General features: G+C 62.3%; 55 protein-coding genes and 1 pseudogene (1 of these 56 running past the window's edge). 24 read left to right on the top strand and 32 right to left on the bottom strand.

The features are described 5' to 3' along the window. Together F759_RS0122850 and F759_RS0122845 are read left to right on the top strand one after the other, a co-directional pair. Positions 1–704: the 3' end of a putative bifunctional diguanylate cyclase/phosphodiesterase gene (locus F759_RS0122850; protein ID WP_027801914.1), read on the top strand. 1,375 nt of this gene lie to the left of the window's left edge; the window shows 704 of its 2,079 coding nt (coding positions 1,376–2,079); its start codon lies off the left edge, out of view; its stop codon occupies positions 702–704. A gap of 139 nt (positions 705–843) precedes the next feature. Continuing rightward, positions 844–1,644 carry a hypothetical protein gene (locus F759_RS0122845; protein ID WP_027801913.1) on the top strand — a complete coding sequence of 267 codons (801 nt, stop codon included), beginning with the start codon at positions 844–846 and terminating at the stop codon, positions 1,642–1,644. 8 nt (positions 1,645–1,652) lie between these two features. Here F759_RS0122845 and F759_RS0122840 read toward each other — a convergent pair whose 3' ends face one another. The 4 genes from F759_RS0122840 to dapA all read right to left on the bottom strand — a co-directional run bounded on the left by F759_RS0122840 (position 1,653) and on the right by dapA (position 4,653). Further along, a complete protein-coding gene (locus tag F759_RS0122840; RefSeq protein WP_027801912.1) occupies positions 1,653–2,069 on the bottom strand; it encodes a bactofilin family protein in 417 nt (138 codons plus the stop codon). A gap of 55 nt (positions 2,070–2,124) precedes the next feature. Continuing rightward, positions 2,125–2,535: a hypothetical protein gene (locus F759_RS0122835; protein WP_027801911.1), complete on the bottom strand. Its 411-nt coding sequence runs from the start codon at positions 2,533–2,535 to the stop codon at positions 2,125–2,127. Next, on the bottom strand, positions 2,528–3,496 hold the full coding sequence (locus F759_RS0122830) for a M23 family metallopeptidase (protein WP_027801910.1): 969 nt from the start codon (positions 3,494–3,496) through the stop codon (positions 2,528–2,530). Before F759_RS0122830 ends, F759_RS0122835 begins: the two co-directional genes overlap by 8 nt. Before the next feature lie 257 nt (positions 3,497–3,753). Then, positions 3,754–4,653: a 4-hydroxy-tetrahydrodipicolinate synthase gene (gene dapA / locus F759_RS0122825; RefSeq protein ID WP_027801909.1), complete on the bottom strand. Its 900-nt coding sequence runs from the start codon at positions 4,651–4,653 to the stop codon at positions 3,754–3,756. 420 nt (positions 4,654–5,073) lie between these two features. Here dapA and F759_RS0122815 point away from each other — a divergent pair, with 420 nt between their 5' ends. Further along, positions 5,074–6,366, top strand: a complete 1,293-nt coding sequence (locus F759_RS0122815) for an aspartate carbamoyltransferase (protein WP_027801907.1) — start codon at positions 5,074–5,076, stop codon at positions 6,364–6,366. A 36-nt stretch (positions 6,367–6,402) separates the two neighbouring features. Here F759_RS0122815 and F759_RS0122810 read toward each other — a convergent pair whose 3' ends face one another. Next, complete coding sequence (locus F759_RS0122810; RefSeq protein ID WP_027801906.1) at positions 6,403–7,179, bottom strand: NAD(P)H-dependent oxidoreductase; 777 nt, start codon at positions 7,177–7,179, stop codon at positions 6,403–6,405. A gap of 72 nt (positions 7,180–7,251) precedes the next feature. Between F759_RS0122810 and F759_RS0122805 the strand changes: the two genes are divergently transcribed. Further along, the gene (locus F759_RS0122805; RefSeq protein ID WP_027801905.1) at positions 7,252–8,160 is read left to right on the top strand and encodes a LysR family transcriptional regulator; all 909 of its coding nucleotides are present in this window, start codon (positions 7,252–7,254) and stop codon (positions 8,158–8,160) included. Positions 8,161–8,174: 14 nt separating this feature from the next. On the opposite strand, the gene F759_RS0122800 is transcribed toward F759_RS0122805, so the two are convergent. Next, positions 8,175–9,050, bottom strand: a complete 876-nt coding sequence (locus F759_RS0122800) for an aldo/keto reductase family oxidoreductase (protein ID WP_027801904.1) — start codon at positions 9,048–9,050, stop codon at positions 8,175–8,177. A gap of 105 nt (positions 9,051–9,155) precedes the next feature. Here F759_RS0122800 and F759_RS0122795 point away from each other — a divergent pair, with 105 nt between their 5' ends. Both F759_RS0122795 and F759_RS0122790 read left to right on the top strand, forming a co-directional pair. Continuing rightward, positions 9,156–10,052 carry a LysR family transcriptional regulator gene (locus F759_RS0122795; RefSeq protein WP_027801903.1) on the top strand — a complete coding sequence of 299 codons (897 nt, stop codon included), beginning with the start codon at positions 9,156–9,158 and terminating at the stop codon, positions 10,050–10,052. Positions 10,053–10,156: 104 nt separating this feature from the next. Further along, complete coding sequence (locus F759_RS0122790) at positions 10,157–11,386, top strand: sensor histidine kinase (RefSeq protein WP_027801902.1); 1,230 nt, start codon at positions 10,157–10,159, stop codon at positions 11,384–11,386. A gap of 24 nt (positions 11,387–11,410) precedes the next feature. Here F759_RS0122790 and F759_RS0122785 read toward each other — a convergent pair whose 3' ends face one another. After that, entirely contained in the window at positions 11,411–11,839 is a 429-nt protein-coding gene (locus F759_RS0122785; RefSeq protein ID WP_244438889.1) for a hypothetical protein, read from the bottom strand. An 11-nt stretch (positions 11,840–11,850) separates the two neighbouring features. Further along, positions 11,851–13,005, bottom strand: a complete 1,155-nt coding sequence (locus tag F759_RS0122780; RefSeq protein WP_027801900.1) for a hypothetical protein — start codon at positions 13,003–13,005, stop codon at positions 11,851–11,853. Between the two features lie 504 nt (positions 13,006–13,509). Between F759_RS0122780 and F759_RS0122775 the strand changes: the two genes are divergently transcribed. Further along, a complete protein-coding gene (locus F759_RS0122775; protein ID WP_027801899.1) occupies positions 13,510–13,887 on the top strand; it encodes a DUF2917 domain-containing protein in 378 nt (125 codons plus the stop codon). A gap of 112 nt (positions 13,888–13,999) precedes the next feature. Here F759_RS0122775 and F759_RS0122770 read toward each other — a convergent pair whose 3' ends face one another. The 8 genes from F759_RS0122770 to F759_RS0122730 all read right to left on the bottom strand — a co-directional run bounded on the left by F759_RS0122770 (position 14,000) and on the right by F759_RS0122730 (position 22,092). Then, complete coding sequence (locus F759_RS0122770; RefSeq protein ID WP_027801898.1) at positions 14,000–14,596, bottom strand: hypothetical protein; 597 nt, start codon at positions 14,594–14,596, stop codon at positions 14,000–14,002. A gap of 302 nt (positions 14,597–14,898) precedes the next feature. Continuing rightward, positions 14,899–16,101, bottom strand: a complete 1,203-nt coding sequence (pcaF, locus tag F759_RS0122760) for a 3-oxoadipyl-CoA thiolase (RefSeq protein ID WP_027801896.1) — start codon at positions 16,099–16,101, stop codon at positions 14,899–14,901. Between the two features lie 361 nt (positions 16,102–16,462). Beyond that, on the bottom strand, positions 16,463–17,443 hold the full coding sequence (gene denD / locus F759_RS0122755; RefSeq protein WP_027801895.1) for a D-erythronate dehydrogenase: 981 nt from the start codon (positions 17,441–17,443) through the stop codon (positions 16,463–16,465). Positions 17,444–17,463: 20 nt separating this feature from the next. Continuing rightward, positions 17,464–18,252 carry a 2-oxo-tetronate isomerase gene (gene otnI, locus F759_RS0122750; RefSeq protein ID WP_027801894.1) on the bottom strand — a complete coding sequence of 263 codons (789 nt, stop codon included), beginning with the start codon at positions 18,250–18,252 and terminating at the stop codon, positions 17,464–17,466. Positions 18,253–18,444: 192 nt separating this feature from the next. Then, positions 18,445–19,107, bottom strand: a complete 663-nt coding sequence (gene otnC, locus F759_RS0122745; protein ID WP_027801893.1) for a 3-oxo-tetronate 4-phosphate decarboxylase — start codon at positions 19,105–19,107, stop codon at positions 18,445–18,447. Continuing rightward, positions 19,104–20,414, bottom strand: a complete 1,311-nt coding sequence (gene otnK / locus F759_RS0122740) for a 3-oxo-tetronate kinase (RefSeq protein ID WP_027801892.1) — start codon at positions 20,412–20,414, stop codon at positions 19,104–19,106. The genes otnC and otnK overlap by 4 nt, the downstream gene beginning before the upstream one ends. Positions 20,415–20,429: 15 nt before the next feature. Next, positions 20,430–21,320, bottom strand: coding sequence for an L-threonate dehydrogenase (gene ltnD / locus F759_RS0122735; protein ID WP_027801891.1), 891 nt, complete (start codon positions 21,318–21,320; stop codon positions 20,430–20,432). A gap of 67 nt (positions 21,321–21,387) precedes the next feature. Next, positions 21,388–22,092, bottom strand: a complete 705-nt coding sequence (locus F759_RS0122730; protein ID WP_027801890.1) for a FadR/GntR family transcriptional regulator — start codon at positions 22,090–22,092, stop codon at positions 21,388–21,390. A gap of 215 nt (positions 22,093–22,307) precedes the next feature. On the opposite strand from F759_RS0122730, the gene F759_RS0122725 reads away from it, so the two are divergent. Further along, positions 22,308–23,132 (top strand): IclR family transcriptional regulator, encoded by an 825-nt coding sequence (locus tag F759_RS0122725; protein WP_027801889.1) that lies wholly within the window; start codon positions 22,308–22,310, stop codon positions 23,130–23,132. Positions 23,133–23,196: 64 nt separating this feature from the next. Here F759_RS0122725 and F759_RS0122720 read toward each other — a convergent pair whose 3' ends face one another. From F759_RS0122720 to F759_RS0122705, 4 genes are all read right to left on the bottom strand, one after another. Continuing rightward, positions 23,197–24,387 carry a M20 aminoacylase family protein gene (locus F759_RS0122720; protein ID WP_027801888.1) on the bottom strand — a complete coding sequence of 397 codons (1,191 nt, stop codon included), beginning with the start codon at positions 24,385–24,387 and terminating at the stop codon, positions 23,197–23,199. Between the two features lie 96 nt (positions 24,388–24,483). Then, positions 24,484–25,035: a phosphonate metabolism protein/1,5-bisphosphokinase (PRPP-forming) PhnN gene (gene phnN, locus F759_RS0122715; RefSeq protein WP_027801887.1), complete on the bottom strand. Its 552-nt coding sequence runs from the start codon at positions 25,033–25,035 to the stop codon at positions 24,484–24,486. A gap of 125 nt (positions 25,036–25,160) precedes the next feature. Next, the gene (locus F759_RS0122710) at positions 25,161–26,984 is read right to left on the bottom strand and encodes a sensor domain-containing diguanylate cyclase (RefSeq protein ID WP_027801886.1); all 1,824 of its coding nucleotides are present in this window, start codon (positions 26,982–26,984) and stop codon (positions 25,161–25,163) included. After that, complete coding sequence (locus F759_RS0122705; RefSeq protein WP_027801885.1) at positions 26,984–28,132, bottom strand: extracellular solute-binding protein; 1,149 nt, start codon at positions 28,130–28,132, stop codon at positions 26,984–26,986. Before F759_RS0122705 ends, F759_RS0122710 begins: the two co-directional genes overlap by 1 nt. A gap of 594 nt (positions 28,133–28,726) precedes the next feature. On the opposite strand from F759_RS0122705, the gene F759_RS0122700 reads away from it, so the two are divergent. Then, complete coding sequence (locus F759_RS0122700) at positions 28,727–29,509, top strand: ABC transporter substrate-binding protein (protein ID WP_027801884.1); 783 nt, start codon at positions 28,727–28,729, stop codon at positions 29,507–29,509. A 257-nt stretch (positions 29,510–29,766) separates the two neighbouring features. After that, positions 29,767–30,882: a succinylglutamate desuccinylase/aspartoacylase family protein gene (locus F759_RS0122695; RefSeq protein ID WP_027801883.1), complete on the top strand. Its 1,116-nt coding sequence runs from the start codon at positions 29,767–29,769 to the stop codon at positions 30,880–30,882. A gap of 83 nt (positions 30,883–30,965) precedes the next feature. On the opposite strand, the pseudogene F759_RS38295 reads toward F759_RS0122695, so the two are convergent. Next, positions 30,966–31,592 (bottom strand): annotated as a pseudogene (locus F759_RS38295) (MetQ/NlpA family ABC transporter substrate-binding protein); the annotation flags it as partial. Positions 31,593–31,923: 331 nt separating this feature from the next. Between F759_RS38295 and F759_RS0122685 the strand changes: the two are divergent. After that, positions 31,924–33,087, top strand: a complete 1,164-nt coding sequence (locus F759_RS0122685) for a porin (protein WP_027801882.1) — start codon at positions 31,924–31,926, stop codon at positions 33,085–33,087. A gap of 104 nt (positions 33,088–33,191) precedes the next feature. On the opposite strand, the gene F759_RS0122680 is transcribed toward F759_RS0122685, so the two are convergent. The 3 genes from F759_RS0122680 to F759_RS38290 form a co-directional block, all read right to left on the bottom strand. Further along, positions 33,192–33,980 carry a COG4705 family protein gene (locus F759_RS0122680; protein WP_027801881.1) on the bottom strand — a complete coding sequence of 263 codons (789 nt, stop codon included), beginning with the start codon at positions 33,978–33,980 and terminating at the stop codon, positions 33,192–33,194. A 134-nt stretch (positions 33,981–34,114) separates the two neighbouring features. Further along, complete coding sequence (locus tag F759_RS0122675; RefSeq protein ID WP_027801880.1) at positions 34,115–34,729, bottom strand: pyridoxamine 5'-phosphate oxidase family protein; 615 nt, start codon at positions 34,727–34,729, stop codon at positions 34,115–34,117. A gap of 53 nt (positions 34,730–34,782) precedes the next feature. After that, on the bottom strand, positions 34,783–35,520 hold the full coding sequence (locus F759_RS38290) for an ArsR/SmtB family transcription factor (RefSeq protein ID WP_036025012.1): 738 nt from the start codon (positions 35,518–35,520) through the stop codon (positions 34,783–34,785). A 127-nt stretch (positions 35,521–35,647) separates the two neighbouring features. Here F759_RS38290 and F759_RS0122665 point away from each other — a divergent pair, with 127 nt between their 5' ends. Beyond that, positions 35,648–37,045 carry an MFS transporter gene (locus F759_RS0122665; RefSeq protein ID WP_027801879.1) on the top strand — a complete coding sequence of 466 codons (1,398 nt, stop codon included), beginning with the start codon at positions 35,648–35,650 and terminating at the stop codon, positions 37,043–37,045. A 72-nt stretch (positions 37,046–37,117) separates the two neighbouring features. Here the strand turns inward: F759_RS0122665 and F759_RS0122660 are convergent, their stop codons facing one another. Continuing rightward, positions 37,118–38,038, bottom strand: coding sequence for a LysR substrate-binding domain-containing protein (locus F759_RS0122660; RefSeq protein ID WP_027801878.1), 921 nt, complete (start codon positions 38,036–38,038; stop codon positions 37,118–37,120). Between the two features lie 109 nt (positions 38,039–38,147). On the opposite strand from F759_RS0122660, the gene F759_RS0122655 reads away from it, so the two are divergent. The 7 genes from F759_RS0122655 (at position 38,148) to F759_RS0122625 (ending at position 45,597) form a co-directional block, all read left to right on the top strand. After that, a complete protein-coding gene (locus F759_RS0122655; RefSeq protein ID WP_027801877.1) occupies positions 38,148–39,242 on the top strand; it encodes a tartrate dehydrogenase in 1,095 nt (364 codons plus the stop codon). A 145-nt stretch (positions 39,243–39,387) separates the two neighbouring features. After that, positions 39,388–40,698 carry an MFS transporter gene (locus F759_RS0122650; RefSeq protein WP_027801876.1) on the top strand — a complete coding sequence of 437 codons (1,311 nt, stop codon included), beginning with the start codon at positions 39,388–39,390 and terminating at the stop codon, positions 40,696–40,698. 97 nt (positions 40,699–40,795) lie between these two features. Next, positions 40,796–41,329, top strand: a complete 534-nt coding sequence (locus tag F759_RS0122645; protein WP_027801875.1) for a DUF4142 domain-containing protein — start codon at positions 40,796–40,798, stop codon at positions 41,327–41,329. Then, positions 41,322–41,672, top strand: coding sequence for a cupredoxin domain-containing protein (locus F759_RS38285; RefSeq protein ID WP_027801874.1), 351 nt, complete (start codon positions 41,322–41,324; stop codon positions 41,670–41,672). Before F759_RS0122645 ends, F759_RS38285 begins: the two co-directional genes overlap by 8 nt. A gap of 13 nt (positions 41,673–41,685) precedes the next feature. After that, a complete protein-coding gene (locus F759_RS38280) occupies positions 41,686–42,429 on the top strand; it encodes an RNA polymerase sigma factor (RefSeq protein WP_051377411.1) in 744 nt (247 codons plus the stop codon). Positions 42,430–42,702: 273 nt separating this feature from the next. Continuing rightward, on the top strand, positions 42,703–43,737 hold the full coding sequence (locus F759_RS0122630) for an ABC transporter substrate-binding protein (protein WP_036025016.1): 1,035 nt from the start codon (positions 42,703–42,705) through the stop codon (positions 43,735–43,737). 144 nt (positions 43,738–43,881) lie between these two features. Further along, on the top strand, positions 43,882–45,597 hold the full coding sequence (locus F759_RS0122625) for a GMC family oxidoreductase (protein WP_027801872.1): 1,716 nt from the start codon (positions 43,882–43,884) through the stop codon (positions 45,595–45,597). Here the strand turns inward: F759_RS0122625 and F759_RS0122620 are convergent. The 6 genes from F759_RS0122620 to F759_RS0122595 all read right to left on the bottom strand — a co-directional run bounded on the left by F759_RS0122620 (position 45,594) and on the right by F759_RS0122595 (position 51,958). After that, positions 45,594–47,021, bottom strand: a complete 1,428-nt coding sequence (locus F759_RS0122620) for an aldehyde dehydrogenase family protein (protein ID WP_027801871.1) — start codon at positions 47,019–47,021, stop codon at positions 45,594–45,596. The genes F759_RS0122625 and F759_RS0122620 overlap by 4 nt on opposite strands. A 30-nt stretch (positions 47,022–47,051) precedes the next feature. Then, positions 47,052–47,846, bottom strand: coding sequence for an ABC transporter permease (locus tag F759_RS0122615; protein WP_027801870.1), 795 nt, complete (start codon positions 47,844–47,846; stop codon positions 47,052–47,054). Beyond that, the gene (locus F759_RS0122610) at positions 47,843–48,754 is read right to left on the bottom strand and encodes an ABC transporter permease (RefSeq protein ID WP_036025008.1); all 912 of its coding nucleotides are present in this window, start codon (positions 48,752–48,754) and stop codon (positions 47,843–47,845) included. The genes F759_RS0122615 and F759_RS0122610 overlap by 4 nt, the downstream gene beginning before the upstream one ends. Continuing rightward, positions 48,751–50,100 carry an NAD(P)/FAD-dependent oxidoreductase gene (locus F759_RS0122605; RefSeq protein WP_027801868.1) on the bottom strand — a complete coding sequence of 450 codons (1,350 nt, stop codon included), beginning with the start codon at positions 50,098–50,100 and terminating at the stop codon, positions 48,751–48,753. The genes F759_RS0122610 and F759_RS0122605 overlap by 4 nt, the downstream gene beginning before the upstream one ends. Before the next feature lie 3 nt (positions 50,101–50,103). Next, positions 50,104–50,814, bottom strand: coding sequence for an HAD-IA family hydrolase (locus F759_RS0122600; protein ID WP_027801867.1), 711 nt, complete (start codon positions 50,812–50,814; stop codon positions 50,104–50,106). A gap of 67 nt (positions 50,815–50,881) precedes the next feature. After that, positions 50,882–51,958, bottom strand: a complete 1,077-nt coding sequence (locus tag F759_RS0122595) for an ABC transporter ATP-binding protein (protein WP_027801866.1) — start codon at positions 51,956–51,958, stop codon at positions 50,882–50,884. Positions 51,959–52,058: 100 nt separating this feature from the next. On the opposite strand from F759_RS0122595, the gene F759_RS0122590 reads away from it, so the two are divergent. Beyond that, positions 52,059–53,030, top strand: a complete 972-nt coding sequence (locus F759_RS0122590; RefSeq protein WP_027801865.1) for a LysR family transcriptional regulator — start codon at positions 52,059–52,061, stop codon at positions 53,028–53,030. A 149-nt stretch (positions 53,031–53,179) separates the two neighbouring features. Here the strand turns inward: F759_RS0122590 and F759_RS0122585 are convergent, their stop codons facing one another. Next, positions 53,180–53,509 carry a hypothetical protein gene (locus F759_RS0122585; protein ID WP_027801864.1) on the bottom strand — a complete coding sequence of 110 codons (330 nt, stop codon included), beginning with the start codon at positions 53,507–53,509 and terminating at the stop codon, positions 53,180–53,182. A gap of 251 nt (positions 53,510–53,760) precedes the next feature. On the opposite strand from F759_RS0122585, the gene F759_RS0122580 reads away from it, so the two are divergent. The 4 genes from F759_RS0122580 to F759_RS42875 all read left to right on the top strand — a co-directional run bounded on the left by F759_RS0122580 (position 53,761) and on the right by F759_RS42875 (position 56,948). Next, positions 53,761–54,177 (top strand): DUF6632 domain-containing protein, encoded by a 417-nt coding sequence (locus F759_RS0122580; protein ID WP_027801863.1) that lies wholly within the window; start codon positions 53,761–53,763, stop codon positions 54,175–54,177. 615 nt (positions 54,178–54,792) lie between these two features. Beyond that, positions 54,793–55,374 carry a hypothetical protein gene (locus F759_RS42290; protein ID WP_152530689.1) on the top strand — a complete coding sequence of 194 codons (582 nt, stop codon included), beginning with the start codon at positions 54,793–54,795 and terminating at the stop codon, positions 55,372–55,374. 282 nt (positions 55,375–55,656) lie between these two features. After that, positions 55,657–56,235, top strand: a complete 579-nt coding sequence (locus F759_RS0122560; protein WP_027801861.1) for a pyridoxamine 5'-phosphate oxidase family protein — start codon at positions 55,657–55,659, stop codon at positions 56,233–56,235. 299 nt (positions 56,236–56,534) lie between these two features. Then, a complete protein-coding gene (locus F759_RS42875) occupies positions 56,535–56,948 on the top strand; it encodes a hypothetical protein (protein WP_154670916.1) in 414 nt (137 codons plus the stop codon). Positions 56,949–56,987 lie beyond the last annotated feature (39 nt).

Below are 56,987 nucleotides of genomic sequence, written 5' to 3'. Positions count from 1 at the left end.
GCGAGTCGCTTGCGGGTGCTGAAGCGCTGATCCGTTTGCATCATCCGCAGTTGGGCACGCTTGCGCCGCTCGAATTCATTCCGATCGCCGAGCGCTCCGGCCAGATCGTGCAGATCGGCTATTGGGTGTTGCGCGAGGCATGCCTGCAAATTCGCCGCTGGGCCGCGCAAGGCCTGCCGCCGGTCAAGGTGGCAATCAATCTGTCGCCGCGCCAGCTATTGCAGGCCGACCTCGTGCCGACCATGCTCGATATCGTGAAGGCAGAAGGCGTCAGGTGCGAACAGATCATGTTCGAAATCACCGAAACGGTGGTTATGCATGACGCGCCGCGGACGATCGAAATGCTTCGCGAATTCCAGGCAAGCGGCTTCGAAATCGCAATCGACGATTTCGGCACGGGCTATTCCAGCCTCGCCTATTTGCAACGCTTTCGCGTGAAGCAACTGAAGATCGACCGCTTTTTCACCAACGGTCTCGACGCGCATGGCGCCGAAGGCAGCGCGATCGTTTCGGCGATCATCGCGCTCGCGCATTCGCTGGAAATGGATGTGGTGGCGGAGGGCGTCGAAACCGAATCGCAACTGAACATGCTCAAGGCGATGCGGTGCGACGAGATGCAAGGCTTCCTGCTCGGCAAGCCGCTCACCGCTGACGACTTCGGCGATTTGCTGAGAGGGGAAGCGGTGAGCGCCGACGCCTGCTGATCTTCATACGCATGCCGCTCGCGTTATGACGGCGCGCGGCGCTTCTTCGCATCCTCGTCGCGCCTCGTCGCGCAAACGTTGTCCTTCAATTGTCCGATTCCACATAAACAATAAAAGTCGCACAGGTGCTGGAGACTTCATGAAATTCGATGTAGCGACGTTTGCTTCGTTGTCGTTGGTTACATTTCTGTGCTGCGCGCTGGTCGCTACCGCGCTTCGTCGAATGTTCGCGCAAGTGAGCGCATTCCGCTTCTGGGCGGCCGCCTTTTATCTGCTTGCGGCGGCCTCCGCATGCTTCGCATTGCACCTGACGTGGCCCACCGATCTGCTTCTCTTCGCGACCGCGACGCTCGCTCTGCAAAGCCGCATTCTGATCTGGGCCGGCACGCGCGAACTGTTCGGTGTGCCGGCGTCGTGGCGCACGGGGCTCGCCGTTACATGCGCGTTCTGCGCGTTGTATGGCGGCGCACTGCTATTGAATCTGCCCATGCTGCCGCGCGCCGTTCTCCTCGCGCTGTTCTTCGCGCCGTATCGCGCGGCCACGCTCTACGAGGTATGCCGCCGACGCCGTCCGCATCTCGGGCTTGCGCGCACCATCGTCGCGATAGGCGCCGGCATCGTCACGCTCGGGGCGATCGTGCCGCTGATGCTGGTGCTGCTCCACCGCGCGAATCTGTCGCTGCTGCTCGGCAATCCGCAGAGCACGTCCGCGATTTACGCAGTGGTGTTCGCAGGCGACGTGCTGCTCGCAAGCGGGTTGATCGTGCTGGCGTTCAAACTGCTGATTCTCGAACGCGATATGCTCGCAACGCTCGATCGCAGCGCGGCCGCACGGCTCCTCGCGTCGCGGCACATGCGTGCCGGCGCGGGCGCCGCGGCGGCTTACGGCGGCTCGCCCGGTCAAGACGGACCGGCGCAACGCCGGTCGCTGCCAGTGTGATATGAGGCTCAGTCGCGCCCGGCGTCGACCATCGACGTAAGCGGCGTGGACGCCTGAACTCCGTCGCGCCGCGTGAGCTTGCCGTCCACCGATGCGCCGCAGTCCATCCGCAATTGCTGATAGTAGATGTTGCCCGTCACATGCGCGTTGCCCTGCAACTCCACGAAGTGGTCGGCAATCACATCGCCGACTATCTTGCCGTTGATCATCACGTCGTAACCGTGCACATTGCCCTCGATCGAGCCCCGGTCGCTCAGCACGAGCAGCGTCTGAGCGTCGGGCTCGCCGCTGACATTGCCCTTCACATGGCCGTCCAGGCGCAAGCCGTCGGTGAACTGAAGATTGCCGGTGATCCGCACGTCGTGCGCGATCAGTGTCGCGAGCTTCGTTTGCTTGATGCCCGCCGCTTTTTTCTTGCTGAACATAAGTACTCCGGAAATGTAGGTGTGACGTGTGGACCAGGCTATGCAGCGCAGGCGCCTAGCGGTGCGGCGCGGCTGTCTGCACGTGCGTCTGCGTGCGCGGCGCTGTCTTGCTCTGCCCGCGCAAAAACTGCAATTCGTCGTTAAGCCGCGCGACCTCGGCAGCGGCGCTGTTGGCCGTTTTCTGCACTGCCGCGCGCGCCGCCGACTCCTGCGCCAAAGCAAGGCGCGCGCGAGCCAGCTCGTTCTGCTCGGCGCTTTTATCGACGGGCGCCGGGAGGCATTGCGCGAGCGGCAAACCTGCGCGGCGCGCCTCGCCGACGACCACAGCGGCCGCGCCGGCGAGCGCACTCAGTGCGCAGACAAGCACCCATGCGGCGATGCGAGAACGCAGAGAGCGCACCGGCACGAGTGTGTAAGCGCGACGCGTCAGACCTACCGCGTCGCGAGAAAGAATCCGATCAGCCATGAGAAGCGGGGGCAAAAAGCGCGAGATAGGCGGCGGGATCGACGGGCGCGCCGTTGACCAGCACTTCGAAGTGCAGATGCGGACCGGTCGAGCGTCCGGTGGATCCGACGTCGGCGATATATTGGCGCGGAAGCACGAGATCGCCGACATGCACGACGACGCGCGACGCGTGGCCGTAACGCGTCGTAAGTCCGTTGCCGTGATCTATTTCGACCGCGTTGCCATAGCCGGTCTTCTCGCCTGCAAGCACCACGCGGCCGCCTGCCGCCGCCAGAATCGGCGTTCCCGTCTTCGCGACCAGGTCGAGGCCCGGGTGAAAACTCAGCCGATGCGTGAAGGGATCGACGCGGTTGCCGAACGGCGAACCAGAACGCGCGCCGTCGGCAGGCATGCGTCCGGGAAACGCGGCATAGGCCATTGCGTGCGCGGCGGTCTGCTGTTCGAGCGCGCCCAGCGTGGCGGCGATGCAATCGAGTTGCGCGCCGGTGCCGGTGGCGTCGACGCGCCCGCCCAGATGCCGCATCACTTTGGTACAGCGCCGTGGCGGCAACAAAGGGCCGCCCTCGCCTTCGCTGTCGGTCGCCGCCGCATCGCCGCTCGAAGCGGGCGACGCGACAGCCGGCGCGCCTGGCGCTAAGCGCGGTGTATTCAGACGCGCTTCGAAATCGCGCAATGCACCGACCTGCGCGCTGAGGCGCGCAACGCGCGGCTCGATCTGCGCCACCGACGCGTTCAGCTTACCTAATTGATCGATTGCATAATCGCGCTCGATGCGGTTCGCGGTCTGCATGCCGGAGGCATCGCTCGCGGACCAGTGCATGCCGATCGCGATACCCGCGAGGAGCGCAAGCACAGCCGTTGCAATGGCGGCGCCGACCGCGAGCGTCAACGCAAAGCGGCGCGTGACGAGGCCGACGGAACCGCTCGCGAGCTGAGCGCCTGTGCGAAACACGGACGACATCAGCGCGTCCCCAGCCGCAAGATGCGCGCATTGCGCCGCGCAGCGCGCACGAGCGGCGTAGGCGAAGCGGACACGAAACGAGCTAACCTGAATGAACGGACGAGCTGGACAAAGTGGACGAAGCGGATGAACTGGGCTGACTGCATGCGGCATCAACCGGACAGATGCCGGCGGCGATAGTCGATAAAGGGCGCCGATTATCGCCTTGCAGCCGGAAGTAGCATCTCAAATACGCCGTTCGCAGCGGCCGGCTTCGTTCAAGCCCGCGCCAACGCGGCGAGACGCTCGACCAGCGTTTCACTCGCGCGCGTCATCGGCAGGCGAAGTTCGTCGCGTATCAGACCTTGCGAGGCGAGCAGCGCTTTGACCGGCGCCGGATTCGGTTCGGCGAACAACGCGTGGATCAGCGGCACGAGCGCGTGAAAGATGCGCCGCCCTTCTTCCAGCGCACCTGTCGCGAGCGCGCGATACAGTGCGACGAACCGTTCCGGCCACACATGCGCGGAAGCCGCAATCGCTCCGCTGCCGCCGAGGCACATCGTGTTGAACATCTGCACATCTTCGCCTGCAAGCACGTGCAAGCGGCCGTCGCGGATCAGCGCGAGCGTGGTGTCGAGCGAGCCCGCGCAGTCCTTCACCGCCTGGATCCGCGGATGGCCGGCAAGCGTCAGGAGCGTATCGAGTTCCAGCCGCACACCGGTTCGATATGGAATGTCGTAGAGCACGACGGGCTGTTCGCTCGCATCGGCAAGCGCCATGAAGTGACCGACGATGCCGGCCTGCGACGGCCTGATGTAATAGGGCGCGGCCATCAACACGCCGGCGATAGGCAGCGCATTCAGTTGCTTGATGCGCTCGCGCATGCTCTGCGTGTTATTGCCGGGCACGCCGACGACCACAGGCAATGCCGGCCTGGTATCACCGCTTGCGTTCGCATCCGCGCGGCCCCCTTGCGCCGCGTCGAGGATCGTTGCGAGCACGGCGTCCTGTTCGGCGGCGTCGAGCGCGGCGGGTTCACCTGTCGTGCCGAGCGCCATGATTCCGGCTATGCCCGCGTCGGCATAGCGGCGCACGAGCGCGCGCAACGCGGTGTGATCCACCGCGCCATCGGCGAAGGGCGTGATGAGCGGAACCCAGATACCCGAAAAAATAGGCATGTCTTTCCTCTTTACGTCGATGAGCGACCGTATCGATTCCGGCAGCGTGCGAAGAGGAAAGACAGGGAGGATCGCCGAAGCGCTGACCCGCTGTTCCGTCGCATCTGACGGAACAGCGTGCTCCGGTCAGATGAGCGGCTGTTTTTTGGCTTTGGCGCTGAGTTGCGGGCTGCGTTGCGCGCCGTTTTGCGCGCGGACGAGCGAACGGAGCGCGCGTGTATCCGCGACGCCTGCGAAAGCGGAACGGTTCACGGTCGACAAGCGGAGTCGGAGTGTTTGGCCAAGGCGCATGAAGCGCAGTGTAACCGCGCCCGCCGCGCTTTGGCAAAGCGCATCCCAAAATTGCTTGACTTCTGTCGCGGCCGAATTAATATACGCAGGGCGTATATCCGACGCACACATTTTCCGACAGGTGCCTCCATGAGCGTCCCGCAACAAGCCTTCCTTCGCGACGCCATGCGCCGCCTGAACATGACGCGCGAGACCTTCGCGGGCCGCATCGGCGTGTCCCGGCGGGCACTTGACACCTGGCTCTTACCGGACGACTCGCAGGAATCGCGAGCCATGCCGGAGATTGTCGAGCGTTTCGTGTCGGAAATCGTCGTGCATGGTGAGCCGGGCGACAAGTATACGCAAAGCGTAGATTCGCAGTCGCTCGCGAGTCAGATGCTGTGGGAAGGCAAGCCGCAGTTGCTCTCGGTCGACCAGTTTTCGCGCGACTCGGTGGAGGCGCTCTTTCGCGTCGCGGACATCATGCAGCCCATCGCACGGCGCCGCAAAATCTCGCGCGTGCTGGAAGGCGCGGTGCTCGGCAACCTGTTCTTCGAGGCCAGCACGCGGACCCGCGTGAGCTTCGGCGCGGCGTTTTGCCGGCTGGGCGGCTCGGTGTGCGACACCACAGGCTTCACTTTTTCGTCGATGGCCAAAGGGGAGTCGATCTACGACACGAGCCGCGTGATGAGCGGCTACGTCGACGCGCTGGTGATCCGTCATCCGGAGCAAGGCTCGGTGGCCGAATTCGCGCGCGCGACCAATGTGCCGGTGATCAACGGCGGCGACGGCCCCGGCGAGCATCCGAGCCAGGCGCTGCTCGACCTCTACACCATTCAGCGCGAGTTCTCGCGCCTCGGCAAGATCGTCGACGGTGCGCATATCGCGCTCGTCGGCGATCTGAAATATGGGCGCACGGTGCACTCGCTCGTAAAATTACTGGCGCTGTATCGCGGCATCAAGTTCACGCTGATCTCGCCGCCCATGCTCGAAATGCCCGCCTATATCATTGAGCAGATTTCGCGCAACGGCCACGTGATCGAACAGACTCACGATTTGCCGAGCGGACTGCGCGGCGCCGACGTCGTGTACGCCACGCGCATCCAGAAGGAGCGCTTTACCGACGAATCGTTCGAAGGCTACACGCCCGACTTCCAGATCAATCAGGCGTTAGTGGACAGCGTGTGTGGCAGCGACACGCTGATCATGCACCCGCTGCCGCGCGACAGCCGGCCGGGCGCGAACGATCTGAGCGTCGATCTCAATCACGATTCGCGGCTTGCCATTTTCCGGCAAACCGATAACGGCATTCCTGTGCGGATGGCGATATTCGCAGTGCTGCTCGGCGTCGAAAAACTGGTTCAGCATTCAATGCGCGATGCCGCCTGGCGCCCGCCCGCCTACCTCGGCCCGGACGATGCGGTGTTTCATGGTATCGACTGAAGTCGCCGTCAATTAGTTTGGGTACCGAATCAATAACTATTTGACGTGCACACCCAGGCCCGTCCGCCCAGGAGCGATGTCCTCCTTTAACGTAAGTTCGGGAATCCGATAATCGCCGCCGTTCTGCGGACGGAACGGTATGGGCGTCGTCTTCCAGAGATTGTCGAGGCGCTCGCCGAGCGCGTCGCGCACTTCGGTGTATTTCGCTTCGTCAATGCGGCTCGTGCGATACACCAGGAACGGCGGCAGTACGTCCAAACCGGGGTAATACAGTATGCCGTGCTGGATCGGGAACAGCACGTCGTCGATGGGGCCGTTGATGCCGCGTGGACTGTAATGCGATTCCCAGCCGCCTGTCGTGACCACCAGCATCGCGCGTTTTCCGGCTAACGTGCCCTCGCCGTAGCGGTCGCCCCAGCGCGCATCCGAGTGCTCGCCCACGCCGTACGCAAAGCCGTAGGCGTACACGCGCTCCACCCATCCTTTCATGATCGCGGGCATGGAGAACCACCACAGCGGGAACTGCAGAATCACCGCGTCGGCCCACTTGAGCTTTGCCTGCTCGGCTGCAATGTCCGCACTTTGAAGTCCGTTTTCGAACGCGTATTTCGACGCGAGCGAAGGATCGAAGCGATCGCCCGTTGCTGGAGCGAGGCTATCGCTTGCATCGAGCGACGCCTTCCAGTTCATCGCATAGAGATCGGAAACCTGAACCGTATGCCCCGTTTCCCGCAGGCGCTTGACGGAGAAATCCTTCAGCGATCCATTCAACGACCGTGGTTCAGGATGAGCATAAACAATGAGAACGTTCATTTGCGGTTGCCTTCATGTCTGGAAGAACACACGATAGCTGCCGCGACGGTATAGTAGAAATGAATTGCTGATATGGCAGGTATTACCGTGAACAATCTCCGCAAGCTGGATCTGAACCTCCTCGTCACGCTCGACGTATTGCTGGCAGAACTCAACGTGACCCGGGCGGCCGAGCGCTTGAATTTTTCGCAGCCGTCGGTGAGCGTGCATCTCGCGAAGCTGCGCGACGTATTGGGCGACCCACTGCTGCTGCCCGGTCCGCGTGGCATGCGCGCCACGGCGCGCGCCGACGCATTGCGCGAGCCCTTGCGGCAGGCGCTCGAAGCATTGGAGCAAGCAGTCGCGCCCGCGCGCCCCTTCGATCCGGCGCAGGCCACGCACACCTGGCGCATTGCCGCGACGGACTACGCGGAGTCGACGATCATCCAGCCTGCCTTGCCGGGCCTGCGCGCAGCGGCGCCCGGCACGCGGCTCGCGGTTGTCGAGGCGGCGCCGCCCCGCATCGCGAGGCAGGCGGAACAGGGCGAAATCGACATCGCGTTTCATACGAGCGAGGGAGCGCCTGCCGGCTTGCGTCGGCGAATGCTATTTGCCGAGCGCTATGTGCTTGCAGGCCGCGCGGATCATCCACGCCTGAAGCGGCGGCCCGCGCTCGCGCAATTCTCGAAGTTCGAGCACGCGATCGTGTCGCCGGACGGCGGCGGCTTTGCCGGACCAACCGACGAAGTGCTCGCCCAAGCCGGCCTGTCGCGCAGAGTCGTGCTTTCCGTTCCGCACTTCCTGTTCATGATTTCCGCACTGGCAAGCACCGACCTCGTCGCGATGGTGCCCGCGCGGCTGGTCCGCGATAACGCTGCGCTACGCGTGGTCGAGCCCCCCGTCCACGTACCCGGTTATGAAATGGCGATGCTGTGGCATGAGCGCTCGCATCGTGACCCGGCGCATCAGTGGTTGCGCGCGCATATCGCGGATTCCGTCTGAATCGCCGTGCATCGCTAACCGTTAGCGCGGCCAATCGCGTCGAGTTTCGCGAGGACCTCGTCGCTTAGCTTCAGCCGCGCGGCCTGCAGGTTCTCGCGCAAATGCCCGACGGACGACGTGCCCGGAATCAGCAGGATATTGGGCGCGCGCTGCAGCAGCCATGCGAGCGCCACTTGCATCGGCGTCGCGTCAATCGCTCGCGCAATATCGGTCAGCGCCGACGACTGGATCGGCGTGAAGCCGCCAAGCGGAAAGAACGGCACGTAAGCGATGCCCTGGCTCGCCAGTTCGTCGATCAGTGCGTCGTCGGCGCGGTGCACGAGGTTGTAGTGATTCTGTACGCAGACGATTTGTGCGATGCGCTGCGCCTCGGCAATCTGCGTCGGCGTGGCGTTGCTCAGGCCGATGTGGCGAATTAGTCCGCGCTGCTGAAGCTCGGCGAGTGCAGTCACTTGTTTTTCGATCGACCCCTCGCTCGGCGCCTGCACGTCGCCCATCAGCCGCATATTGACCACTTCCAGCGCATCGAGCCCGAGGTTGCGCAGGTTGTCGTGCACGCCGCGCTCCAGGTCCGCCGGCTCCTGCGCCGGCAGCCACGCCCCGTCGCTATTGCGCACCGCGCCGAGCTTGGTGACGATCACGAGATCGTCTGGATAGGGCTGCAGCGCCTCGCGAATCAGCTGGTTGGTGATATGCGGGCCATAGAAATCGCTGGTGTCGATGTGATTCACGCCTTCGGCCACCGCTTCGCGCAGCACGGCAAGCGCGGCGTCGCGGTCTTTCGGCGGCCCGAATACGCCCGGTCCGGCGAGTTGCATCGCACCGTAGCCCATGCGCCGCACCGAGCGGCCCGCGAGTGAAAAAGTATTCGTGATGTCGAGGTTCGGCATGGTGCTCTCCTTTCCTGAGTGGTTGAGCCGCAGTATGGCGGGGATTGCACCGTTTAATAAAGCGGGCTAACGTGCACGGGTTGTTCAATTTTGTGCACAGCCGACATGGAATTAAACGACCTTACCGCCTTCATCTCAGTGGCACGCGCGGGTGGCTTTCGCGACGCGGCGCGAACGAGCGGCGTCTCCGCGTCGAGTCTGAGCGTCGCGGTGCGCCGCCTCGAAACCAGGCTCGGTCTGCGTCTGCTGAACCGCACGACCCGCAGCGTCGCGCCGACCGAGGCAGGCCTGCGCCTGCTGGAGAAGCTGACGCCGCTCTTCAGCGAAATGGAAGCGGCGCTCGACGTGCTCAACGTGTTTCGCGACCAGCCGAGCGGCACGCTCAAGCTCAACGTGCCGGCGAGCGCCGCGCGCATCGTGCTGCCCGGTGTAATAGCGCCGTTTCTGAAAGCCTATCCGGACATACGGGTCGAAGTGCTCGTCGAAGACGGCTTTGTCGACGTGCTTTCGATCGGCTGCGACGCGGGCATCCGCTACGACGAGCGGCTCGAACAGGACATGATCGCCGTGCCAATCGGCCCGCGCGTGGAGCGCTTCGCGACGGCTGCCGCGCCGGGGTATTTGCAACAGCACGGACGCCCGCAGCATCCGCGTGACCTCCTCACGCATGCTTGCCTGCGCGTGCAGTTTGCTGGCGGCGCGACGCCGACCTGGCACTTCGAGCGGGACGGGGAAGCGGTGCAACTGAACCCGTCGGGGCCCTTACTCGTGCGGCCCGGCGCGGCGATGGAGCTAGTAATCAGCACAGCCATCGCGGGCGTGGGCGTGATTCACCTGTTCGAAGACATTCTCAGGCCGCACCTCGACAGCGGCGCATTGGAGCCTATTCTCGAACCCTGGTGGCTACGCTTTTCGGGGCCCTTTCTTTATTATCCCGGCCGCCGTCACTTGCCCGCGCCGTTGCGCGCGTTCGTCGATTTTGTGAAGGAGCGCAATGGATGAATCGGCAGCCCCGCGATTTCGACGCCGAGCCGCCGATTTTGCGGTGATAATGGGCTGCCGCCATCAGAGCGCATGCAAGTTCTCAAAACCTGATCCACCGCACCATGACGAACGACACGCGCGTTAGCCCGCTACGCAACTTCGCCGACTTCGTTCGTGCCGAGCGGGTTCGATTGACAGAGCAATGGATGAATGCGGTTTTCGGGGATGTCGATCTCGTGGAAGCCGACAAGCTCACGTATCAGCAGCTCGCCGACCATCTACCCGAAATTCTCGACGGCTTGTGCGCGGCGCTCGACATCGAAGACCTCGAACGCGTCGAACCGGTGATCGAACGGGATGCGCGCAAGCACGGCATGGTGCGCTGGCGTCAGGGCTATCGAATCGAAGAGCTCGTGCGGGAACTCGACCTGTTCCATCAGGTTCTCGCCGATGCCCTCGACGAGTACGCCGTGCGCGACAACGCATTCACCCGCCGTCACGAGAAGCGCGCGCGCCGCATGATCGCGGAAACGCTCAGCATGGTCACGCTCACGTCGATCAAGGAAGTGGTCAGCGAACGCGACCGCAAGATCGACGAGTACACCGGCCGGCTCGAGCGCGCCAACCACGAATTGACACTGAAACAGCGGCTCGTCAGCGAGTTGTACGAGTCGCGCATGCACATCACACGCAGCGTGGTTCACGATCTGCGTAATTTTCTGAATGCGTTTTCGATGGCACTGCAACTGATCGCTCGCGCGCCTGCGAAAGCCGACACCGCGTTGCAGCTGGCGAACCGGCAGGCGGCGGACATGAAGGCGCTCGTCGAGCAAATGGTCGAGTACTCGGTGATCCTGGGCGACGGCGCGCCGCTCACGCTAGAGCAGGTGGACCTGCGTGAGCTCTACGACGAACTCGTCGCGTCGTCGCGGCCTTCCATCGAGGCAAAGGGGCTCACGCTGCGCGCGGCGTTCGATCCGGCGCTGCCTGCGGTAACGTCGAACCGTCTGAAGCTCAAACAGATCGCCGTTAACCTGCTTTCGAACGCGATCAAGTACACCAAGTCGGGCCAGGTCGAGCTGCAGTTCGCAATCGCCGATCCGCAACATTGGTCGATCCGTGTGTCGGATACCGGCGTGGGCATCGCGCCCGCTGATGCCGATCGCGTGTTCGGCGAATTCGAACGGGCCGCCGACGACGATATACCCGGCACCGGCCTCGGCCTCGCGATCGTCAAGGAACTGTGCCGCGTGCTGGGCGCGCACATCGACTTCGTGTCGCGCGAGGGCGTGGGCACCACATTCACGATCCGCTTTCCGCTGGCGCTCCCGGAACAGCCGGAACAACGGTAACGGCAACAAGCGCGGAGCGGCCCGCTACGGTGTCCGTCCGTTGATGCTCATCCGCGGACATGCGTTCATTGCGCCCTCACCGTTGCTCAAACCGCGCATGACGACGTCGGACGCTGTGCCGTCGCGGCGCGCCAGTTCCGCGAGATCGAGCAAGGCGGCGTAGCGTGCCGGGCAGTTCGTCGGCGAAACGATCCCAGGGAGTTCGCGTGGCACGTCTGCATTCGCCATAAACCTCTGCACGGCGATCACAAGTGCACTCACCACGATGATCGTCGCCCATACGCGGGCTTTTCGAACGGCGGTTGCATTGGATGCACGCAGTGGACGCCGATGCGGCACGGCAACGCGTTGTTCGTCCGACATCGTCACGCGGGGCCGCATCGCTCGTGCGGGACTGAAGCGACTGGCGTGACGGGTTGGATCCGTGCGGGTAAAGCGCATTCTGAATGACATGGCTTTACTCATCAGGCCCAGTGCGCCGGCACATACAGATTGCCGACCCAATGAGCCGGCACCCAAACCGCCGGGCGCGGCGCCGGCGCGATATAGACCCGGCGCGGTGCGACGTAGACGACTGGCGGCGGCGCGTAGATAACAGGCGGCGCGACATAAGCAACTGGCTTCGGCGCGATGATGACGGTATGCGGCGGCGGTGCGTAGACCACTGGCTTCGGTGTCACGACGACAGCCGGCGCAGGCGGCGGTGCATAAACCACAGGCTTCGGTGTCACAACAACAGCCGGCGCAGGCGGCGATGCATAAACCACCGGCTGCGGCGTCACGACAACAGCCGGCGCGGGCGGCGGCGGGACATAGACGACAGGGCTGGGCACAGCCACAACCGTCGGCGGCACATACACCACAGGCTTCGGCGCCACGACGACAGTTGTCCCGCCCGTCGCGACAACGCCCGTACTCACCACTGTTCCACTCGACGTCACGGTATTGCCGTGCGTGCCGGTCACGCTGGAGGACGTCGTCACCACACCTGGTGCGACACGCGTCGCCGTTCCGGAATGCGCGACCGTGCCGCCGTCCGATCCCGTTACCGTGCCCGAGCGCGAGCATGAAGCACCGGCGCAATTGGTCGACGCCGAGTGATCGACCGTGTTGCCGTTGGAGCGCGTCACCGATCCCGACGACGAGTATTGCCCCGCGCCGGTCTTCGTCACGTCGCCCGAGGTGGTGGCCGTCTTGCCATCCGGTCCGGTGAGCGCGCCCGTATGCGAACACGTGGCGCCGGCACAACTCGTGTCCCCGGCATGCTGCACCGAATTTCCGTAGCGCCCGGTCGCGGTGCCCGAATTCGAAAACTGGCCTGGCGCATTACGAGTAACGGTGCCGGTGTTGGTCGCCACGCCGCCATAAGGTCCGGCGACGCCGCCCGCATGCGAGCAGCTGCCGCCGCTGCATGAGCCGTAGTGGCCTTCGTTATAGACGCCGCGCGAGGTGTACGCGGTGCCGTGTTGCGACCATGCGAACGCCGACGCGCTGCCGAATGCGAGCATCGCTGCGGCGGCAGTCAGCGCGAGTTTGCGCAGTGCGACGCGAGCGGAACAAGCGGTGACGGCCGCAGATGAAGCGCCGTTGGCCGGGATTGCAAACGAATGAGTTTTCACGGTATGTCCTTCGTGGATTCAGGCCACTTCGTGCGACTGCTGCTGCGCTGCGTGGCGATGAACGGACTATAGAAGGACACACTGCAACAGTCAGCAGCGAAGATATGTCATGCGATTTCATTGTGAAAGAAGCCTTCTGGAAAAGGCTTTGCGAGCGATTTTCCGAGGCCGTGACATGTCTCGACATAATTTGTCGCGGCTGAAAACATCGCGTCGTATCGCTGCCTGAGCGGCTACCGCCGCCGCACGTCTACTAAAAACCGTGGCCGATTTTTATTGACAGCGCGTGCGGCAAAACGGCACACTCGATTTCATGTTGACGCACACCTCCATCGCCGTAGCGATTAAAAACCCAATGCGAGCCATCATCGGCTGGCCTATGGGAGCATGTGCGCGTTAGCAGTCTGAATCTGCAAAACAAGACCCCAAAGGCCCCGCCGGTAACGGAAGGGGCCTTTTGTTTTGGGGGCGTCTCCGTCAGCCGGCTCGATAACGGAGAGCAAGATGGATCAGGCAAGCCCGCAGTGCATGGACGGCGACGCACACCCTTATGCGTATCAACAGGACGAGCGTCTACCGAAAGTGGTGGTGCATTTTCCGGTCGCGCCCGGCGCGACGCTGACATGGCGTGTCGACGCGGACAGCACGCTCGCGGTCAATGGTGCGCGCCTTTGGCTCACGCGCATCAGTTCGCCGTACGATCACTGGCTCACGCCCGGCCAGACATTCAGTCTGCAACGCGGCGAACGCATATGGCTCAGCACTGACGGCGAACGCACGGCACACGTTTCGCTCACCTGCCCGCTGCCCGCGCAAGGCTTCTTCGAGCGCTGGCTGAACCGGCTCGCGTGTCTAAGCCTGGGCCCGCCGACGCCGCGCTGACATTGCCTGGGGCGTGCATTGCGCAATTGCATTGGGCATGCGCGTCGCAAGCCCTGAAAAATTAACGGCGCGATGGCCGGTAAAGCCATCGCGCCGCAACTAGACCTACGCTTTATTGAGCCGTGCCTTGCGCCGCGTCTTGCGGCGTGATTTGCACAGCAGCAGCCGAAACGAATACCGCGTGAATCGTGTCGCCTGCCTTCACGCCTGTGAGATCGACTTGCGGACCGGCCTCGAGTGTTTGGGTCTGATACGCGCCGCGCAACGTGACGAGGCGCCGCTTACGGTCGATCTTCTGCACGGTGGCGAGTACTTCGATCTGGCGCGCCGATTCGAACCCGCCCGAGGCCGGTGTGTAGACCTGCGTATCGACACGTTCACGAATGCCCTTGCCTTTGCCCGTCACCCGCTCGGCCTTCACGAGCAGTGCGTTTTTATAGAGCGCATCCACATGGTCGCCCACCTTCAGTTTTTCGAAACCGGCGACTTGCTGGCCCACGAGCACGATCACTGCGTTGCCGTTCGGCCCTTGCAGCGTGAGCGAGCGGCTGCCTGGATCGATGCCCACGATTGTGGCCTTCATATGCACAGGCTCCACCGCACTCACGACGCCTTGCGCGGTGCTCGCCATCGGGTCTTGCGCCCATGCCGGTTGAGCCGCGGCGAGCATCGCCGCCGTCAATGCTGCTCCAATCGTCGCTGCCTTCATTTACGCTCTCCTCGATAAATCGCCCGTGCAATAGTTGCCCATTCCGCATAACGTCGAATGTGCATATATTCAGGACGCTTGACTAAAGGTGTAGCGCAACGATTGTACATCCCTTACGAGAAGCTTCAATCGCGCGAATGGCCGCCTGGTGATGGACGCCTTGCCGTGCATACTGTGCAATTCAGTGCATGCAGCGCCTCCATTGTCGAAGTGCGACGTATAAAAAAACAGCCTCCTGGCGTTAGCGAAGAGGCTGTTCAGTAAAGCGAAGCGCTGCATGCGCACGCATGCGCGCTAAACCATCACACGCGTTCGATCGCGATTGCGATGCCCTGGCCCACGCCAATGCACATTGTGCACAGTGCAAAACGCCCTTGCGTGCGTTGCAGTTGATACATCGCCGTCGTCACGAGGCGCGCGCCGCTCATGCCAAGCGGATGACCCAGCGCGATCGCGCCGCCGTTCGGGTTCACGCGTGCGTCGTCGTCGGCCACGCCGAGCGTGCGCAGCACCGCAATACCTTGCGAAGCAAACGCCTCGTTCAACTCGATCAGGTCGAACTGGTCGATGGTCATGTTCAGGCGCGCCATCAACTTTTGCGCAGCGGGCGCCGGGCCCATGCCCATCACGCGCGGCGCGACGCCCGCCGTCGCAATGCCGAGCACGCGAGCGCGCGGCGTGAGGCCAAAGCGCTTTGCCGTCTCTTCGTTGGCGAGCAGGAGCGCCGCTGCACCGTCGTTGACACCCGATGCGTTGCCTGCGGTCACGGTGCCGTCCGGGCGCACCACGCCCCTCAGTTTCGCGAGCGCCTCAAGGCTCGTTTCACGCGGATGCTCGTCTTGCGACACCGTGATCGGATCGCCCTTCTTCTGCGCGATCGTCACGCCGACGATTTCCTGTGCGAGCGTGCCGTCCTTCTGCGCGCGCGCAGCCTTCTGCTGGCTGCGCAGCGCGAACGCGTCCTGATCGGCGCGGCTGATGTTGTAATCGGTCGCCACGTTCTCGCCGGTTTCGGGCATCGAGTCGACGCCGTACATCTGCTTCATCAACGAATTGACGAAACGCCAGCCGATGGTGGTGTCGTAAATATCCGCCTGGCGCGAAAACGCGCTCGTCGCCTTGCCCATGACGAACGGCGCGCGGCTCATGCTCTCGACACCGCCCGCCACCATCAACGCCGCCTCGCCCGACTTGATTGCGCGCGCGGCGATGCCGATCGCGTCCATGCCCGAGCCGCATAGACGGTTCACGGTCGAGCCGGGCACGTCTTTCGGCAGCCCCGCCAGCAGCAGCGACATGCGCGCGACGTTGCGGTTGTCTTCGCCGGCCTGATTCGCGCAGCCGTAGATCACGTCGTCGATGATGTTCCAGTCGACGTTCTTGTTGCGCTCCATCAGCGCCTTCAGCGGCACGGCGCCCAGATCGTCAGCGCGAACCGACGACAGTGAACCCGCATAGCGGCCGATGGGTGTGCGAATCGCGTCGCACAGGAATGCTTCGGTCATGTGATGTCTCCAGTGATGTGCTGCGCGCGCCGCGCCGTCAGCATGGATGCATGCGGCGCGGGCGGATGCGTCGGCCATCGGCCGGGCGGCTGCCGGGCAGCCGCCGCGTGAATTCAGCTTAGCGCAGGATGGTGAACGATGTGTTCGAGCCGCCAACCGTTTTGTTCTTTACGCGAACAGACGGTCATATAACGAACAACAAGGCCCAATAATAGGCGTGTGGCCGAAATGCTGTCAAGCGCGCGGCGCCCCTCACCATGGAATACGTGAGAGACGCCGCGCGCTTGCAGAAGTCTGACGATTGATACGCCGATCGGCCGGAAGCGTTCTCACGGCCGGGACATGGGGCGTAGAGGGAGCTTCAGCGCGCTTGAACGCCTTCGTCCGCGATATACGCGCGGATTACGTCGGCGAAATTTTGCTCGCCGCGTAGGCCAAGTTGTTCGGCACGCGACGTATCCCAACGCGCCGGCCAGCTGCCGACCATCTTTTCCACGCGCGCGTCCGGCTGCCACACGATCCGCTTCGCGACTTCGTCTCCGGCGACTTCGCGCAGTGCCGCAACCATTTCGTCGACGCTGACGGAAATACCCGGCAAATTGAGCACGCGCTGGTTGCCGAGCGTCGCGGTATCGAGTTCGAGTCCGGCGATCAGGCACTCGATCGCTTTACGCGGCGACAGCAGCCACAGGCGCGTAGAACCGCTGACGGGGCACACGGCCTCTTCACCGTTCAGCGGCTCGCGGATAATGCCGCTCGCGAACGACGACGCCGCCGCGTTCGGCTTACCGGGGCGCACGCTGATGGTAGGCAGGCGCAGAACGCGCCCGTCGACGAAACCGCGCCGCGAATAATCGTTGAGCAGCAATTCGGCGATCGCCTTTTGCGCTCCGTACGACGACTGCGGATTAAGCGCCGTATCGTTCTGCACGATGTCGGGCAAGTCGCCGCCGTACACCGCGACCGAACTCGTGAATACCACGCGCGGCCGATGCCCGCGTTGTCGGCATACGTCGAGCAACAGGTGCGACGCGTCCAGATTGATGCGCATGCCCAGATCGAAATCGGCTTCTGCCTGGCCGCTCACGACCGCCGCAAGGTGAAAAATCGCCGCGGTGTTCTCGTCGATCACGCGCTCAAGCACGCTCCGTTGCGCGATATCGCCCACTTCGCTGCGCACGCGGCTGTCGCCGAAATCGTTTGCCTGCGCCACGTCGAGCAATATCAGTTCGGTGATGGCTTGCGGCGCGCCCTGCGCGTCTTTCAACGAACCGCGCGCGAGCAGCTCACGCGCGAGGCGTTGGCCGAGAAATCCCGCGCCGCCGGTAATCAGTAATTTCATGATTCGCTTGTCCTCGTGAATTATTGAGCCTCGCCGAGATACGGCTTGAGCCAGCCGAGTCCCGCGGAAGTCGCGGCGCGCGGCCGGTATTCGCAACCGATATAGCCGTCGTAGCCGAGCGAATCGATCACGTCGAACAGATACGGATAGTTGATCTCGCCCGTGTCCGGCTCATGCCGCTCCGGCACGCCCGCAATCTGGATATGACCGATGCCTGCGTGATCGCGCTTGAGCTTTTCCGCGAGATCGCCCTCCACGATCTGGCAGTGATAACAGTCGAACTGCACTTTCAGATTCGGCTCGCCGACTGCCGCGCAAATGGCCTGCGCTTCGTCCTGCCGGTTGAGGAAAAAGCCCGGTATGTCGCGTGTATTGATCGGCTCGATTACCACCATGATGCCCTCGGCCTGCGCGGCTTTCGCCGCATACGCGAGGTTGTGCAGATACACCTCGCGATGTCGTTCGCGCGGGTCGTCCGCGCCGATAAGCCCGGCCATCACATGCAGCTTGCGATTGCCGATCACGCGCGCGTACTCGAGCGCCGTGTCGATGCTTCGGCGGAATTCGTCTTCGCGGCCGGGCAGCGTTGCAATGCCGCGCTCGCCCGCCGCCCAGTTGCCGGGCGGCGCGTTAAAGAGCGCTTGCGTCAGACCGTTTGCATCGAGCCGCGCCTTGATTTCTCCCACACGGAAATCGTAGGGAAACAGAAACTCGACCGCTTTGAAACCGTCTTTTGCCGCAGCAGCGAAACGGTCCAGAAAAGCGTGCTCGTTGTACATCATCGACAGATTCGCGGCGAAGCGAGGCATGGCGGCAACTCCTTTCAAGCGATGTTCAGCGCGGTAACGAAAGCGATATCGGCAAAGCGTGCGCCGCGCGCGGTTGATTAGCGATTGACCAGTCTGGCCGGCTCGATACGGCCTGATACGAACTCATGCAATGTTTCCTTGAATGGAAATGTGACGCGTCCCCTTGAGCGATCTGGCCTGTTCAAGCGGTTGTTACCAGCGCGCGCCGAACACGCTGCGCAACGCTTCGAGCGCTGTCTCGTCGAGCGGCGCCGGCCGTGGATTCGTCATAAGCCATAAGCGCGCGGTCTCTTCGAGTTCTTCGAGTGCATACGATGCATGCGCGACCGAACGCTCCCACACCACCGGACCGAGGCGTTCGAGCAGCACCGCCCGAACGCTGTCGGCAAGCGTCGCGATTTGCGCCGCGACTTGCGGATCGCCGGGCCGGCTGTAACGAATCAGCGGTACGTGCCCCACTTTCATCACGTAGTACGGTGTGATTGGCGGCAGTACGTCGGTCTCTTGCCAGACGCCCGCGAGTGTCAGCGCGACCAGATGCGTCGAATGTGTATGGACGATGCCGCGCGCTTCGCCGTTACACGCATAGATGCCGCGATGCAATGCGAGCGTCTTCGACGGCTTGCCGCCGGATACGGCGTTGCCATCGAAATCGACCTTGGCGATATCGGCGGGATCGAGCCGACCGAGGCACGCATCGGTCGGCGTGATGAGCCAGCCGTCATCCAGCCGCGCGCTGATGTTGCCCGCGCTGCCCACCGTATAGCCTCGCTGATAAAGACTCGCGCCTGTCACGCAAATTTCTTCGCGCACGCGCGCTTCGTTCGTCGTGTGGACTGCGGGTGCGTTGCTCATTGCGCGGCTCCGTTCAGGTGACGCAGCGCTTTTTCGAAGAAGTCGGCGGTGCCGAAGTTACCGGATTTCAATGCGAGCGCGAGCGGCTGTGCGCCCGTGGTTGCAGTCGCCGGCACGCCAGGATCGATCTGCGCGCCGATGCGCAGCGTGCGGACATTGAGCGCCTGCACGACCGCGCCCGACGTCTCGCCGCCTGCCACGACGAACTTGCGCACGCCGCGCTCATGCAAGCCGCGCGCAATCGACGCCAATATGGCTTCGACCAGATGCCCCGCTCTATCGACGCCGAGTTCGCGCTGCACCGCTTTGACTTCGTCGGGCGTGACGGTGGCATAGATCAGCATGGGCTCGGCTTTATCGAGATATGTCTGCGCGAATGCCAGCGCCTGTTCGACGACCGCTTCGCCGCGTGCAGCCGCGAGTGGATCGATGCGAAACGCAGGCCGCGTTTCGCGCCATGCAGCGACTTGCGCGTTGGTCGCTTTCGACGCGCTGCCGGCCAGCACCGCCGACAATCCTTCGACGCGCGGCAGTTGCGCGGCATCGGCGCTGTCCTGAAGCAAGCCTGCGCGGCGGAAATTGCCCGGCAAACCCAACGCGATGCCGGAGCCGCCCGTAATCAACGTGAGATCGGCGCATGCTTCGCCAAGCACGTACAGATCGGCATCGGAGAGTGCATCTGCAATCGCCATGCGCACGCCCTGGTTGCGCAGTGCGTCGAACGCTTCGCGCACCGTCGACACGCCCTGGGCGACCGTGTCGTAACGCACGAGGCCGACTTTCGATTGCGTCTGACGTTGCAGCACGCGCACAAGGTTCGCGTCGCGCATCGGCGTGAGTGGGTGGTTCTCCATGCCGGACTCGTTGAGCAACGTGTCGCCCACAAACAGATGCCCGCGAAAAATCGTGCGGCCGTTCTCGGGAAACGCGGGGCAGGCAATCGTGAAAGCGCTCGCATTGCCCTCGGCGGATAGCGAGTCGAGCAACGCATCCGTCACCGGCCCGATGTTGCCTGCGTCGGTCGAATCGAAGGTCGAGCAGTATTTGAAAACGAACTGGCGGCAGCCTTGCGCGCGCAACCAGTCGAGCGCGGCAAGCGATTGCGCGAGCGCATCGGCGGCGGCAATCGTGCGCGACTTGAGCGCGACCACAATTGCATCGGCCTCGATCGTGTCGCCCTGCTCCGGCACGCCAATAGTTTGCACCGTGCGCATGCCGCCGCGCACGAGCATGTTCGCGAGGTCGGTTGCGCCGGTGAAATCGTCGGCGATACAGCCGAGCAGCGCACGTTGTGTCGTAGCCGTCATGACAGGCGCTCCTGTTTACTTCGCCGCCGGCACGTCGATGCCGGGGAAAATCTTGATGACCGCCGAATCGTCCTCGCCACCATGACCAGCCGTGGACGCCATCATGAACATCTGATGCGCCGCCGCCGCCAACGGCAACGGGAATTTCGACCGGCGCGCGGTATCGAGCACGAGGCCGAGATCCTTGACGAAAATATCGACGGCCGACAGCGGCGTGTAATCCCCATTGAGTATGTGCGGAACGCGGTTCTCGAACATCCACGAATTGCCTGCGCTGTGCGTGATTACGTCGTAGAGCGCGTCGGGATCGACGCCCTCGCGCAAGCCGAGCGCCATCGCCTCCGCCGCCACCGCGATATGCACGCCGGCCAGCAACTGGTTGATGATCTTCACTTTCGACCCGGCGCCATGCTCGGGGCCGAGGCGATAAACCTTGCCCGCCATCGCCGCAAGCACGTCCTCACAGGACGCGTAAGCTGCGGCCGGGGCGGACGTCATCATCGTCATGTCGCCCGATGCCGCGCGCGCCGCGCCGCCCGAGACCGGCGCATCGAGCATCTGCAAACCCGCTGCTTCGATGCGCTTGCCGAGTTCGATCGCGAAATCCGGCGCGACCGTTGCGCTCGCGATCACGACGCCGCCCGGCTTCATCGCCGCGACCGCGCCTTGTTCGCCGAACAGCACCGCCTCGGTTTGCGCGGCATTCACGACTAGCGTAACGACCACGTCACATTGCGCGCCGAGTTCGGCGGGCGATGCGCAGCCCACGCCGCCTTCCTTCACGAACGCTTGAAGGACTTCACTGCGCAGATCGCAGGCATGGACCCGCAAGCCCGCGCGCAGCAACGAACGCGCGACACCCAAACCCATTGCGCCAAGACCGATGACACCGACATTTCTGGACATGTTGAACCTCTATGGAATCCGTTATGCGCCGGACGCCGACGCGCCGACGCGCCGGTATGGCGCGATATCAGCAAATGCCCGCCTCTGCGAGCCGCCGTGCCGCGTTGTACATGTGGGTTTGCGCCGCGTTGCGCGCGGCCATAGGATCGCCCGCACGAATCGCGGCCGCGATGGCCGCGTGCTCCTCGCGCACCTGGCGCGAGAAGTCCTCGCGCAATGCTTCGTTGCGACGCGTGACGACCGTGCCGGCTTCCAGGTACTGGTTCAGAAACGTGAGCGTCTTCAGGAAATACGGATTACCGGTGGCCGCCGCAATCGCGCGATGAAACGCGACGTCTTCGGTCACGCCGTCCTCGCCTTCAGCCACGGCTTCGTCGATCTTCGCGAGGGCAGCGTCGATGGACATCATGTCTGCGTCGGTGCGGCGCATCGCGGCCTCGGAAGCGACTTCGGCTTCAATCGCCCGCCGTAACGCGAGAATCTGCACGACGGACCCCGGCTCGACCGCTTCCGCGTAGTCGATGCGCAGCGGCCGGATCGCACCGTGCGCCGCGATGAACACGCCGCTGCCCTGGCGCGGCTCCACGACGCCTTCGTTCTTCAGCCGCGAGATCGCCTCGCGGATCACCGTGCGACTCACGCCGAACTGCTGCGCAAGCACCGCCTCTGTCGGCAGCTTGCCGACTCGCGCGAACGTGCCCTTGTCGATCTGCTTGAGAAGCTGCTGCGCCACGGTGTCGCTCAATGCGCGGGCTGGAATTTTGTCGAACATCCAATGCCTCGATTGTGATGTCATCAGGTCATCATACAAATTTCCGATACGCAGTGCATCCACGCAAACCCTGGGATTTCTATGCGTCTGCGCGCGAAGTTGGCGAAACAGAAGGCTTAAGCTATCGTCACGCCTTTGCGCACCGTCTGTCGATCGCGTCGATCGAGTCGACGCAAACGGTATCCGAGCCTTCCGAACGCATTCACCACAGGTCCATGAGCAAAGCCCCGCCGCCGTCTCCCGACGTTTCCGCCAGCGCCGAACCGGCCCCGGACAAACCGGGCGACTCATACGTGCAGTCGTTCGCGCGCGGGCTCGCGGTGATCCGCGCGTTCGACGCGAGACGCCCCGAACAGACGCTCACCGACGTCGCCGCCGCGACCGGCCTCACGCGCGCGGGCGCGCGCCGCATCCTGTTGACGTTGCAAACGCTTGGCTATGTGGAAGCCGAAGGGCGCCTGTTTCGCCTCACGCCTAAGATTCTCGACCTCGGCTTCGCCTATCTCACGTCGATGCCGTTCTGGAATCTGGCTGAGCCGGTGATGGAAGAACTATCCGCGCAGGTGCACGAAAGCTGCTCGGCGGCCGTGCTCGACCGCACGGAGATCGTCTATGTGCTGCGCGTGCCGACCCACAAGATCATGACGATCAACTTGTCGATCGGCAGCCGCTTGCCGGCGTATTGCACGTCGATGGGCCGCGTGCTGCTCTCCGCACTCGATGACGAAACGCTCGACGCGACGCTGAATTCCTCGCCGCTTTACGCACACACGCCGCGCACCGTAACGGACAAGGAAGAGCTGAAGAAGTTGATCGCGCAGGTGCGCCGCCAGGGCTGGGCAATCGTCGATCAGGAACTGGAAGGCGGTTTGATTTCACTGTCCGCGCCGATCCGCAACCGCCAGGGGCGCGTGATTGCGGCGATGAACATCAGCGGCAACGCGCAGCGCAACTCGGCGAGGCAAATGGTCAAGGCGTTTCTGGAACCGCTGCAGCAGGCTGCGCAAACCGTATCGGAGATGGTGGCGCGGCGCGGTTGAGGTCAGCAGTGATTTTTTCGCCGCGCTGCGACTAGGCGCGCGCGGCCCGCGCGCGACGCTGCTTTCAGCGGCTGAGATACCGCTCGACCAGCCGTGTCCAGAATGCCGCACCGACCGGCAGATTACGGTCGTTGAAGTCGTAGTGCGGGTTGTGCACCATGCAGCCGTCCTCGCCCACTCCGTTGCCGATGCGCAGAAACGTGCCCGGCCGTTTTTGCAGCATGAACGCGAAATCTTCGCTGCCCATCAGTATGTCGGTCTGCGCGATAACCTTGTCGTCACCTACCAGTTCCCGCGCCACTTCTACCGCGAAATCTGTTTCGTCATCCGAATTAATGACAACCGGATAGCCCTCGATATATTCGACGACAGCCTTGCCGCCATAACTCGCAGCCTGCGCTTCGGCGAGCTCGGTAATGCGCTTTTTCAGCAGTGCGCGCACTTCAGGGCTAAACGAACGCACGCTCAGTTCGAGCGTCGCTGTACTCGCGATCACATTGTTCGCGGTGCCTGCATGCATGGAGCCGACCGTCACGACCGCCGGCTGCGACGGATCGACATTGCGCGCGACGATGGTCTGCAACGCCATCACGATGCTCGCCGCCACCACAACCGGATCGACCGTCAGATGCGGACGCGCCGCATGGCCGCCGACGCCTTCAATCGTGATGACCGCCTTGTCGCCCGCCGACATGAACGCTCCCTTGCGAAACAGCAGCACGCCCGGCTCCGCGCCAGGATGATTGTGCAGACCGAACACCGCGTCGCACGGAAAACGCTCGAACAGGCCGTCTTCGATCATTTTCTGCGCGCCGCTATCAATGCCGCTTTCCTCGGCCGGCTGAAAGTACAGGTGCACCGTGCCCGAAAAGTTGCGCGTGGCCGCGAGGCGTTGCGCGGCGCCGAGCAGTATCGTGGTGTGGCCGTCATGGCCGCATGCGTGCATCTTGCCGTGTGTGCCGCTTGCATAAGGCAAGCCGGTTTGTTCGATGATAGGCAGCGCGTCCATGTCCGCGCGAATGCCGATGCTGCGCTGGCCGTCGCCCACTTTCAGCGTGCCGACCACGCCCGTTTGCCCGACGCCGCGCGTGACCTGCCAGCCCCATTGTTCGAGTTTCTCCGCGACGAGCGCGCCGGTTTGCAACTCCTCGTAGGCCAGTTCGGGATGGTGATGAATGTGATGGCGAATTTCGCGCAGACTTTCGGCGGCGGGAATCAGATCGGCTACTTCGGTGAAACGCGCGGTTTCGCTCATTTGCAAGGCACTCCGTGATGTGAAGCTGCGTGAAAGCAGATACCAGGGTGGCAGTAAGACGGCACCTGTTATCGCCGATGCAGCACAAGGCAACAACTATAGCCCGGCTTGCGCCTTGAGGAATGCGATCAGCGCATGGCCCGCCTCTTCGAGCTCGCCGGAGTTGTCGATGGACTCGCAGCGAACGCCATCGGGCACAGAGAAAGGCGCGTGCCGTGCGAGCCGCGCGGCCACCTGTTCCGCCGATTCACGCGCCCGTGCGCCGAGACGCGCTTCGAGAATATGCGGCGCGGCATTCACGTGCACGACTTCGGTATGAGGATAGCGAGCCAAAGCATGATGCAAATGCTGACGCGATCCATTGACGACAACCGTGCAACCGCGCGCGAGCCACGCATCGAGCTCGATACCGACGCCGTAGTGAAGCGAATGACTCGACCATTCGAGCGCGAACAGCCCCAGCAGAGAACGTGCGGCGAATTCCTCGACGCTGAGCGCGATATGTTCTTCGCCATTGCCGCTTGGCCGCGTAATGTAACGATGCGCGAAAAGAATCGGCTCGCCCGCGAGGCGCTTGCGCGCAAAACCCAACAACGCATCCTTACCCGCGCCGGACGGCCCCATCACGTAGACCAGGCGACCTGTCATTGGCCCCTCACCCTCGTCGCATTGAAACGGGACACTTTGCCACAACACGAAGGTTTGCGGGGCCCGCCTGGCGTGACGTTTTCACGTGGACAACGGCACTCGCTCCGGTTCGATTTGCGTGTGCGTCAAGCCGTCGGCTTGGTCTCGCGTCCCTCGGCGGGGCCCTCGCCGGCTTGCGCGTGCACGGCTTCGACCTGCTCCGCCTGCTGGCGCCGGCGCGCTTCGAGCACGTCGCGATAACGCAAATACGCGCAGCGCCCCCCCGATTTCGCTGCGTACATCGCGGCGTCGGCGTTCAGCAACAGTTCCTCCGCCGTGCCGCTATCGTCGGGAAACTGGCTGATGCCAATGCTCGCGCCCACCGTCATGCCCTGGCCGTCCATCACGATCTCTTCGTTGAGCGTGGTCATGATGCGCGACGCGATGCCCGGCGCAGCTTCCGCCGAACGCGGCCCCTCGATCAGCACGATGAATTCGTCGCCGCCAAGACGCGCGACGACATCCGCGGCGTGCAGCACCTGCTTGAGCCGCAGCGCGACTGCAACGAGCACCTTGTCGCCGACGGCATGGCCGAACTGATCGTTGATCTGCTTGAAGCGGTCGAGATCCACGAACAGCACCGCGAGTCCTTCACGGCGGCGCGTCGCATCGTCGATCGCGCGTTCGAGCTTCTCCATGAACAGCATGCGATTCGGCAATCCGGTCAGCACGTCGTGCGTGGCGAGATGCACGAGCTCGCGCTGCTTGACGTGCAGCGCGTCCATCTGCGATCTGATTTCGCGGCGCAGACGATCGAAGCAGCGCGCGAGTATGCCAATTTCGTCGGTGCGTTTGAGCGGCAATGTTTCCATTGCGTGTTCGGCGAAGAGATGCGTCGCTGCATACGCGAGGATATGCAGCGGCTTGGTAAGCGCCCGTGCGAAAAGAATCGCGAGCAGAAGTGCAAGCGCGCTAAAGATCAGCACCATGCGGATGATGCTGCCGCCTAACAGATCCGCGCCGGACAGCACGTCTTCGAGCGGCTTGCCGAGCCCGAGCACGATGAAGCGATTGCCCTCGGACGCGCCGAACGGCCTGCGCACGAAGGCGAGCACCTGCCCCTCTGCCTGGCGCGGACGCGCGAGGCCGTTCACGAGTACTTCGCTCTCCTTCTGTTCGAAAAGCGGCTTGGTGACGGCGAAGCTGTCCTGCATCAGCACGCGGCGGCCAGTGTCGAAGCCGAATGTTTTGGACGCGTCCGGGTGAACGAGGAAGTCGCCCCATTCATTGGCGAGATAGACCTGATAATCGCTCGGCAAATCGCTTTGCAGGCGCTTGAGCAAATCCGTCAGATTGATGTCGATCACCACCACGCCCACCACCGCGCCTTGCGGATTGGCGACGGGCGTGCCGATGCGCAGCGTCGGTTTGCCCTGTGCCGCATGTGCGCCATATTCGTGATTGACGGAAATCGGCGACGTATAGATGCGTCCGGGTGAAAACGCGAGCGGCTCGAACACATACGGAAACTGGCCTTTCTCCTGCAGATCGCCGCCGTCCACGCGCATCAGTCCGTCGGCGTCGCGGTCGAAGCGAATGATTTCGAGGCCATGATGCGCGCGGCTAATAAGCCGGACTTGCAGGTATTCGGCGTGATGGATCATAAAGCTCGAATACACCTGCGCGAGCCGTTCGCGCGAAGCATTGGCGCCCGATCCTTCATCGGTCGCTGCGACCTGGGCCGACGAGGGCAAGCTCGCGAGCACGAGCGCGTCGGCGCCGACGTCGTCGATCGACGCGGAAAAGCGCTGGCCCAACAGTTCCGTCGAGGTCAGCAAACTGCGCCCGGCTTCCTTCACCAGCATCGTCCGGTTCGCGTGATACGCGTAATAGCCGGTCGCGCCCGATGCCAGCACGCCGATGCACGCAAGCAAAAGCGAGAGCTTGAAGGTGAGGCCGGGGCGGATCATCAGAAGCGCTCCGAGCGGTCACCGGACACGATTCTGGCCCACAGATCCTCGCGCCGTTGAATATTTTCGACCGGCCCGATCCATACGATACGAGCTTTATCGCTATTCGCAGCCGGATCAGTCAACGTGTTCGCAAGCCCCTGCCGCTGTGTCAGCAACCGGCTCACATCCGGTTCGAGCATGTAGTTGATCCATGCGTGAGCGAGCACCGGATCAGCGGTCGCACGCGTCATCGACCAGCAATCGAGCCAGGCGAGCGCGCCTTCTTCGGGAATCACATAGCCCACATCGGCGCCCGCGCGCCGCAGCAATTCCACCTGCTGCGTGCCGTAGTTGCCGAACATCAGCGCGACGTTATGCTGAATGAAAAACGCCGTCGCCTCTTCGGGCAACGTGTAATAGGTCAGCAGATTGCGCCGCAGGTCGACGAGCTTGTGCGCGATCGCGCGCATTTGCGTCGCGTTCAGATTGAAAGGATCGGGATAACCCAGGGCGAGCGCCGTGAACGAGAAATTGTGCTGGGCGCTATTGAAGTCGAGTACCTTGCCGCGGTATCGCGGGTTCCAGAGTTCGCGCATCGAGCGCGGCGCGACCGCGACCTGTTTGCGGTCGTAGATAAGACCCATCGACGAATAGGTAAACGGAATTGCGTAGACCTTGCCGTCCGAGACGATTCCCGCAATCGCCGAGCGAGCCTGAAAACGCGGTAATTGTCTTCTGGTGTTGGGTAGGCTTTGCAGATCGAGCGGCGCCAGCAGATTGGCGTGCGTATAGCGCTCGATTTCCGCGGTGTTGGCCGCGAGCACGTCGAAACGCGGCGCATTTTTCGCGTGCATCTGGGCCCACAACGCTTCGTCCGAATCGACGAGCGTGACTTCCACTTTCACGTCGTAGCGTGTCTCGAAGGTCTTGACCACGTCGGCGTCGGCGTAACCGGGCCATGCGAGCACATGCAAGACCTTTTTCGCCGCTTCGGCCGATGCGCCCGATAGCAACCCGAAGCAGAGAAACGCGCTCAAGACGAGCCGGAACAAAACGCCGCAACCGCCGCGCACGGCTAACGGTGCCCGTAATGACGCAAGCGCAATTCGCCACTGACCGTGCCGCTTATAACAGCGCATTTCATCTGCCGTCGAAATCATGTGCATACGCAACACCGTTTAGCAGAAGGCAGTTCCGGCGAGCACATGCCCGCGTGAATGACTCGCGAATCAATACGGAGACGTTTCCTCAGACAGAACCGCTCTTTGCGCTGGATGGCGAGCGTGAGGAGCAACGATGATAGCGCCAAGCAATACGTTTTTGGTTTCCTTACCGCGTCAATGCGCACAAATAACTGACCCTCGGCGGGACACGACGGGTATTCATCGTTGATAACGGCAAGCACTTAACTTTCTTTAATCATTGCGACGATTCAAAATGGCGCATCATTGACAAATATCATTTAACGATTCGCATTACGGCGGCATTACGATATTCGAAGCGCAGCGCGACATATCGATGCAACGCGCATCGAACCGCGACGCGGACCCGGCAGCAGAGCCTCTACTTTAGGCACGTCGTTCATGCGCCATCCGGTGTTTCACTAACTACCCAATATTTTTGAACTGATAAGCTTGGCGCGCGCTGCTGGCCGCCCCGGCCGGCGGCTTCAACCCAAGCCCGGTCGTAAGTCGCGCCGGGTTTCCCGCAGCGGCACAACCGCATGCGGGAGTATTTGAACTACACCGAGGAGTAAAACAGTGAAAAAACTGCTAGCGGCTTTGACGGTTGCTCTGCTTGCCACCGTCTCGATTGGCGCACACGCTAAAGATTGGTCCACCATCCGTTTTGGCGTCGATGCCAGCTATCCCCCGTTCGAGTCCAAAGGCTCCGACGGCAAGCTCGTTGGCTTCGACATCGACCTCGGCAATGAAATCTGCGCGCGCCTGAAGGCCAAATGCGTGTGGGTCGAAAACGATTTCGACGGCATGATCCCGGCTTTGAAGGCCAAAAAGTTCGACGGCGTACTGTCGTCGATGTCCATGACGCCGCAACGCGCCGAACAGATCGCCTTCTCGTCGAAGCTGTTCAACACGCCGACGCGCCTCGTCGCGAAGAAGGGTTCGGGCATCGTGCCGACGGCTGAATCGCTGAAGGGCAAGACGGTTGGCGTCGAACAGGGCACAATCCAGGAAACCTACGCGAAGACCTACTGGGAACCGAAGGGCACGAAGGTCGTGCCGTATCAGAACCAGGACCAGGTGTATGCCGACTTGCTGTCGGGCCGTCTCGACGCGGCGCTGCAAGATGCGGTGCAAGCTGAAATCGGCTTCCTGAAGACGCCGCGCGGCGCGGGCTTCGACTTCGTCGGCAAGAACCTCGACGATCCGAAGATTCTCGGCAACGGCGCGGGCATCGGCATGCGCAAGGAAGATACGGACCTGAAGGCAAAGGTCGACAAGGCAATCGCCGACATCATCAAGGACGGCACCTACAAGAAGCTCGAGAAGAAGTACTTCGACTTCGACGTGTACGGCAGCTAATACTCCGGCTTATATGTCGACGACCAGGCCCGCCACGCGCGTCTAGCGCCGCGCTGAACGGCTCGCCGGAACGGGCTCCGCCACACGCGGGGCCCGTTTGGTTTTCTGGGCGGCAAAACCACGCATCACGCCGTATCGGCTAAGATCGTGCGATCGATGCGCCGCCGGGCTGCTATGACCGACTGGCGCCATTAAAGCTTTTCCCCTCTAATCAACGAGATAGCGGCGCGCCGCACTTTCCCGCGAATTCGACCACCATGCAAACCCAATCCCATCCGCTGATTGCGCCCACGCTCGGCACCGCCCGCAACCTGACGAGTTTCCATTACGGTCCCGGCGGCGAGCAGAAGATCTATATCCAGTCGTCGCTGCATGCCGACGAATTGCCGGGCATGCTCGTCTCGTGGGAATTGCGCCGCAAGCTTGCGGCATTGGAAGATGCCGGCAAGCTGCGCGGCGAAGTCGTGATCGTGCCGGTGGCCAATCCGATTGGGCTCAATCAGCACTTTCTCGGTCATCTCACCGGTCGCTTCGAAACCAACACCGCGCAGAACTTCAACCGCAATTTCCATGATCTGTCGGCGTTAGTCTCGCCGGTGATCGAACAACGTCTCACGGATAACATCGACGCCAACCGCAAAGCCATCCGCACCGCGATGCGCGAGGCGCTCGACGCGCAAACGCCCGCTACGGAACTCGAATCCCAACGTCTCGCGTTGCAAAAGCTGTCGTACGACGCAGACGTGGTGCTCGATCTGCATTGCGACTGGGAAGCTGCAATGCATCTGTACACGAACCCTGACCTGTGGCCCGAAGTGGAACCGCTTGCGCGTTATCTCGATGCGAAGGCCTCGCTCCTTGCACTGAATTCGGTGGGCAATCCGTTCGACGAGATCCACAGCTTCTGCTGGTCAGATCTGCGTGGCCGTTTCGGCGAGCGTTTTCCGATTCCGAACGGCTCAATTTCGGTCACCATCGAATTGCGCGGCCAGCGCGAAGTGTCTTACGAGTATGCGGAGCGCGACGCACAGGCGATCATCGAATACCTGACCTCGCGTGGCGTGATCGAAGGCACGGCCGCGCCGCTGCCGCCGCTAGAATTTGCGGCCACGCCGCTTGCCGGCGCGGAGCCGATTGTCGCGCCGATCAGCGGCGTGCTCGTGTATCGCTGCGAAGTGGGTACATGGGTCGACGTGGGCCATGAAATCGCAGACATCGTCGATCCGTTGACGGATCGGGTCGTCACGCTCAAGAGTAGCGTCGCGGGCGTGCTGTATGCGCGGCATCTGACGCGCTTTGCCACGGCTGGCCTCGAATTCGCGCGCATTGCCGGTGCGACCGCGTTTCGAAGCGGCTCTCTATTGAGCAACTGATTTGCCGCACACGAGGGCCAAAGAGAAGGCGCCATGAAGGCGCCTGGAAAGACCTGAAGAGCGCTTTAAAATGCGGGAATAATCGCCTTCACTGCATAGTCGGTATTGATCGACGCCGCGTCGAGGTCGTCCAGCGCGCGCGGCAATTGCGCGGCATCGAGTTCGACAAGCCTGATCTTTTTCGGGTTCTCCGCGACATCGAGCGGCGTCGCATTGACGCCGTTCGTGCCGGCGCCCGGCTTCAGCTTGATGACACCGTATTTCTGTAGCAGGAGCAATGCGCGGTTGCCATTGGACGGATCATTCTGTATGCCGACCTTCGCCCCTTCCGGCAAGTCCTTCAGCGACTTGAGCTTCTTCGAATAAAGGCCCATTGGCGATACATAAGTCAACCCGACATTGACGATCTTGTAGCCGCGCTGCCTGATCTGGCTATCCAGAAACGGCTGATGCTGAAAACCGTTAGCGTCGAGGTCGCCCGCGTCCAGTGCCGCGTTCGGCTGCACGTAGTCGTTGAATTCGATCACCTTCACGTTGAGCCCCTCGCGCGCCGCCAGTTTCGTCACGACCGACCAGATCTGCGCATCCGGTCCGCTCATGGTGCCGACCTTGAGCTGCTTGCCGTTCGCATGCGCAAACGTTGCCGTGAGCGAAAGAGCGGCGACACTGGCCACTGCGAGCAGATTTGCGATGATAGTGCGGCGTTGCATGCGTTTCCCCAATGAGCGGTTTGATTGATGGGCGCGCATCGTCGCATGCAGCGACGGCGCCCTGAAAGCAATCGTTTTTCACACGCTTATATGAGTGGGGAAGAAAAAAACTATGCACGCAATGCGCTTCGTAATCGGTAATGCGTCGCGTCGCTAATGCACCGCGCCATTCGCGCATGAATGCCATTGACTGTCGCGTGCGCGCGACAAATTTCAAAATGAATGCCCTTGTCACATACCTTACTCAGCGTTCCCTTAAATTTCAGCCCGTCGCACGACCTTACCAAAGAGCATGGCGTTGCGATCGCTCAATTTTTAATCGGAGAACGTTTTGAACAAACAACTATTGACCGCCGCTACTCTCGCCGTCTTCGCCAGCGCCGCCCACGCACAAAGCAGCGTCTCGCTGTATGGCGTGATCGATGCCGGTATCAGCTACGTGAACAATTCGAAGACCGCCACCGGTCACGACAACCTCTTCAAATACGACGACGGCGTGGCTCAAGGCAGCCGTTGGGGCCTGCGCGGCACCGAAGATCTGGGTGGCGGCCTGAAGGCGCTGTTCGTGTTGGAAAATGGCTTTAACAGCGGTAACGGCACGCTCGGCCAGGGCGGCGCGATGTTCGGTCGTCAGGCGTATGTCGGGTTGTCGAAGAACAACATCGGCTCGCTGACGTTCGGCCGCCAGTACTCGTTCTCCACCGATTACCTCGGCGGCAACTATTCGACCGGTGGTCAGACGGTCGCGGGCAACTACGCTTATCACATCAACGACGTCGACCAGTTGACGTCCAGCCGTATCAACAATGCAGTCAAGTTCAGCAGCGCGAATTTCTCGGGCCTGACTTTCGGCGCGATGTATGGCTTCTCGAACCAGGCTGGCGCATTCGCCGGCGCGCCGGCAACGGGCACGACCGCAGCACCGGTCGCCGGTTCGTCGCGTGCTTACAGCTTCGGCCTGAACTACGCGAACGGTCCGTTCGGCGTGGGCGCGGCATATACGGATATCCACTACCCGAGCCAGGCAACGCCGGCATTCTCGACGACCATTGCAAACGTGACGACCGGCAATATCCGCGATCTGCGCACGTTCGGCGTGGGCGGCCGTTACACGATCGCCGCAGCGACGTTGTGGGCGTTGTACACGAACACGCGCCTCGAAACGCTCACGGGCGCTGCGACCACGTTCGCCGCATACGAAGCGGGCGCCAAGTACGCGTTCACGCCGGCACTGACGGCAGGCGCGGGCTATACGTACATGCATCTGGGCAACGCGAATCGCGGCCACTGGAACCAGGTCGATCTGAGCGTCGACTATGCGTTGAGCAAGCGTACCGACGTGTACGCGCTCGGCATCTATCAGATCGCAGCGGGTCGCAACGGCACGCAAGATCTGCAAGCGCAGATCGGTTCGAGCACGAGCTACTTCAACACGTCGGGCACGGGAGCGGACAATCAGTTGGCGTTCCGCGTGGGCGTGCGTCACAAGTTCTAAAGCGGATTCGTACCGGCGCAAGAGTTAGCGCCGGCCGCCGCCGAATATTGAAACGCCCCTGCTTCTGTAGGGGCGTTTCAGTTTGCGTCGCGTCCGACGCATTGCTATACAGCCGGCTCGCGTCTCGCGGAGCGTTGCGGCAAAAGCAAGATACAGGCGACGATAAACACCAGCAGAATCGCCGACGCATACAAGCGGCTGATGTGCAGCCCGCCCTCGGCAACGGGCTTATCGAGCAGATCGCCAAGCGTCGCGCCGAGCGGACGTGTCAGAATGAACGCTGCCCAGAAAAGCGCCGTGCGCGACACGCGCGACCGGAAATACAGGACGGCTACCAGGAGCAAGCCGGCGCCGAAAATCATCGCTCCATATTCGTAGCCCGCACCGAGACCACCGCGGTCCTCGCCCGCGACCCAGTCTCCGAGTGCCGTGCCGAGGGTTTGCGAGAACAGTATCGTGACCCAGTAAAACCATTCCGCTTTGGCCGTGACGATACTTTCGACCGAGACCGTGCCTTGCGAGCGATACCAGACCGCGAGGCTCGCCGCCAGCAACGCGACAACTACCGCGACACCTCCTGGATAGCCGATGCCGAGCGATCTATCCGCGAAGTCGGCCATCGTTGTACCAAGCGTCGTGGTTGCGATGATGGTCGCCCAATAAAGGAACGGGCGGAAATCGCGCGCCTTGATCTGCGCGGAAACGAGCGCGATGAAGAATACGAGGAAGATCGCCGACCCAATCAGGTAACCCAGATTCAGCGACATCGACACCCAGTCTCCGCCGGTTTCGCCCAGTGTGGTGGCCGCGACCTTGATTACCCAGAAGCCCAACGTCACTTGCGGTACTTTGCTGACGGCGTCTTCAGCGAAGTTCCTGGCGCTGTCTTTCATCGCTCACTCCTTTTGTGTAGCTGAGTAGACACGCCAATTTAAACGCCAGAGGTTAACGCTTGCTTAAGCGCGGGTGAGTTATCGGGCCTCCGGTCATCATGTCGCGAGGCGCTCGATGCCGGACAGCTATCGGATCAGTAAAGCCCCGCCAGCGTTCTTTGCGGCAATTCTTCGTCGTATTGCTGAGCGTCGAACGTGCCGCCGCTCAAGCGCTTATGCATATCTCCCGCACTCGGCAAGCTTGCACGGTCGACATGCCTCGCCGGGTCCCACAAGCCCGAGCGCACCAATGCCTTCGAGCAATGGAAATATGCGGCCTCGACATGCACGACGAGCACCGTGCGCGGCAGTTTTTCGCGGACCTCAAAGCGCTTCAGCAATTGCGGATCGACTGATATTTCAGCACGCCCGTTGACGCGCAAAGTTTCGCCGACGCCGGGCACGAGAAACAGCAACGACACGCGCGGGTCAGCAATGATATTTTTCAGACTGTCGATGCGATTGTTGCCGGGCCGGTCGGGCAAGGCCAACGTGCGTTCGTCGAGTATCTGCACGAAGCCGGGCGCGTCTCCCTTCGGCGAACCATCTGTCCCGCTCTCGCTCACGGTCGATAAAACGGCGAACGGCGAAGCGCGCACCAACGCCTGATAGTCGCTGTTCAGGAAATCTATTTCTTTCCACAGCGCGCGCTCGTGCGCCTCTCCGTAAATCTGCTCGAGGTCCTCTATGCTTTTAACCGTGTATGTCATGGCGGATGCCCTTGCGCTGAAACGGTCGGTGAGAATGGCTGCCGTTAGTAGTATCACACGCCAACCGCTGCGGCGTTCTCTTCACCTACTTGTTCGACGTCCTCCGGCGTGATTCCCAACTGCTGCCGCAATCCTTTCCACCCCTCGGGTGTGATCTGCACTGCCCGCGACGCTTTGCTTCGCGTCGCCCAGCCCTTTTTGCATAACAGTTCAAGCAACGCAACGCCTAGCGGCCCGGCGAGGTGATGCTGCCGCTCTGTCCAGTCGAGGCATCGACGTGCAATTCCGTGGCGTCCGCCTTTCGTCGCACTCAAATCGAGCCCCAGCGCGCCGAACCACGCAGCGCCGCGCGGCGTGACGTCCAGACGCTTATCGGGGCCATCGGCGAGAAAGCCCTTCTCGATCAACGCTTGGGTGATAAGCACGCCCGCCTTACCGGCCAGATGATCGTAGCAACAACGGGCAAACCGCAACTCGCGGGCGTCGCGGCTCAATGGCTTGCGGCGAATCATCTCTCGTTTCCCGATCGACGCGAGGCATTCGAGCGCCTGCGCGACCTGAGGATCGGCGAGTCTGTAATAGCGGTGACGTCCCTGTTGTTCGACCGCGAGCAGCCCGCCGTCCAGCAATTTCGTCAGATGACTGCTGGCCGTCTGCGGCGTGACGCCGGCTGCATAGGCCAGTTCGCCCGCAGGCAGTGCGCGTCCATCGGCCAACACCATCAGGATCGCGGCGCGGGCGGCATCCGCGATCAGGAATGCGGTTGCCGACAGGTTAGGCTGGACGTTCATAGCGATTCCCCAAGACTTCGTTGGAGCTTAGAGCAATTCGACGTCCGCACGTTTCGATGCGCATCGAAGCATCGAACACTGCGGCTGCCAGATACTGTCGCAACCAGACGAAAGGATTATCACGGGTATGGACAACGACATGCACCGGCGGGTGCTATTGGCAACGAGCATCAGCTACGTCATCGTGATTCTCGACACGTCGATCGTCAACGTTGCACTCGAACGGATTGCGGCAAGTCTTGCGGGCGGCGTCGCCGGATTGCAGTGGGTCGTGACAGCATATACGCTCACATTCGCAAGCCTTCTGTTGGCTGGCGGCACGTTCGGCGACCGGCTCGGTGCGCGCAACGTCTACATTGCGGGATTAACCGTATTTACGGTGGCGTCGGCACTGTGCGGCGCAGCCCCGAACCTGGCGGTGCTCGTCGGCGGGCGCGCTTTTCAGGGTCTCGGGGCCGCGCTGCTGGTTCCCGCCTCGATGGCGCTCATCAACAACGCATGCCCCGATCCGCGTCGGCGCGCAGCGGCGTTCGGCATCTGGGCCGGACTCGGCGGCGCGGCGATGGCGTGCGGGCCTTTAGTCGGCGGCATGCTGATTGCGCTGATCGGCTGGCGCAGCATCTTTCTGGTCAACGTCCCGGTCTGCATCATCGGGATTGCACTCTGTCTTCGGGTGCGGGCCGATACGGCTGGCGCGGAGCTCGCGAACTGCCGCCGTTTCGACATCGCGGGGCAGTTCGCCGGCATTGCAGCACTTGCGCTGCTGAATATAGCCGTCATCGATGCGCCGCACTACGGATGGACTTCCGCTGCGATCATCGGATGCCTTGGAGCGGCGCTTGTTGTAGCTGCGCTGTTCATTGCAATCGAAGCGCGCCACGCGCAGCCGATGATGCCGCTCGATCTGTTCAGTAACGCAGTCTTCTCAGGCGCGGCATGCGTCTCGATGGTGTCCGCGTTCACCTTCTACGGTTTGATCTTCAGTCTGAGCCTGCTATTGCAGCGGCAGCTCGGCTACACGCCGCTGGTGGCCGGCATCGCCTTCCTGCCGCTAACGATTGTCGTCCCTGTCGGCAGCTTTTTATCGAAGCGGGCAGCCGGCAGGATCGGCACAAAATGGCTAGTAGTCAGCGCATGTCTGCTTTCTGCGAGCGGCTATCTCGGTCTGATGGCGCTCGGCCCGGCGGCGCCGTACGCGCTTCTTGCGCTACCGCTGCCCGCCATCGGTTTTGCTGCAAGCCTCATCACACCCGTGACCACAGCGGCGATGATGGCGTCCGTCGAACGCAATCAGGCGGGCATCGCGGCGGGCGTGCTCAATGCGGCGCGCCAAACGGGCGCGGCTCTTGGCGTCGCTTCGTCAGGGGCATTCATCGCGAGGCACGCTGCGATCGGCGACGGCATGCACGCCGGGCTGCTGTTCTCTGCGGTGCTGTCGCTGCTTGCCGGCGCAGTATGGTGGCGCGCGTCGACGCGGTCCGGCTCCATAGATGCATTCGATCTTCAGCTACGCGCCGAACGGTAGTACGGTCAGCCGCACACCGACGTTGTGCCGCCGCCCGGCACAGAGCATTGCATCGCTACGGCTTATGCCTCTTCACCCCACCGCCCCCTGCCCTAACTCCCGCGCGATGAAATCCACAAACGCCCGAATACGGTTCGACATCTGATGCCGTTGCGAGTACACCGCGAAAATATCCGCGTTCGGCGTCTCGTGATCGGGCAGCACGACAACAAGCGAGCCATCGGCCAGATACTGTTTGATGTCCCACTCCGCCCGCATCAGAACGCCGTGCCCCTCGAGCGCCCACTTCACCGCGATCTCGCCATCGTTCGTGGTCAGCGTGCCCTTGATCCGCACCGCTTCGGTCTTGCGCGACGCGCCCTTGCCCGAAGTCAGCCGCCACACGCCATACGCTTCATCGCCCTGACGGATGCCGATACAGTTATGCCGCGTGAGATCGTGCGGCGTCATCGGCATGCCGTGCGATGCGATGTACGAAGGCGCCGCGCACAGCACGCGCCGGTTGCCCGCGAGGCGCCGCGCGACCACCCGCGTATCGGGCGGCTCGCCGAAGCGGATACAGACGTCGAACGTATCGTCAGTGAGCGGCGGCGGCGTGACCGACAGCTGTAGCTGAACCGACACCTGCGGATACTTCGCGACAAAGCGCGAGATGGCTGGCGCCACATGGCTGCGCCCGAAGCCAAGCGTCGCATTCACGCGCAGCAGTCCCTTCGGACTCTTTTTCGCCGAACCGAGCAACTCTGCGAGCTCGTCTATTTCATCGAGAATCCTGCGCGCACGCTCCAGATACAACTCGCCTTCGGGCGTGAGCATCATTCGGCGCGTGGTGCGATTGACGAGAGCCACACCGGCGCGGCTCTCCATCTGCGTGAGCCGCTTGCTCACGGCCGCCGCGGTCAGCCCGAGCTCGCGCGCCGCCGCGCTCAGGCTGCCCGACGCGGCGAGCGTCGAAAAAAAGCTCAGATCGGCCGGTTGAACGGTATCGCGCATCGGTTTCACTTGTGAATGAAAGTTAAAGATGCTTTGAGTCTAGCACCGGTTTTTGCACCCAGATATCGATAGAGTCACTCACATCTACAACATCTGAAGGACCGCAGACATGCACACCTATCGCATCGCAACCATTCCCGGCGACGGCATCGGCAAGGAAGTCGTGCCGGCGGGCGCGCAAGTCCTCGAAACGCTAGCCAGGACCACGAAGTCGTTCGCATTCGAATTCGAGAACTTTGACTGGGGCGGCGACTATCACCGCAAGCACGGCGTGATGATGCCGGCGGACGGGCTCGACGCGATCCGCGACAAGGACGCGATCCTGTTCGGCTCGGCAGGCGACCCCGACATTCCCGATCACATCACGCTGTGGGGTCTTCGCCTGAAGATCTGCCAGGGCTTCGACCAGTACGCGAACGTGCGCCCGACTCGCATCCTGCCCGGCATCGACGCACCGTTGAAACGCTGCAAGCCCGAAGACCTGAACTGGGTAATCGTTCGCGAGAACTCGGAAGGCGAATATTCCGGCGTGGGCGGCCGGGTTCATCAGGGTCATCCGATCGAAGCCGCGACAGATGTGTCGATCATGACGCGTGCCGGCGTCGAGCGCATCATGCGTTTCGCGTTCCGCCTCGCGCAGTCCCGTCCGCGCAAACTGCTGACCGTGATTACGAAAAGCAACGCGCAACGTCACGCAATGGTGATGTGGGACGAGATCGCACTACAGGTCTCCAAGGAATTTCCCGACGTCACATGGGACAAGGAACTGGTAGATGCATCGACCGCCCGCATGATCAACCGTCCCGCGAGCCTCGATACGATCGTCGCCACCAATCTGCACGCGGACATTCTCAGCGATCTCGCCGCCGCGCTCGCCGGCAGCCTGGGCATTGCGCCGACCGGCAACATCGACCCCGAGCGCCGCTTTCCGTCGATGTTCGAGCCGATCCACGGCTCCGCGTTCGACATCATGGGCAAGGGTCTCGCCAATCCGGTCGGCACGTTCTGGTCGGTCGTGATGCTGCTCGAGCATCTGGGCGAACTGGATGCCGCAAAACGCGTGATGCAGGCAGTAGAAGCCGTGACGGCCGACAAGTCGCTGCATACGGGCGACCTCGGCGGCACGGCGACCACCGCGCAGGTGACCGCGGCCGTCTGCGCGTTCATCGAGCAGGCAGCGGCGCCCACTGCCAACGCCGCGTAAGCCGCCATCGCGCGACACCGGTTCGCGACGCGCACCGCAACAACACGCGCACGACGGCCGCATCCGACGGCTGCGGCGCGCCTGCGCATTGCACTGCCCTGCGTTTCCCAAGAGAGCACTGCTCACGCCTCCAAAGGAGGAGACAATCATGACCGACCTCGAAAGCCGGGTGTCCCGCAAGCTCATGCTGCGGATCATCCCGTTTGTGATGCTGCTGTACTTCGTGAGTTTTCTGGACCGCGTCAACGTGGGTTTCGCCGCGCTCACCATGAACAAGGCCATCGGTCTTTCACCGACTGCATTCGGACTCGGCGGCGGCCTCTTCTTCATCGGCTACTTCCTGTTCGAAGTTCCGTCGAACCTGATTCTTCACAAGGTCGGCGCGCGCCGCTGGATCGCGCGCGTGATGGTGTCCTGGGGCATCGTCTCGCTCGCGTCCGCGTTCGTCGTCGGGCCCAACAGCTTCTATGCGCTGCGCTTTCTGCTGGGTGTTGCGGAAGCGGGCTTCTTTCCCGGCATCATCCTGTATCTAAGCTTGTGGTTTCCGACCCGTCAGCGCGCGGTCGCCGCCGCATGGTTCATGGCCGCGGCGCCGATATCCACCGCCATCGGCTCGCCCATTTCCGGCGCGATCATGAAGCTTCCGCCAATCGCCGGTCTAGCGGACTGGCAACTGCTATACATCCTCGAAGCGTTGCCCGCGGTCATCCTCGGCTTCTTTGTGCTGAAGTACCTGACGGACACGCCGTCGAAGGCGCAATGGCTCGCGCCTGAAGAGCGCGAATGGCTGATCGCGAAGCTGAAGATGGAAGCCGACGCGCGGCAGTCGCATGCAGGTCACACGGCCGGTGCGCTGAGCGCGCTGCGCGATCCGCGCGTTCTCGCTTTGGCGCTGATCTACTTCGGCACGTCGGCGGGCTTGTACACGCTCGGCTTGTGGGCGCCTTTGATCATCAAGCAGTACGGCTTCGGCTCGTTCGAAACGGGTCTGCTGGCAGGCATCCCGAGCATCGGCGCCGTGATCGCAATGATCCTGTGGGCGAGGCATTCGGACCGTACCGAAGAGCGCACCTGGCACGTCGTCATTCCGTGCGTACTCGCCTGTCTTGGCTTTGTGTTTGCGGGCAACGCCGCGACCGCATTGATGATCGTGCTGGCCCTCGTGATCGTGAACATCGGCATCAGTGCGGCGAAGGCGCCGCTGTGGGCCATGCCGAGCATGTTCCTCTCGGGTGCCGGCGCGGCCGCGGGAATCGCGATGATCAACTCGATCGGCAATCTCGGCGGCTTCGTCGGTCCGTTCGCGATCGGCTGGCTCAAGAACGTGACGGGAAGTTATTCGGCGGGGCTGTATGTGGTCGGCGCGACGCTGGCGCTGTCCGCTGTCGTCACGCTGATGCTGAGCCGGCAGTCGAAGCAGACACCGGTCGCAGCCGGCGAGCGGCACGGCCACTGAAGGTACTCGCTCATCCGGGAACAGGATTCTCCGTCGTGACATCCAACGTCGTATGCAAGGCAATGTTGGTCGATGCTGGTTAAACGGGAGAATCCGCATGAAACTGATCCACCCTCACTGGCTGGGCGCACTGGCGCTCATCAGTCTCGCTAGCTGGGCACAAAGCGCCGGGCCCACGGATCCGCAGATCGCGGCCATCGTCGTCACGGCCAATCAGGTCGATATCGACGCGGGAAAGCTCGCCGAGTCACGCTCGAAGTCAAGCGACGTCAAGGCGTTCGCGAAGCAGATGGTCACCGATCACAGCGCGGTCAACAAATCGGCCAGCGATCTCGTGCATAAACTGAATGTGACGCCCGAGGACAACGGCACGAGCCAAAGCCTCAAGCAGGGTGGCGATGCAAACCTCGCCGCGCTGAAGAAGCTGAAGGGCGCCGCGTTCGATCGCGCGTATATCGATCACGAAGTGACCTACCATGAGAATGTGCTTGATGCGCTCGATAAAACGCTGATACCGAGTGCGAAGAACGAAGAGCTCAAAGCGCTGCTGGTAAAAGTGCGGCCTGCGTTCGTCGCACATCTGGAGCATGCGAAGCATGTGCAGGCATCGCTGGAGAAAAGCAGTGGTTAAGCGGAGCAGCTCGCCCGGCCATACCACGCTCAGACACGCGGCGCTCGCTTGTGCAATGCTGGCATCGTTGTCGGCCAACGCGGGGGCGGCGCCGAAGACTTACGTCGTCGCGATTGAAAACATGCAGTTCGATCCGTCAAACTTGACTGTGAAACGAGGAGACCGTGTTGTGTGGATCAACAAGGACGTCTTTCCTCATACCGTGACCGCCGGCACCCATGCATTTGATTCCCGCAGCATTGCCGCCAACGCGTCATGGTCTTATGAGCCGGTCAAGGCCGGCAGTTATTCGTACGGATGCACTTTTCACCCGACCATGCACGGCGCACTGACCGTTCAATGAGAGCCCGCTCGCAATGACCGACACAGCGAATGTGCCGTCTCTGTCCGGCACCGCCGTCGACGACGATCTTGCGATCGTACGGCGTATCGTGGCCGGAGATCGCCCGGCGTTCGAGTTGCTGATGCGCCGTCATAACCGGCGCCTGTACCGCCTCGCGCGCGCGACGCTGCACGACGACGCCGAAGCCGAAGACGCGCTGCAGGACGCCTACCTCTGTGCGTATCGTTCGCTGAACCAGTTTCGCGGCGATGCGGCCTTATCGACGTGGCTCTCGCGGCTCGTGCTCAACGAATGCTATGGCCGCCTGCGCCGCCATGCGCGCCGCGAGAACGTCGTTCCGATAGTCAGTTCGAACACCGCCGGCATCGATATCGAAACCATGCATCCGTCCGACTCCGAATCGCCCGACAGCGCAGCCGCACGCGCCGAAATGCGCGCGCTGATCGAGCGCAAGCTCGACGAACTGCCGGAATCCTTCCGCACGGTATTCATTCTGCGTTCCGTGGAAGAGATGAGTGTCGAGGAAACAGCGCAATGCCTCGACATTGCCGAAGCCACCGTGCGTAGCCGGCATTTCCGTGCAAAAAGTCTGCTGCGCGAATCGCTGGCGCGAGACATCGACGTCGCAGCGAGCGAACTCTTCGGATTTGCCGGCGCGCGCTGCGATCGGATTGTCGCCAACGTGATGTTGCGAATCGACGAACGCAGCAAAAGAGACGACAGCAGCCAACGCGACCAACACGAGCCGAGCGACTAAAGCAGACGAAGACTCAACCGAAGGCGTAACCAAAAACGCAACCGAAACGCCAACGCACCAGCCAACGACCGCGCTCACCGGCGTGCGCGGTGTGACATAACGCCATGTCATGGCCGCTCCAACAATTGCGGCGTTGCCCCGGTCAAATTGACTCACTATATTTCCATTCAAGCCCGCGCTATTTGCACCTCCGGCCGCAAGCCGCAGGCGCTTTGGCGCCGACCTGGATGATGTGTTTCGCTCCAACCGTATCGAGGAGAAGTCGTGATCAGCATGCCAAGGTTGCGCCCGTTTGCCATGACTCTGGTGTTGAGCGCCGCGAGCATGGCGCCCGCTCTCGCCGCGGGGAAAATCACTTTCGTGTCGCAAGGCGGCACTTATCAGGAAGCCCAGACCAAAGCGATCCTCGACCCAGCGGCCAAGGAACTCGGCATCACGATCAATCAGGACAGCATTCCCGACGCGTGGCCGCAGATCAAGGCACAGGCCGCCACCGGCAAGCCGATCTGGGACGTGGTGGACACGCCCACTTCCAACTGTCTGCGCGGCGGCCGCGAGGGGCTGCTCGAGAAGCTCGACTTCTCGAAGATTCCCAACGCTGCCGCCATGCCGGAAAAGTACCGCACGCCCTACTCGGTCGCGTACGAGTTCTATTCGACTGTGATCGGCTACAACAAGAAGACGCTGAAGAAGACGCCGCAAAGCTGGGCCGACTTCTGGAACGTGAAGGCGTTCCCCGGCACGCGAGCGCTGCGCAACGATCCGCAAACGGTACTGGAAGCCGCACTGCTCGCCGACGGCGTGCCTCGCGACAAGCTGTATCCGCTCGACGTCGACCGCGCGTTCAGGAAGCTGCAACAGATCAAGCCCGACATTACCGTGTGGTGGACCTCGGGTGGCCAGTCCGCGCAATTGCTGCACGACGGCGAAGTCGATATGACGATGATCTGGAACGGCCGCGCGAGCGCCGTGCGCAAGGACGACCCCGACGTCGACTTCACGTTTAACGACGGCATTCTGCAAAACACGCAGTTGTGCGTGCTGAAGAACGCGCCGAATCTGAGTGACGCGATGCGCTTTCTCAACACCGCGATCTCGCCGGAGTTGCAGGCCAATCTGCCGCTTTACATCGACTATGGCCCAGGCAATCCGGCGGCGTTCAAGACCGGCAAGATCACGGCGAAGCGCGCGAGCGAACTGCCGAGTTCACCTGAGAACGCCGCAAAGCAGGCATTGATGTCTGAGGACTGGTGGGCATCCGACGCAGGCGTCCAGGCAAAAGCGCGCTGGCTGAAGTTCATGCAGTAACGGTCGCGCCACTAGCGCTATCCGACTGACGCGCCCGCGGGAACACGGTTCATCGCGGGCGTTTTTGCGTCTTGTGGCGTTCATCGCATTCGTCGCATTCATCGCCTTCTCAGCCATGAGCCACGCGCTCTTTATCTATTGAACGTGATCGATTATCTGATTCTTGGCGGTGGATCGGCCGGCTGTGTGCTCGCCGCGCGTCTTTCCGAAGACGCCGGCAAAACCGTGTGTCTCGTCGAAGCAGGCCGCGACATCTCGCAGGCGACAATGCCTGCCGACATTCGCAGCCGCTATCCCGGCCGCGCCTATCTCGACACCACGAACATCTGGCAGCAACTCAAAGCGCGCATGAGTTCGCTCACCACGCCGCGCCGCTATGAACAGGCGCGGCTGCTCGGCGGCGGCTCCGCGATCAATGCATTGATGGCCAACCGCGGCGCGCCCGCCGACTACGACGAATGGGAAGCACTCGGCGCGCATGGCTGGGACTGGCAAGCGTGTCTGCCCTACTTCCGCAAGCTCGAAACGGATTGCGACTTCGGCAATGAAGGCGACATTATCAATAGCACGCTGCACGGCGCAAACGGCCCGCTGCGCATCCAGCGCACTGGCTGGCCGCGCATCTCGCCGTTCGTGAGAGCCGTGCTCGATACGTTAAAGCATGACTACCCGCTGCGCGCCGATCAGAACGGCCCGTGGGAAGACGGCACCTTCATCGGTTCAATTGCAGTGAGCGCCAACGGCGAACGCATACCCACGTCCGTTTGCTATCTGGATGAAGCCGTGCGCGCGCGCCCCAACCTAACGATTTGCACCGACCAGATCGCGGAACGCATTCTGTTCGACGCACGGCGTGCAATCGGCGCGCGCATGATCCAGCCTGACGGTACACGCCACGAATTGCCGGCCGGCTGCGTGATCGTTTGCTCGGGCGCGATCCACTCGCCGGCGCTGCTGCTCAGAAGCGGCATTGGCCCTGCCGACGATCTAGCCGCACTCGGCATCGACGTACTCGCGCATCGCGAAGGCGTGGGCCACAATCTGATGGAGCATCCGTCTATCGCAGTGTCCGCCTATCTGCCTCGCGCGGCGCGCGCGTCCTTTCGCAACGAGCATCACGAACAGGCCATCGTGCGCTTTTCGTCGGGCTTGCCCGGCACCGTGCCGGGCGACATGCACGGCGCAATACTGTCGCGCTCGGGTTGGCATTCGGTCGGCTACCGTCTCGGCACCCTGTTTTTCTGGGTCAATAAATCGTATTCGCGCGGACGTCTGAAACTGAAATCGGCGAACGCGTTCGATGAACCCGACGTCGACTTCGCAATGCTCTCCGATTCGCGCGATCTCGAACGGCTGAAGCTCGCGCTGCGCTTGGGCGCACAGACACTCGCTGCGCCGTCGATGGCCGCGCATCGCGGCACGCTGTTTCCATCGAGCTATTCGCCGCGCGTCGCGGCTGTCGCGGTGCCTGGCGCGTGGAACGCGTTGCAGCGCGGTGCACTGAGCGTGCTGCTGGATATCGCAGGCCCGTTGCGAGAATCGCTTGTGCGAAGCGTCGTGACGCAAGGCGTGACGCTGAACCAACTGCTCGCCGACGATAACGCGCTGACGCAGTTCGTCACGCGCTCTGTGGGCGGCACGTGGCATCCATCGGGAACCTGCCGGATGGGCGCCGCCGACGATCCGCTCGCGGTCACCGATGCGCGTGGCGCGGTCTACGGCGTCGAAGGGCTGCATGTGTGCGACGCGTCGTTGATGCCTTCCATTCCGTGCGCCAACACGAATGTGCCGACCATCATGATCGCTGAGCGCATCGCCGATCTGCTGCTCGGCCGTGCAAGTGCGGGAAGTGGGGGTTAAGCGCCGTAGCCGACGATACCCTTGACTTCGAGAAACGCTTCCAGGCCCCACTCGCCGTATTCGCGGCCGTTGCCTGACTGCTTGTAGCCGCCGAACGGCGAGCCTGCGTCCCACGACGGATAGTTCAGATATACGCTGCCCGCGCGCAAACGAAATGCAATACGCCGGGCGCGCGCCGGGTCCGCGGACTGCACATAAGCGGCGAGGCCGAACGGCGTATCGTTGGCCATTGCGATGGCGTCTTCCTCGTCGCGATACGGCATGATCGCGAGCACAGGACCGAAGATTTCCTCGCGCGCAATCGTCATCGATGGGTCGACGTTCGCGAACACCGTGGGCCGCACGTAATAGCCGCGCGTCAAACCGTCGGGCCGCCCTGGGCCACCCGTCGCCAGTTGAGCGCCTTCTTCCATGCCGATTTCGATCAGCCGTTGCACGCGCGCGTATTGCACGTCGCTGACCACGGGACCCATCGTCGTTGTCTCATCGTCTGCGGGACCGACGCGATGCGCGTGTGCCGCGCGCTGGGCAATGCGCACGGCTTCGTCGTGCCGCGCTGCGGGCACCAGCATGCGCGTCGGCGCATTGCACGACTGGCCGCTGTTGCTGAAGCACGCGTTCACGCCCGACGTCACAGCCGCTTCGAGGTCCACATCGTCGAGAAGAATATTCGCGGACTTGCCGCCCAACTCCTGGTGCACCCGCTTGACGCCAGGCGCCGCGAGCTTTGCGATTTCGATGCCCGCCCGCGTCGATCCGGTAAACGACACCATGTCGACTTCCGGATGGCTGCACAGCGCGGCGCCCACAGTGGGGCCGTCGCCATTGACGAGATTGAATACGCCTGGCGGCACGCCGGCTGCATCGAGAATCTCGGCAAACAGTACTGCGTTTAGCGGCGACACTTCGCTCGGCTTGAGCACCATCGTGCAGCCTGCGGCAACTGCCGGCGCGACCTTGCAGACGATCTGGTTAATCGGCCAGTTCCACGGCGTGATCAACGCAGCCACGCCGACGGGCTCATGATTGACGAGCGTCGTGCCTTTTTTGCGCTGCCACGCGAACGTCTCGCAGGTCCGCAGCAGTTCTTCGAGGTGACGCTTGCCGAGCGCGGCCTGCCATGCATGCGACAGCGCTTTCGGCGCGCCGATTTCGCGCGAGATGATGCCGGCCATTTCGTCGTAGCGCGCCATGTAGGCCTCGAGTATCCGGCCAATCAGCGCAACGCGTTCGGCGGGCTCGGTCAGAGAGAACGATGCGAACGCGCGCTTCGCGGCGGCGACTGCGCGCTCCACATCGTCCGTGTTGCCGAGCGCAATTTCGGCGAATGCTTCTTCCGTGCAGGGATCGATCACGGGCAGGCGTGCCGTGCCCGACGGAGCGACCCACGCGCCGTCGATATAAAACTTCAGTGCGTTCGACATTCGCTTTCCGATGAACAGCAAGAAACAAATTCAGGCCCGCGCAGCGGACGAACGGCGGCTCACGACGACGATCATCACAAGGCACAGGGTCAACGCGGTCAGCATCGTGCTGATCGCGGCGATGGTGGGATCGATCTCGTCGCGCAGCGTCACGAACATGCGGCGTGTAAGCGTCTGATTCGCGCCGCCCGAGATGAACAACGCGACCACGGTTTCGTCGAGCGCCTGAATGAACACGAACACCGCGCCCGAGATCACGCTCGCCTTGATCTGCGGCAGCGTCACCGCGAGAAAGCTGCGCAGCCGATTCATGCCGAGGCTGCGCGCGACCATTTCCTGCGTGCGGTCGAACGTCCGCAAATCGGCGCCCACGGAAATAAGCACATAAGGCAGGCCGAGCATCGTATCGGCGACGATCAGTCCGCCCAGTGTGTTCACATAACCGGCCTGCGTGAACACGAAGAACACGCCGACTGCGACGATGATGATCGGCACCATCAGCGGCAACATCAGCAGCGTGCGCAGATAGCGCATCGACCAGTGCGTGCCGTGCTGGATCGCATACGCCGCGGCGATGCCGAGCGGCGTCGCGAGCACGGCTGCGCAAACCGACGCCGCGAGCGTCGTACGAGCGGCGGCGATCCACGCGGGATTGTCGAAGAAAGCGTGATACCAGCGCAACGAATACGCGGGCGGCGGAAACGTCATGAAACGCGTATCGGAGAACGACAGCGGCACGACGATTAGCACGGGCAGCATCAGAAACACGAGAATCAGCACGACAACCGCGCCGAGCACGACTCTGCCGAACGGGATCTTGTTCATTTCGCGCCCAAGGTCTTTTCGAGTGGAATCACGCGGCTCGCTGCATAGAAGATCGCAAACACGCAGAGCAGCAGCACCACACTGACCGCGCTCGCCGCGCCCCAACTGTTATAGATCTCGACGTTGCGGCTCACCACCATCGACACCATGATCGACTTGCCGCCGCCCATCAGTTCAGGCGTGATGTAAAAACCGAGGCACAGTACGAACACGAGCGTGACGCCGGCCACGACACCGCTCATCGACAGCGGCAGGAACACGCGCCAGAACACGTGCAGCGGCGAGCCGCCGAGACTGGCGCCGGCCTGCGAGAGATTCGCGGGGATTTTCTGCATTGCCGAATAGAGCGGCAGCACCATGAAGGGCAACAGGATGTGCACCATCGCGAGAATGGTGCCGAACTGGTTATAGGCGAGTTGCACCGGGCGATCGACGAGACCCGTTGCAAGCAGCGCCTTGTTGATGAGGCCGGTGCGCTGCAGCAGCACGAGCCACGCGTAAGTGCGCACGAGCACGCTGGTCCAGAACGGCAGGATCACCATGCCGAGTATCAGCGCACTCCATCGGGGCGACACCGACGCCGCGAAATACGCCACCGGATAGCCGAGCAGCAACGTCACGCCCGTCACGATCACGCTGAGCTTGAACGTCATCAGGAACGTGTCCAGATAGGTGCCCGTAAAAATGCGCTGGTAGTTGACGAGCGTGAAGCCGCCGTCATGCCAGATGGACTGCCACGACAGCCACGCAAGCGGCACCACCAGCAGCACGACCACGACGAAAAGCGCGGGCGCGAGCAACAGCAGCATCGCGCGATCTTCGCGTTGCTGATGGCGCACCGACGGGTCCATCGTGGCGGTCTGCATCAAGCTGGGGTCCTGGAGAATCCGTTTGGCTGTCGTCATCATGCACCCACGGCGTCGAGAAACTGATACCACGCGGCGACGACGCGAACGCCCGGCGCGCGCAGTGAATGAAACGGCACGGGCCGCAAGCCTTGCTGGCCGAGCAACGCAAGCTCAGGTGTCTCGCCAAGCGCAAGCGCCGCGGCATGCTGGCCGAGCAGGCTCGCCATCGCGACACCCGCTCCGTTATACCCCAGACAAAAGGTCGTGGCGTCGTCGCTGCGGCCAACATGCGGTAGCGCGTTGAACGTCATGCCGACGTAACCCGACCATTGATATTCGATGCGTACATCCGCGAGATCGGCAAAGAGCGCGATCATCGCGCGTTGCAATGCGTCGAAGCCGGTCGCCTGACCTTCCTTGCCGAACGCGTCGCGCCCGCCGAACAGCATGCGGCCGTCCACCTTGCGAAACCACTTCATCATGCGGCGCGTTTCCGTATAGCTGCGGCGCTGCACCATCAGCCGCGCATCGAGTTCGGCAGGAAGGCGTTCGGTGGCGATCATTGCGCTGCGAAACGGCACGAGTTCGCGCTGATAGGCGGCGGTTGCGGACGTGAGATCGGAGTAGGCGTTGGTGGCGACGATCACGTGCCTCGCGCGCACCGTGCCGCCCGGCGTGCGCAGCACCACGCCGCCAGGCCCGCGTTGCGAGCGCGTCATTTCGAGGACCGGCGCCGCTTCGTAAATCGGCACGCCGCGCGCAGTGAGACCGCGCGCGAGGCCGTACACATATTCGAGCGGCAGGATCGTGCCCGCATCGGCACTCAACACGCCGCCGACAAACTCCCTCGACCCCGTCTCGCGCGACACTTCTTCGCGCGACTGCACCGTCATCGACGTGTCGCCTAATCGCGTGCGTACCCACTCCGCTTCCGCGCAAATCGCGGCGAACGCGCGCTCGGTGTGCGCGCAGCGCAGGCTGCCCGTATGCTCGAATTGCGCGCGTTGGAGCTTGAATTCGTCGATAAACGATTCGACTACGCGCACGCCATCGTGGGCGAGACGGTGCATGCGCTTCGCGGTATCGAGTCCATGCAGCTTGTCGATCTGAGGAAACGACAAGCGGAACTTCGACGACACCACGCCGCCATTGCGCCCACTCGCGCCCCAACCGACCGGGTTCGCATCGAACACCGCGCAATCGACGCCGCGCTTTTGAAGCACGTAGGCGGCCGACAAGCCCGAATAGCCCGCGCCGATTATGGCCACGTCGACCGCGAGATCGCGGGCGAGCGGCGTGCCCATGCTTACGGGTGCCTGCCGCTGTGGATCGCGCGCAGCCATCGCCCGCCATAGCGAATCGGGCTGCGGCCGCTGTGAGGCGTTGTGGAGGGCGGGCGCGAGCATGGCTTAAGCGGCGCGCGCTTCGGCTTCGACCGCGTCCGCGAGCGCGCCGAGCGTGGCAAATTTGAACGTCGGCGTCGTGACGGCTTCCGGCACCGGCGTTGCGCCGAAACCCTTCATGCCCTGACGGCGCTCGATCCAGCAGGTCGAGTAACCGAGCTTCGTCGCGATGCCGATGTCGTGGTACTGGCTCTGCGCGGTATGCAGGATCTCGTTGAACTTGAAGCCGAAAGCAGCCTGGCGTCCACGGTTATAGGCAAAGAACTGCGGGTCGGGTTTCGCGACGCCCGTTTCGTCGCAGCACACGGTGTCGTCGAACGGATCGCCGAGGGTATGCGCGTAGGCCGACAACGCGACGCGGTCCGCGTTCGTCATCGCCACGAGGCGGTAGTGTTTGCGCAGCCGCTTCAAGGCTGCCACCGAGTCTTCGAACGCGGGCCACTCCAGCACGTCGCGCTGGAATGCAGCCGCCGATTGCGCGTCGTCGGGCAGGCCGAGTTCCTTGGCAAGATACAGATACACGTTCGCCATTTCGCGGCTCGAACGGCCTGGATACTTCGCGCGTCCGCGCATATACGGTTCGAAGATCTGATCGTCCGTGAGGTCTTTCGCGGCCGCACCGCCAAAACGCCGCACGGACGCGAGCACGCCCTGTTCGAAGTTGATCAGCGTGCCGACGACATCGAACGTCAGGACCTTGAAATCGGTGAGCTTCATTGCATCATCCTTTGCGGGTTGCGTGAATTTCGTTAGACGTGAGCCGCCGTCGGGCGGCAAGAAAAAATCAGGCGGGCACGACAATCGTGTCCTGCGGATCGAGCACCACGGTCATGTGCTCGCCCGGTGCGGGAATGCGGCGGCGTGCGTTGTGATTGCCGGGCTGGCGCAGACTGATCGACGTGCCGTCGGCGAGCGTCGCGAACACGCGCAGGCTTTCCCCCTGGTACAGCACCTCGGTCACCCGGCACGTCAGTTTGTTGGCGGCGGGCCCGGTCGCGCCGCCGTCGATCACGAGCTTTTCGGTTTGCACGGCAAGCAGCAAACGCTCGCCGCGCGGCAACGGATGTGCGGTGCGCAGCACGGCGTCGCCGAGACGCACCGCGTCGTCGCCCGCACGGCGCACATCGAGCAGCGTTGCCTCGCCGATGAAGCTCGCGACGAACGCATCGCAAGGCCGGTCATAGAGACGCTCGGGCGTATCGATCTGCACGAGTTTGCCGTTCTTCAGTACCGCCACGCGATCGCTCATGGTGAGCGCCTCGCGCTGATCGTGCGTCACGTAGACAATCGTCGCGCCGAGCTTGCGATGCAGACGCCGCAACTCGATCTGCATCGTTTCGCGCAATTGCTTGTCCAGCGCGGAAAGCGGCTCGTCCATCAGGATCAGTTGCGGCTCGAAGACCATCGCCCTTGCAAGCGCGACACGCTGACGTTGACCGCCCGAAAGCTGGCTGATGTTGCGCGATTCGTAGCCGCTCAGTTCGACCATCGCGAGCGCGTCGGCCACCTTCTTCGCCCAGCCGGCTTTCGGATCGCGACGCGCGCGCAGTGGGAACGCGACGTTCTCGCCAACCGTCATGTGCGGAAACAGCGCGTAGTTCTGAAACACGATGCCGATGTTGCGTTTGTGCGGCGGCGCAAATGTAATGTCACGCTCTCCCACCCACACGGAGCCCGAACTCGGCTGAACAAAGCCGCCGAGGATGCCGAGCAGCGTCGTCTTGCCGGAACCGGACGGCCCGAGCAGCGACACGAATTCGCCTGGCTCGATGTCGAGCGAGACATCGTCCAGCGCGATCACGGGACCGTAGCGCTTCGCTGCCGACCGGATGGAGACTCCTGTTTTCGCTCGTGCGTCCATTGCGTGGGTTCTCGCTTGAGGGCCTGCGTTAGGGAAAATATAGGTGTCAAACTTTTTGGCGGCAATTCCCAAATTGTTGGATCGGGCATAACATCAAGTCATGCCGAATCTACGCAAAAAACTGCCGAGCGCGAATGCACTGTTCGTCTTCGAAGCGGCCGCGCGCTGCGGCAACTTCACGCGTGCCGCGCAGGAACTCTATGTGAGCCAGCCCGCCGTGAGCCGCATGCTCGCGCGCATGGAAGACCACATCGGAGTGCGCCTGTTCGAGCGCGTGCGCGGCGGCATCGAGCTGACCGAGAACGGACGCATCCTGTATCGCAAGATTTCCGAGGGCTTTAACGGCATCGAAAGCGCGATACGCGAAATCGAGGCCCGCTCGACGGGCGTGGAATCCGTCACGCTCTCCGTCTCCACCGGCTTCACCACGCATTGGCTGATGCCGCGCATGAGCCGTCTGAACGAAGCGTTTCCATCAATCGACCTGCGGTTTCAGCTTATTTCCGGGCGCATTGGCGGACCGCTTGTCGATGTGGATCTCGGCATGCGCTTCATGCACGCGGGCGAGATCGACGAGAACAGCGTGCTCGTGATGCCGGAAACGCTGATGCCTGTATGCAACCCGCGTTATCAGGAAACCGCGCAAACCGAGGCGGGCCGCGAGCACGGCGATACCGTCATCGTGATGGACGACGAGGAACGCGGCTGGCACCACCGTTTTGGGGCGTTCGAGCAGCACGGCCGGCGCGTCGCGAGCATGCTCAGCTTCAACGACTACGCGATCGTCGTGCAAGCGGCGCTGCTTGGTCAGGGCATTGCGCTAGGGTGGCTGAACGTCGTGTCGCACTGGCTGTCGCAGCGCGCGCTGATTCCCGCCGAAGAAGAAATCATCGTAACGAACCGGCGCTGCTGCCTAGTATCGCCGGCGAACCGGCCATTGCGGCCCATCGTCGCGAATGTGCGCGACTGGATCGTGGAAGAGATGCGCACCGATCTACGCACGTTGGAGAGCGCGTATCCGCAGTTGGGATTGCGCGGCGCGTTAAGGGAATGCGGAATCGTTATCGTGTGACGGAAGGCTTTGGCCGCTGTTCAATCGTGGCGATGAGCACTAATGCGCGAGCAGGCGCCTTTCTCACGTGCCATTCAATGCGGGGGTGCCATGCGGCGAAGTCGCCAGACCGGTAGGCCGACGTGAGCGGTGACGGCTCAGCGCGCTTCTCAAAGCCCGTCTTTCATCGTGTGCAGCAAGTCGCCAAACGACTGATGCGTATTGACCGCATCGACGATGTCCGCAAGAAACCAGGGAAGAATCAATTGCGTGTCGGGATCGCTCACGCCGACGCTGAGCACCGGCGGCCTGGATTCTGGCTCGGCGCGCGCCGCGTTCTGATGGCTGCGCGCGGTGCGCGTTTCGGTGACGGGCGGCACGTGCTGGGCGACTGGCTCGCCGGGCGGCGGCCACGCCGATGAACAGCCACCAACCAGCACCGCGACGACGACGGCAACCGCAAGCGCAGTCGCAGTCGCAGTAACGTTGAACAGCTTCATGATGAACTCCAGCCCACGTCACTTTGACAGAAATGCCTGGCGAGAAGTTCGTCGAGCTCGGAGCACCATCCAATTGCCGTTATGTTCATTCGCAGGGCGCGCGGCAGATATGGACTCCGACTGAGCCAGCGCGAACGCAACTGGAGCAGACGGTGTTGGTCGAAGGTGCGTCTCACGCACTTTGAATGTCGCGCGAAGCATGCACGAGGAGTATCGTGCGCGGACAGGCACGCCGCACTATGGAGACCGCCATGAACGACACCCAGCGACTCGCCGCCTTGCGCATCGTTCTGATCGTGGTGGGTCTGATCGCCGTGTTCGCGGTCTGGCCGCTGATGATCCTGTGGCCGTCCGGTTGGACGTGGCACACCGGCCATTCCGACTATCCGCTGATGATCGTCGGCATCTACGCGACGCTCGGTGTGTTTCTGCTACTGGCCTCGCGCGATCCGATCAAGCATCTGAGCCTGATCTGGTTCACGGTGTGGTCGAGCATCGTGCACGGCGTGATCATGGCCGTGCAGTCCTTCGGCGCCGAGATGGACGGGGCACGCCATCTTGGCCATTTGATCGGCGATGTGCCTGCGATGTTCATCGTCGCTGCGGCGCTGGCTTTCTTCACACCTCGCGGCGAGAAAGCGCGCGCGCTCGCACGCACGACGCTCTAACGGAAACAGCCGAGGCATTGTTCGGCGCGGCAGTTGCCGGGAACGGCGTCCGGGGCATTGGAACTCTGGCGTCCGCGGACCTGATCAGGCGGGTTTTTTGTTGGATCGGAACCTCTTCGGACCTACCTCCGGCCTAATTGCGACAGGATCGAGCTACCTAACAGAAGAGAAAATGCATACGCGTGGTGGTGGCGTCATATACAAGTCCGAATCGCACATCAAATTTCTCATGGCCTACTTCATTGTCGGTTTATTCCTTGCGTGTCTCGCGGTCGTAAGCATCGTGGGCTGCATGGAGCGAATAGTGCAGTAGCTATGTTGTCGTCCCCTTGGTTTGCCGGCCGTTCATGACTTCAGGCAATGTTGCCCGCAGACCGTAGCCAATGATCGCAGGGCGGCGCCGCATCGGTTCGCAACAGTCGGCCAACAATCAACATTGGCGTTACATCGCTTCGAACAATGTGAGTAACCACAACGAGTCCGTCTGAACCGACGGAACCGCGTTACAGACGGGCAGGATCCTGCTCAAGAAAAAGCGGGTGTGGTCGATAGCACGAATGGGGTTCAGTCACACGCGACCTTGGAGCATTACCTCGTTTTCACACAGCGGACTGAGTGGTTTCGCATCACGCGGTGTTCAAAAAAATGCCCATTTCCTACGCGACTTCAGTCATCAAACTGCAAATGATTAAATCAAAGTTAAGATCCCTGGGAGTGGTTCTCCTCGTTTCGATGTGCGTTGCCGCCACGGCATGCACGGCGCCTCCTTTTTCAAGAACGCCCTCGGCGACTTCCTTCTCACGCGAGATGGAAGGATCATTCAGGGTGGTCGAGTCCGTAAAAAGCAGAGCTGGGTTTTCCCGTATGACGGCTTCGTTCAACGCTCACGGAACTAGCGGCAACCTCGTTGTCGAGTACTTGGACAAGAAACCCCCGTTAAATGTTAATTTGTTTGACTGCGTTTCATATGCTCGCCACATTCGCCCTGGGTTTATGTATGACAGTGCAGCCGTCGAGCAAGATATCCATGAAGTGCGTTGTCGTTCAACCGGTTCACTCTGGCGCTTCGCCATGTTTGACAAGGGAACGCCGGGGATAAATGTCACCGACAAGACTACTGCTGCGACGGGATACGAATTTGCTTTTACCGTTCCCTTTCCATCGATCTTTGCGGTCCAACCTGATAATCAGATGTAGTTGATGAGTCGAGCGCTTTGCGAGCATGTGAGGCGTAACGGTGTGCTTGCCTTGCGGCGGTGCACCGATTATGTTTTGAGGACCGTTTCGGATCAAGCTAAAGGGCTGAGACGGGTCGATGACAATCTACTGGATGCGAGACTGCCAGCAAGGGAAGAGTCGACACTGCCAAAAGTGATGTCGATCGGGTGCAAGATTTGTGCGGCCTGACGCTGGCAGCCGCCAGGCCTACCCCTTGCTATGAGAGTCCCTGTTTGGCTGCCCAGCACCGGGAGAACCTAAATGAAACTAGGAGAGATTTATCTCCAGATATGGGGTTGTCTCGCTGCCGCGGCAAGCGAAAGCGATCACGCCTTCAATGCGATGCAGGCCTCAACGATCGGTCTTGATGGCGCGCCGAACGTTCGGACGGTGGCCCTTCGGCGGGTCAGCGAACCGGAGAACCTGATCAGTTTCCACACCGACTTGCGTTCGCCGAAGGTCGCCGAGTTGGACCGCGAGCCGCGAATAGCACTTGCTGGCGTCGATTCGGATCGTAAGCTACAGATTCGCGTGTTTGGCGAGGCTCGCATTATCCGCGATGGGCCAATGCGAGTTGACGCCTGGAAGGCCAGTCGCGACCACGACCTGGTCCAGTATCGAACGTTACTCTCCCCGGGGACGCCGATCGCCCAGCCGCGGGACGCGTTTGGAGACAAAGGCGATATTCCCGGTCCCGATGAAGGCCTTGCGCATTTTTGTGTCGTTGAGGTGCGTGCGGTCGGCATTGACTGGCTTGACTTATCGGAAGCCGACAATCCAAAGCGGGCGCGTTTTATACGCAGCGGCAACGAGTGGACTCGCAGATGGATCGCTCCCTGAAAAGGCGCGCGTCCTACATCGGCAATCCTTCGGCCAGCCTCGGCCACTTTATTCTCGAGCAGACTTAGGGATGCCCGCCCCGCTTACCGCTGTCGTTTACCGTTATTGACGCCTGCCCTAATTCACATCAAGGCATCGAATAACGCTAAACGAAGACGGAAGCTCGGGGTTGAATCGGGGGGTGAACGTCGACCGACGAGCAACTTCCGGTTCGGCGAGAAGCAGCCAATCGACAGCCGGCCCCTGAATCGTCGACAATTTCTCGTTAATATTCGCAATTTGCTCCGGTCACGCTTAGCATGACGCGTCCGATTCGCCAACCCGACCTGCTAGTGACGTTTGCGCTAAGTGCGCATTCATCCGAAGGGTCATCGAAGCAGGCTCACCATGAATTTTCTGCGGAAGGTCGGGTTGCAACGGGAGAGTGGTGTTTGGCCGAGGTTTGGCTTCTCACGCCGGAGGCATATCCGCATTCGCTGTGGGTTGGCTTGCAATTACCCACTTCGATTCAGGGCGAGTTCATAACCGAGTTGAATATCGGTGAGGCGCCGCATGCCACGCCACACGACGGTATTACCTGGTGGCGCATCACTGGCTCGGCCCAGATAGCCTCCAAGCCGGGCGACCTTGATAAGGTTTCGCAGGAGCGGTGGTGCCTGCGCGGTAAGCGGCAAGTCAGGGACTATGCACTCGAGCAATTCTATTTCCGTTGAGGTGAAGGCTGCCTCAGCTGGAGCTTGCGGCGCACATCG

This window comes from Paraburkholderia dilworthii (assembly GCF_000472525.1).
Taxonomy (GTDB): Bacteria; Pseudomonadota; Gammaproteobacteria; order Burkholderiales; family Burkholderiaceae; genus Paraburkholderia; species Paraburkholderia dilworthii.
Note: the sequence above shows the minus strand (reverse complement) of the source record. Positions and strands in the feature narration are given on the sequence as shown.

Coding starts and splice junctions, on each gene's coding strand:
- F759_RS0122605 (WP_027801868.1), bottom strand. CDS start 50,100: ATGCTCGCGCCCGCCCTCCACAACGCCTCACAGCGGCCGCAGCCCGAT.
- F759_RS0122585 (WP_027801864.1), bottom strand. CDS start 53,509: ATGAAGCTGTTCAACGTTACTGCGACTGCGACTGCGCTTGCGGTTGCC.
- ltnD (WP_027801891.1), bottom strand. CDS start 21,320: ATGTCCAGAAATGTCGGTGTCATCGGTCTTGGCGCAATGGGTTTGGGT.
- F759_RS0122620 (WP_027801871.1), bottom strand. CDS start 47,021: ATGTCGAACGCACTGAAGTTTTATATCGACGGCGCGTGGGTCGCTCCG.
- denD (WP_027801895.1), bottom strand. CDS start 17,443: ATGAAATTACTGATTACCGGCGGCGCGGGATTTCTCGGCCAACGCCTC.
- pcaF (WP_027801896.1), bottom strand. CDS start 16,101: ATGACCGAAGCATTCCTGTGCGACGCGATTCGCACACCCATCGGCCGC.
- dapA (WP_027801909.1), bottom strand. CDS start 4,653: ATGCCTATTTTTTCGGGTATCTGGGTTCCGCTCATCACGCCCTTCGCC.
- F759_RS38280 (WP_051377411.1), top strand. CDS start 41,686: ATGACCGACACAGCGAATGTGCCGTCTCTGTCCGGCACCGCCGTCGAC.
- F759_RS0122795 (WP_027801903.1), top strand. CDS start 9,156: ATGGAATTAAACGACCTTACCGCCTTCATCTCAGTGGCACGCGCGGGT.
- F759_RS0122695 (WP_027801883.1), top strand. CDS start 29,767: ATGCAAACCCAATCCCATCCGCTGATTGCGCCCACGCTCGGCACCGCC.
- otnC (WP_027801893.1), bottom strand. CDS start 19,107: ATGAGCAACGCACCCGCAGTCCACACGACGAACGAAGCGCGCGTGCGC.
- otnK (WP_027801892.1), bottom strand. CDS start 20,414: ATGACGGCTACGACACAACGTGCGCTGCTCGGCTGTATCGCCGACGAT.
- F759_RS0122705 (WP_027801885.1), bottom strand. CDS start 28,132: ATGCACATGATTTCGACGGCAGATGAAATGCGCTGTTATAAGCGGCAC.
- F759_RS0122725 (WP_027801889.1), top strand. CDS start 22,308: ATGAGCAAAGCCCCGCCGCCGTCTCCCGACGTTTCCGCCAGCGCCGAA.
- F759_RS0122630 (WP_036025016.1), top strand. CDS start 42,703: ATGCCAAGGTTGCGCCCGTTTGCCATGACTCTGGTGTTGAGCGCCGCG.
- F759_RS0122790 (WP_027801902.1), top strand. CDS start 10,157: ATGACGAACGACACGCGCGTTAGCCCGCTACGCAACTTCGCCGACTTC.
- F759_RS0122580 (WP_027801863.1), top strand. CDS start 53,761: ATGAACGACACCCAGCGACTCGCCGCCTTGCGCATCGTTCTGATCGTG.
- F759_RS0122775 (WP_027801899.1), top strand. CDS start 13,510: ATGGATCAGGCAAGCCCGCAGTGCATGGACGGCGACGCACACCCTTAT.
- F759_RS0122815 (WP_027801907.1), top strand. CDS start 5,074: ATGAGCGTCCCGCAACAAGCCTTCCTTCGCGACGCCATGCGCCGCCTG.
- phnN (WP_027801887.1), bottom strand. CDS start 25,035: ATGACAGGTCGCCTGGTCTACGTGATGGGGCCGTCCGGCGCGGGTAAG.
- otnI (WP_027801894.1), bottom strand. CDS start 18,252: ATGCCTCGCTTCGCCGCGAATCTGTCGATGATGTACAACGAGCACGCT.
- F759_RS38290 (WP_036025012.1), bottom strand. CDS start 35,520: ATGAACGTCCAGCCTAACCTGTCGGCAACCGCATTCCTGATCGCGGAT.
- F759_RS42875 (WP_154670916.1), top strand. CDS start 56,535: ATGACGCGTCCGATTCGCCAACCCGACCTGCTAGTGACGTTTGCGCTA.
- F759_RS0122810 (WP_027801906.1), bottom strand. CDS start 7,179: ATGAACGTTCTCATTGTTTATGCTCATCCTGAACCACGGTCGTTGAAT.
- F759_RS0122660 (WP_027801878.1), bottom strand. CDS start 38,038: ATGCGCGATACCGTTCAACCGGCCGATCTGAGCTTTTTTTCGACGCTC.
- F759_RS0122600 (WP_027801867.1), bottom strand. CDS start 50,814: ATGAAGCTCACCGATTTCAAGGTCCTGACGTTCGATGTCGTCGGCACG.
- F759_RS0122610 (WP_036025008.1), bottom strand. CDS start 48,754: ATGATGACGACAGCCAAACGGATTCTCCAGGACCCCAGCTTGATGCAG.
- F759_RS0122720 (WP_027801888.1), bottom strand. CDS start 24,387: ATGAGCGAAACCGCGCGTTTCACCGAAGTAGCCGATCTGATTCCCGCC.
- F759_RS0122770 (WP_027801898.1), bottom strand. CDS start 14,596: ATGAAGGCAGCGACGATTGGAGCAGCATTGACGGCGGCGATGCTCGCC.
- F759_RS0122805 (WP_027801905.1), top strand. CDS start 7,252: ATGGCAGGTATTACCGTGAACAATCTCCGCAAGCTGGATCTGAACCTC.
- F759_RS0122680 (WP_027801881.1), bottom strand. CDS start 33,980: ATGAAAGACAGCGCCAGGAACTTCGCTGAAGACGCCGTCAGCAAAGTA.
- F759_RS0122595 (WP_027801866.1), bottom strand. CDS start 51,958: ATGGACGCACGAGCGAAAACAGGAGTCTCCATCCGGTCGGCAGCGAAG.
- F759_RS0122785 (WP_244438889.1), bottom strand. CDS start 11,839: ATGTCATTCAGAATGCGCTTTACCCGCACGGATCCAACCCGTCACGCC.
- F759_RS0122655 (WP_027801877.1), top strand. CDS start 38,148: ATGCACACCTATCGCATCGCAACCATTCCCGGCGACGGCATCGGCAAG.
- F759_RS0122645 (WP_027801875.1), top strand. CDS start 40,796: ATGAAACTGATCCACCCTCACTGGCTGGGCGCACTGGCGCTCATCAGT.
- F759_RS0122560 (WP_027801861.1), top strand. CDS start 55,657: ATGAAACTAGGAGAGATTTATCTCCAGATATGGGGTTGTCTCGCTGCC.
- F759_RS0122840 (WP_027801912.1), bottom strand. CDS start 2,069: ATGTTCAGCAAGAAAAAAGCGGCGGGCATCAAGCAAACGAAGCTCGCG.
- F759_RS0122615 (WP_027801870.1), bottom strand. CDS start 47,846: ATGAACAAGATCCCGTTCGGCAGAGTCGTGCTCGGCGCGGTTGTCGTG.
- F759_RS0122835 (WP_027801911.1), bottom strand. CDS start 2,535: ATGGCTGATCGGATTCTTTCTCGCGACGCGGTAGGTCTGACGCGTCGC.
- F759_RS0122845 (WP_027801913.1), top strand. CDS start 844: ATGAAATTCGATGTAGCGACGTTTGCTTCGTTGTCGTTGGTTACATTT.
- F759_RS0122665 (WP_027801879.1), top strand. CDS start 35,648: ATGGACAACGACATGCACCGGCGGGTGCTATTGGCAACGAGCATCAGC.
- F759_RS0122590 (WP_027801865.1), top strand. CDS start 52,059: ATGCCGAATCTACGCAAAAAACTGCCGAGCGCGAATGCACTGTTCGTC.
- F759_RS0122675 (WP_027801880.1), bottom strand. CDS start 34,729: ATGACATACACGGTTAAAAGCATAGAGGACCTCGAGCAGATTTACGGA.
- F759_RS0122830 (WP_027801910.1), bottom strand. CDS start 3,496: ATGTCGTCCGTGTTTCGCACAGGCGCTCAGCTCGCGAGCGGTTCCGTC.
- F759_RS0122730 (WP_027801890.1), bottom strand. CDS start 22,092: ATGTTCGACAAAATTCCAGCCCGCGCATTGAGCGACACCGTGGCGCAG.
- F759_RS0122710 (WP_027801886.1), bottom strand. CDS start 26,984: ATGATCCGCCCCGGCCTCACCTTCAAGCTCTCGCTTTTGCTTGCGTGC.
- F759_RS0122800 (WP_027801904.1), bottom strand. CDS start 9,050: ATGCCGAACCTCGACATCACGAATACTTTTTCACTCGCGGGCCGCTCG.